General features: G+C 49.9%; 61 protein-coding genes, 1 tRNA gene and 1 other RNA gene (2 of these 63 only partly in view). 36 read left to right on the top strand and 27 right to left on the bottom strand.

The features are described 5' to 3' along the window. The 4 genes from ABWW03_RS05360 to ABWW03_RS05345 all read left to right on the top strand — a co-directional run. Positions 1–492, top strand: partial view of a sterol desaturase family protein gene (locus tag ABWW03_RS05360; protein WP_353406837.1) — the 3' portion only. It extends 369 nt beyond the left edge of the window; only the last 492 of its 861 coding nucleotides appear in the window; its start codon lies off the left edge, out of view; it ends in the stop codon at positions 490–492. Positions 493–515: 23 nt separating this feature from the next. Next, entirely contained in the window at positions 516–1,037 is a 522-nt protein-coding gene (locus ABWW03_RS05355; protein ID WP_353406835.1) for a midcut-by-XrtH protein, read from the top strand. Between the two features lie 77 nt (positions 1,038–1,114). Then, a complete protein-coding gene (locus ABWW03_RS05350) occupies positions 1,115–1,615 on the top strand; it encodes a midcut-by-XrtH protein (protein ID WP_353406833.1) in 501 nt (166 codons plus the stop codon). 157 nt (positions 1,616–1,772) lie between these two features. Beyond that, positions 1,773–2,975 (top strand): Nramp family divalent metal transporter, encoded by a 1,203-nt coding sequence (locus ABWW03_RS05345; protein ID WP_353406832.1) that lies wholly within the window; start codon positions 1,773–1,775, stop codon positions 2,973–2,975. Positions 2,976–3,000: 25 nt separating this feature from the next. Here the strand turns inward: ABWW03_RS05345 and ABWW03_RS05340 are convergent, their stop codons facing one another. Genes ABWW03_RS05340 through ABWW03_RS05325 form a run of 4 tightly spaced genes read right to left on the bottom strand, consistent with a single transcriptional unit; the run spans position 3,001 to position 7,488 of the window. Next, a complete protein-coding gene (locus tag ABWW03_RS05340) occupies positions 3,001–4,260 on the bottom strand; it encodes an FAD-dependent monooxygenase (RefSeq protein ID WP_353406831.1) in 1,260 nt (419 codons plus the stop codon). Positions 4,261–4,263: 3 nt separating this feature from the next. Further along, positions 4,264–5,541: a 2-octaprenyl-6-methoxyphenyl hydroxylase gene (gene ubiH, locus ABWW03_RS05335; RefSeq protein WP_353406830.1), complete on the bottom strand. Its 1,278-nt coding sequence runs from the start codon at positions 5,539–5,541 to the stop codon at positions 4,264–4,266. 19 nt (positions 5,542–5,560) lie between these two features. Next, the gene (pepP, locus tag ABWW03_RS05330) at positions 5,561–6,883 is read right to left on the bottom strand and encodes a Xaa-Pro aminopeptidase (RefSeq protein WP_353406829.1); all 1,323 of its coding nucleotides are present in this window, start codon (positions 6,881–6,883) and stop codon (positions 5,561–5,563) included. Positions 6,884–6,906: 23 nt separating this feature from the next. Beyond that, the gene (locus ABWW03_RS05325; RefSeq protein WP_353406828.1) at positions 6,907–7,488 is read right to left on the bottom strand and encodes a UPF0149 family protein; all 582 of its coding nucleotides are present in this window, start codon (positions 7,486–7,488) and stop codon (positions 6,907–6,909) included. Positions 7,489–7,708: 220 nt separating this feature from the next. Here ABWW03_RS05325 and ABWW03_RS05320 point away from each other — a divergent pair, with 220 nt between their 5' ends. From ABWW03_RS05320 to ABWW03_RS05305, 4 genes are all read left to right on the top strand, one after another. After that, positions 7,709–7,915: a TIGR02449 family protein gene (locus tag ABWW03_RS05320; protein ID WP_353406826.1), complete on the top strand. Its 207-nt coding sequence runs from the start codon at positions 7,709–7,711 to the stop codon at positions 7,913–7,915. A gap of 84 nt (positions 7,916–7,999) precedes the next feature. Further along, the gene (locus ABWW03_RS05315; protein ID WP_353407127.1) at positions 8,000–8,320 is read left to right on the top strand and encodes a cell division protein ZapA; all 321 of its coding nucleotides are present in this window, start codon (positions 8,000–8,002) and stop codon (positions 8,318–8,320) included. A gap of 159 nt (positions 8,321–8,479) precedes the next feature. Continuing rightward, positions 8,480–8,656: non-coding RNA, 6S RNA (gene ssrS, locus ABWW03_RS05310), on the top strand. 42 nt (positions 8,657–8,698) lie between these two features. Beyond that, entirely contained in the window at positions 8,699–9,292 is a 594-nt protein-coding gene (locus tag ABWW03_RS05305) for a 5-formyltetrahydrofolate cyclo-ligase (RefSeq protein WP_353406825.1), read from the top strand. A 6-nt stretch (positions 9,293–9,298) separates the two neighbouring features. Here the strand turns inward: ABWW03_RS05305 and ABWW03_RS05300 are convergent, their stop codons facing one another. Continuing rightward, a complete protein-coding gene (locus ABWW03_RS05300; RefSeq protein ID WP_353406824.1) occupies positions 9,299–9,991 on the bottom strand; it encodes a fumarylacetoacetate hydrolase family protein in 693 nt (230 codons plus the stop codon). A 125-nt stretch (positions 9,992–10,116) separates the two neighbouring features. Between ABWW03_RS05300 and serA the strand changes: the two genes are divergently transcribed. Beyond that, positions 10,117–11,346 carry a phosphoglycerate dehydrogenase gene (serA, locus tag ABWW03_RS05295; protein WP_353406823.1) on the top strand — a complete coding sequence of 410 codons (1,230 nt, stop codon included), beginning with the start codon at positions 10,117–10,119 and terminating at the stop codon, positions 11,344–11,346. 189 nt (positions 11,347–11,535) lie between these two features. Here serA and ABWW03_RS05290 read toward each other — a convergent pair whose 3' ends face one another. From ABWW03_RS05290 to cyaY, 6 genes are all read right to left on the bottom strand, one after another. After that, positions 11,536–11,847, bottom strand: coding sequence for a pyrimidine/purine nucleoside phosphorylase (locus ABWW03_RS05290; protein WP_353406821.1), 312 nt, complete (start codon positions 11,845–11,847; stop codon positions 11,536–11,538). 124 nt (positions 11,848–11,971) lie between these two features. After that, positions 11,972–13,171, bottom strand: coding sequence for an acyl-CoA dehydrogenase family protein (locus ABWW03_RS05285; protein ID WP_353406819.1), 1,200 nt, complete (start codon positions 13,169–13,171; stop codon positions 11,972–11,974). A 119-nt stretch (positions 13,172–13,290) separates the two neighbouring features. Beyond that, on the bottom strand, positions 13,291–14,298 hold the full coding sequence (locus ABWW03_RS05280) for an alpha/beta hydrolase (RefSeq protein WP_353406818.1): 1,008 nt from the start codon (positions 14,296–14,298) through the stop codon (positions 13,291–13,293). A gap of 55 nt (positions 14,299–14,353) precedes the next feature. Then, positions 14,354–15,487 (bottom strand): tetratricopeptide repeat protein, encoded by a 1,134-nt coding sequence (locus ABWW03_RS05275; protein WP_353406817.1) that lies wholly within the window; start codon positions 15,485–15,487, stop codon positions 14,354–14,356. Between the two features lie 116 nt (positions 15,488–15,603). Continuing rightward, positions 15,604–16,296, bottom strand: a complete 693-nt coding sequence (locus ABWW03_RS05270; RefSeq protein ID WP_353406815.1) for a crotonase/enoyl-CoA hydratase family protein — start codon at positions 16,294–16,296, stop codon at positions 15,604–15,606. Positions 16,297–16,321: 25 nt separating this feature from the next. Next, positions 16,322–16,636, bottom strand: coding sequence for an iron donor protein CyaY (gene cyaY / locus ABWW03_RS05265; RefSeq protein ID WP_353406814.1), 315 nt, complete (start codon positions 16,634–16,636; stop codon positions 16,322–16,324). A gap of 260 nt (positions 16,637–16,896) precedes the next feature. Here cyaY and lptM point away from each other — a divergent pair, with 260 nt between their 5' ends. From lptM to ABWW03_RS05235, 6 genes are read left to right on the top strand one after another with little or no spacing between them, the layout of a single operon-like run. Beyond that, positions 16,897–17,028 carry an LPS translocon maturation chaperone LptM gene (gene lptM / locus ABWW03_RS05260; protein WP_353406813.1) on the top strand — a complete coding sequence of 44 codons (132 nt, stop codon included), beginning with the start codon at positions 16,897–16,899 and terminating at the stop codon, positions 17,026–17,028. Between the two features lie 43 nt (positions 17,029–17,071). Beyond that, a complete protein-coding gene (lysA, locus tag ABWW03_RS05255) occupies positions 17,072–18,310 on the top strand; it encodes a diaminopimelate decarboxylase (RefSeq protein ID WP_353406812.1) in 1,239 nt (412 codons plus the stop codon). A 45-nt stretch (positions 18,311–18,355) separates the two neighbouring features. Continuing rightward, on the top strand, positions 18,356–19,186 hold the full coding sequence (dapF, locus tag ABWW03_RS05250; RefSeq protein WP_353406811.1) for a diaminopimelate epimerase: 831 nt from the start codon (positions 18,356–18,358) through the stop codon (positions 19,184–19,186). Then, positions 19,183–19,863: a DUF484 family protein gene (locus ABWW03_RS05245; RefSeq protein ID WP_353406810.1), complete on the top strand. Its 681-nt coding sequence runs from the start codon at positions 19,183–19,185 to the stop codon at positions 19,861–19,863. The genes dapF and ABWW03_RS05245 overlap by 4 nt, the downstream gene beginning before the upstream one ends. Positions 19,864–19,866: 3 nt before the next feature. Then, positions 19,867–20,769 carry a tyrosine recombinase XerC gene (xerC, locus tag ABWW03_RS05240; protein ID WP_435372739.1) on the top strand — a complete coding sequence of 301 codons (903 nt, stop codon included), beginning with the start codon at positions 19,867–19,869 and terminating at the stop codon, positions 20,767–20,769. Positions 20,770–20,777: 8 nt separating this feature from the next. Next, a complete protein-coding gene (locus ABWW03_RS05235; RefSeq protein ID WP_353406808.1) occupies positions 20,778–21,509 on the top strand; it encodes an HAD family hydrolase in 732 nt (243 codons plus the stop codon). Between the two features lie 5 nt (positions 21,510–21,514). Here the strand turns inward: ABWW03_RS05235 and ABWW03_RS05230 are convergent, their stop codons facing one another. The 5 genes from ABWW03_RS05230 to ABWW03_RS05210 form a co-directional block, all read right to left on the bottom strand. Further along, the gene (locus tag ABWW03_RS05230; protein WP_353406807.1) at positions 21,515–21,778 is read right to left on the bottom strand and encodes a hypothetical protein; all 264 of its coding nucleotides are present in this window, start codon (positions 21,776–21,778) and stop codon (positions 21,515–21,517) included. A 382-nt stretch (positions 21,779–22,160) separates the two neighbouring features. Beyond that, positions 22,161–22,499, bottom strand: coding sequence for a P-II family nitrogen regulator (locus ABWW03_RS05225; RefSeq protein WP_353406805.1), 339 nt, complete (start codon positions 22,497–22,499; stop codon positions 22,161–22,163). A gap of 165 nt (positions 22,500–22,664) precedes the next feature. After that, on the bottom strand, positions 22,665–23,915 hold the full coding sequence (locus ABWW03_RS05220; RefSeq protein WP_353406804.1) for an ammonium transporter: 1,251 nt from the start codon (positions 23,913–23,915) through the stop codon (positions 22,665–22,667). A gap of 77 nt (positions 23,916–23,992) precedes the next feature. Next, the gene (locus tag ABWW03_RS05215; protein ID WP_353406803.1) at positions 23,993–24,331 is read right to left on the bottom strand and encodes a P-II family nitrogen regulator; all 339 of its coding nucleotides are present in this window, start codon (positions 24,329–24,331) and stop codon (positions 23,993–23,995) included. 53 nt (positions 24,332–24,384) lie between these two features. Continuing rightward, complete coding sequence (locus ABWW03_RS05210; RefSeq protein ID WP_353406802.1) at positions 24,385–25,101, bottom strand: TorF family putative porin; 717 nt, start codon at positions 25,099–25,101, stop codon at positions 24,385–24,387. Between the two features lie 423 nt (positions 25,102–25,524). On the opposite strand from ABWW03_RS05210, the gene ABWW03_RS05205 reads away from it, so the two are divergent. The 11 genes from ABWW03_RS05205 to ABWW03_RS05155 all read left to right on the top strand — a co-directional run bounded on the left by ABWW03_RS05205 (position 25,525) and on the right by ABWW03_RS05155 (position 34,546). Next, positions 25,525–25,776: an accessory factor UbiK family protein gene (locus ABWW03_RS05205; RefSeq protein ID WP_353406800.1), complete on the top strand. Its 252-nt coding sequence runs from the start codon at positions 25,525–25,527 to the stop codon at positions 25,774–25,776. Positions 25,777–25,971: 195 nt separating this feature from the next. Further along, positions 25,972–27,489, top strand: coding sequence for a YifB family Mg chelatase-like AAA ATPase (locus ABWW03_RS05200; protein ID WP_353406799.1), 1,518 nt, complete (start codon positions 25,972–25,974; stop codon positions 27,487–27,489). A gap of 177 nt (positions 27,490–27,666) precedes the next feature. Continuing rightward, positions 27,667–28,467, top strand: coding sequence for an alpha/beta hydrolase (locus tag ABWW03_RS05195; RefSeq protein WP_353406798.1), 801 nt, complete (start codon positions 27,667–27,669; stop codon positions 28,465–28,467). Positions 28,468–28,651: 184 nt separating this feature from the next. Further along, on the top strand, positions 28,652–29,071 hold the full coding sequence (locus ABWW03_RS05190) for a LysE family translocator (RefSeq protein ID WP_353406796.1): 420 nt from the start codon (positions 28,652–28,654) through the stop codon (positions 29,069–29,071). Positions 29,072–29,125: 54 nt separating this feature from the next. Continuing rightward, positions 29,126–29,284, top strand: coding sequence for a hypothetical protein (locus ABWW03_RS05185; RefSeq protein ID WP_353406795.1), 159 nt, complete (start codon positions 29,126–29,128; stop codon positions 29,282–29,284). Between the two features lie 93 nt (positions 29,285–29,377). Beyond that, entirely contained in the window at positions 29,378–31,399 is a 2,022-nt protein-coding gene (gene rep / locus ABWW03_RS05180) for a DNA helicase Rep (protein WP_353407125.1), read from the top strand. A 155-nt stretch (positions 31,400–31,554) separates the two neighbouring features. Further along, complete coding sequence (locus ABWW03_RS05175; protein WP_353406794.1) at positions 31,555–31,932, top strand: BlaI/MecI/CopY family transcriptional regulator; 378 nt, start codon at positions 31,555–31,557, stop codon at positions 31,930–31,932. A gap of 27 nt (positions 31,933–31,959) precedes the next feature. Further along, positions 31,960–32,889 (top strand): M56 family metallopeptidase, encoded by a 930-nt coding sequence (locus tag ABWW03_RS05170; RefSeq protein WP_353406793.1) that lies wholly within the window; start codon positions 31,960–31,962, stop codon positions 32,887–32,889. Between the two features lie 117 nt (positions 32,890–33,006). After that, positions 33,007–33,657, top strand: a complete 651-nt coding sequence (locus ABWW03_RS05165; protein ID WP_353406792.1) for a HupE/UreJ family protein — start codon at positions 33,007–33,009, stop codon at positions 33,655–33,657. A 14-nt stretch (positions 33,658–33,671) separates the two neighbouring features. Continuing rightward, positions 33,672–34,214 carry a hypothetical protein gene (locus ABWW03_RS05160; protein WP_353406791.1) on the top strand — a complete coding sequence of 181 codons (543 nt, stop codon included), beginning with the start codon at positions 33,672–33,674 and terminating at the stop codon, positions 34,212–34,214. Then, entirely contained in the window at positions 34,211–34,546 is a 336-nt protein-coding gene (locus ABWW03_RS05155) for a DUF6488 family protein (protein WP_353406788.1), read from the top strand. Before ABWW03_RS05160 ends, ABWW03_RS05155 begins: the two co-directional genes overlap by 4 nt. Before the next feature lie 509 nt (positions 34,547–35,055). On the opposite strand, the gene ABWW03_RS05150 is transcribed toward ABWW03_RS05155, so the two are convergent. Further along, entirely contained in the window at positions 35,056–35,442 is a 387-nt protein-coding gene (locus ABWW03_RS05150) for a c-type cytochrome (protein WP_353407124.1), read from the bottom strand. Positions 35,443–35,738: 296 nt separating this feature from the next. Between ABWW03_RS05150 and ABWW03_RS05145 the strand changes: the two genes are divergently transcribed. From ABWW03_RS05145 to ABWW03_RS05115, 7 genes are all read left to right on the top strand, one after another. Then, complete coding sequence (locus ABWW03_RS05145; protein ID WP_353406786.1) at positions 35,739–36,614, top strand: AraC family transcriptional regulator; 876 nt, start codon at positions 35,739–35,741, stop codon at positions 36,612–36,614. A 29-nt stretch (positions 36,615–36,643) separates the two neighbouring features. Continuing rightward, complete coding sequence (locus ABWW03_RS05140; protein WP_353406785.1) at positions 36,644–37,378, top strand: AzlC family ABC transporter permease; 735 nt, start codon at positions 36,644–36,646, stop codon at positions 37,376–37,378. Continuing rightward, entirely contained in the window at positions 37,375–37,692 is a 318-nt protein-coding gene (locus ABWW03_RS05135) for an AzlD domain-containing protein (RefSeq protein ID WP_353406784.1), read from the top strand. Before ABWW03_RS05140 ends, ABWW03_RS05135 begins: the two co-directional genes overlap by 4 nt. 145 nt (positions 37,693–37,837) lie before the next feature. Further along, positions 37,838–38,866: a fatty acid desaturase family protein gene (locus ABWW03_RS05130; protein ID WP_353406783.1), complete on the top strand. Its 1,029-nt coding sequence runs from the start codon at positions 37,838–37,840 to the stop codon at positions 38,864–38,866. A gap of 16 nt (positions 38,867–38,882) precedes the next feature. Next, entirely contained in the window at positions 38,883–39,701 is an 819-nt protein-coding gene (locus tag ABWW03_RS05125) for an amidohydrolase family protein (protein WP_353406782.1), read from the top strand. A 53-nt stretch (positions 39,702–39,754) separates the two neighbouring features. Further along, entirely contained in the window at positions 39,755–40,420 is a 666-nt protein-coding gene (locus ABWW03_RS05120) for a 2-hydroxychromene-2-carboxylate isomerase (RefSeq protein WP_353406779.1), read from the top strand. A 22-nt stretch (positions 40,421–40,442) separates the two neighbouring features. Continuing rightward, positions 40,443–41,156, top strand: a complete 714-nt coding sequence (locus tag ABWW03_RS05115; RefSeq protein WP_353406777.1) for a glutathione S-transferase family protein — start codon at positions 40,443–40,445, stop codon at positions 41,154–41,156. Positions 41,157–41,185: 29 nt separating this feature from the next. On the opposite strand, the gene ABWW03_RS05110 is transcribed toward ABWW03_RS05115, so the two are convergent. Next, complete coding sequence (locus ABWW03_RS05110) at positions 41,186–41,977, bottom strand: hypothetical protein (protein ID WP_353406776.1); 792 nt, start codon at positions 41,975–41,977, stop codon at positions 41,186–41,188. Positions 41,978–42,101: 124 nt separating this feature from the next. On the opposite strand from ABWW03_RS05110, the gene ABWW03_RS05105 reads away from it, so the two are divergent. Further along, positions 42,102–42,178, top strand: a tRNA-Arg gene (locus tag ABWW03_RS05105). A gap of 110 nt (positions 42,179–42,288) precedes the next feature. On the opposite strand, the gene ABWW03_RS05100 is transcribed toward ABWW03_RS05105, so the two are convergent. The 4 genes from ABWW03_RS05100 to ABWW03_RS05085 all read right to left on the bottom strand — a co-directional run bounded on the left by ABWW03_RS05100 (position 42,289) and on the right by ABWW03_RS05085 (position 48,060). Continuing rightward, on the bottom strand, positions 42,289–43,965 hold the full coding sequence (locus ABWW03_RS05100; RefSeq protein ID WP_353406775.1) for an AMP-binding protein: 1,677 nt from the start codon (positions 43,963–43,965) through the stop codon (positions 42,289–42,291). A 50-nt stretch (positions 43,966–44,015) separates the two neighbouring features. Next, positions 44,016–45,353, bottom strand: coding sequence for a metal-dependent hydrolase family protein (locus ABWW03_RS05095; protein WP_353406774.1), 1,338 nt, complete (start codon positions 45,351–45,353; stop codon positions 44,016–44,018). A gap of 79 nt (positions 45,354–45,432) precedes the next feature. Continuing rightward, entirely contained in the window at positions 45,433–46,878 is a 1,446-nt protein-coding gene (gene nhaC, locus ABWW03_RS05090; protein WP_353406773.1) for a Na+/H+ antiporter NhaC, read from the bottom strand. 291 nt (positions 46,879–47,169) lie between these two features. Continuing rightward, positions 47,170–48,060 carry a helix-turn-helix transcriptional regulator gene (locus ABWW03_RS05085; RefSeq protein WP_353406771.1) on the bottom strand — a complete coding sequence of 297 codons (891 nt, stop codon included), beginning with the start codon at positions 48,058–48,060 and terminating at the stop codon, positions 47,170–47,172. A 173-nt stretch (positions 48,061–48,233) separates the two neighbouring features. On the opposite strand from ABWW03_RS05085, the gene ABWW03_RS05080 reads away from it, so the two are divergent. After that, complete coding sequence (locus ABWW03_RS05080) at positions 48,234–49,439, top strand: pyridoxal phosphate-dependent aminotransferase (protein WP_353406770.1); 1,206 nt, start codon at positions 48,234–48,236, stop codon at positions 49,437–49,439. 280 nt (positions 49,440–49,719) lie between these two features. Next, positions 49,720–50,325, top strand: a complete 606-nt coding sequence (locus ABWW03_RS05075) for a thiamine biosynthesis protein ThiC (protein ID WP_353406769.1) — start codon at positions 49,720–49,722, stop codon at positions 50,323–50,325. Between the two features lie 272 nt (positions 50,326–50,597). Here ABWW03_RS05075 and ABWW03_RS05070 read toward each other — a convergent pair whose 3' ends face one another. The 5 genes from ABWW03_RS05070 to ABWW03_RS05050 all read right to left on the bottom strand — a co-directional run. Further along, entirely contained in the window at positions 50,598–51,173 is a 576-nt protein-coding gene (locus tag ABWW03_RS05070; protein WP_353406767.1) for a DsbA family protein, read from the bottom strand. Positions 51,174–51,393: 220 nt separating this feature from the next. Continuing rightward, positions 51,394–52,491 (bottom strand): lyase family protein, encoded by a 1,098-nt coding sequence (locus tag ABWW03_RS05065; RefSeq protein WP_353406766.1) that lies wholly within the window; start codon positions 52,489–52,491, stop codon positions 51,394–51,396. Between the two features lie 23 nt (positions 52,492–52,514). After that, the gene (locus tag ABWW03_RS05060; RefSeq protein ID WP_353406764.1) at positions 52,515–54,011 is read right to left on the bottom strand and encodes a tripartite tricarboxylate transporter permease; all 1,497 of its coding nucleotides are present in this window, start codon (positions 54,009–54,011) and stop codon (positions 52,515–52,517) included. Between the two features lie 122 nt (positions 54,012–54,133). Continuing rightward, positions 54,134–55,867: an NAD-dependent malic enzyme gene (locus tag ABWW03_RS05055; protein WP_353406762.1), complete on the bottom strand. Its 1,734-nt coding sequence runs from the start codon at positions 55,865–55,867 to the stop codon at positions 54,134–54,136. A gap of 82 nt (positions 55,868–55,949) precedes the next feature. Next, positions 55,950–56,011, bottom strand: partial view of a porin gene (locus ABWW03_RS05050; RefSeq protein WP_353406761.1) — the final stretch only. 1,294 nt of this gene lie beyond the right edge of the window; 62 of the gene's 1,356 nt are visible here — the last part of the coding sequence; its start codon lies off the right edge, out of view; its stop codon occupies positions 55,950–55,952.

The raw sequence follows: 56,011 nt of genomic DNA, 5'->3' as shown, positions 1-56,011 counted from the left end.
CGTTTGCACGCCGTTCACCATTCCGATACCCGAGTGGATGCCACCACGGCGCATCGCCATCACCCGCTAGAAGTCATCGTTAACAGTTTTTTGGGCACACCTTTTTTAGTGCTTCTAGGCGTGCCGATCATGGTCGCCATCTGGCATCCCTTAATCAGAATGCTACTCATTGCTTTTAACCATTCAAATACTCTTTTACCCGATTATTTGGATAAACCTCTGTCTTATATAGTTGCGACGCCCAACTTTCACAGGGTTCACCATTTTAGCGAACGCCAATATACCAACAGCAATTACGGCACGATTATTTCCATTTATGATCACCTTTTTGGCTCCGCCCGATTCTTGTCAAAAGCCGAGTTGGAAATTCGCGAACTGGGACTGGAATACTTCCGGGAAGATAAAGAAAACAAACCCCTGGGTTTGCTCGCCTCCCCTTTATCGACAGCCTTTAACTCTTCTGATAGAGTTCGGACCACTAATAATAATTAAGCCTTTTGTCTTAAGTGGGTATTATGAAAACGCGCGCGTCGGTCCTTTCTCTGGCCTCTGTCTTCGTCATTTTTTCTTTTCAAACCGCACACGCTCAAGTGGTCATCGGGCCTCCTGACCCTCAACAAGTGCCGATTATGGGCGCTCCGGTATTGCTTATTCTGGGTGGCCTTCTTGCTTATATTGCATTCCGCTTTCGAGGTGCAGAATTGGGAAGAATGAAGATGGGGTTATTAGTCGCCGGTTCTGCGGCCTTATTATCTGTGGGCAGCGGCATCAGCTTGATTGAATCCTCGGAGGCCACTGCTGGAAATTTTGTTGTGATCAGCAGCCAAAGCGATACCAGCTATAACATTTTGCAAAGCCAGCTGAATAATTTCCAAAACAATACGGGTATTACTTTAGAGGTTAAAAGCCTGACATTACCTGCAAGCAATTGCCCCGATAATCCCATCCCGTCGGTTGGGGGGCTCCAGCGATGCAGTGTTGGCATCAGCGTTACTCACACAAATTCTTGCCGGATTGATTGCACTGTCGTGCCCTAAGCAATCAAGCGCAAGCAAGCGTTAGCAATCAATAATCACCTAAGGCTCCAACTGGAGCTTTTTTAATGGGGAACATCATGAATTTTCGTACAATCACCGGCTCCGTAGCCTTATTACTCATCAGCAATGCGGCACATGCCCAAATCATTATTGGCACGCCCGACCCACAACAAGTGCCGGCTCTGGGCGCTCCGATACTGCTTGTTCTCGGTGGCTTATTGGCTTATGTGGCCTATAAATTTAAATCGCTGGGACATGGAAAACTGCAAACCGGCCTGCTGGCGATGGGGGCACTTACCCTGCTTGCGACCGGTAGTGGTATCAGCCTGATTGAACGCAGCAATGCCAGCGGCAACTTTGTGGCCATCAGCGCCCGCACGGACACGAGCTATACCATTCAAACCGGTCTCATCAATACGTTTCAAAACAACAGCGGCATCACTTTGCAGATCAAGAGCATTCAGTTGCCAGGTCTGTGCACCAATGGCGATTGGGGATTAGCGCCAGCGAATACTCCGAAATGTGCCGCAAATGCCAACATTCCAGCCACCCACAGCTGTTACATTCGCTGCGACTAAGCGTTTATTCAACGAGGCTTCTGAGCACTGTTTCTGAACAGCGCTCAGAGGCGCCCCCTCGCTTCGCTCCCTCCCTTTAAAGACTGGCACTGATTCGAATATTCATACAGAATCCGGGGCTATGTTTTGTCATTAGTCCCAATAAAAGGTATCAAGCATGAAAAAGTTTGGCCCAGGTTTACTCGTCGCCGCCGCATTTATCGGCCCAGGCACGGTCGCCACAGCCAGTAAAGCCGGTGCCGGTTTCGGTTTTGCCCTGCTTTGGGCACTGCTGTTTTCAGTATTCGCCACCATTGTGTTACAGGAAATGGCGGCACGTCTTGGCCTGGTCACGGGCAAAGGTCTGGCTGAAGCTGTACGGGCAAGTTTCAAACGCCCGGAACTGAAAAGCTTGAGTATCTTTCTGATTATTGCGGCGATTGGCCTCGGGAATGCCGCTTACCAAACCGGCAACATTGCCGGCGCCGCCCTGGGCATTAGCAGTGCTATTGATGTGTCCAATCAGATAGCGGCCGCGATCATTGCCCTGCTGGCCTTTGCGTTGCTCGCCAGCGGGCATTACAAACTGATTGAGAAAGCATTGATTGCGCTCGTTGTTTTGATGAGCATTGTTTTCTTGCTGACCTTATTTTGGGTGGACCCCGATTGGATGGGCATAGTGAAAGGGCTGTTTACCCCAAGCATTCCCGATGGCAGTGTTCTCATTGTCATCGCCCTGATCGGCACCACCGTCGTGCCCTACAATTTATTTCTCCACGCCAGCAGCGTCAGTCAAGCGTTCAAAGATTCAGAGGAACAGGATATTGATAAGGCATTGTCGCACAGCCGCTGGGATACGGGTTTGTCGATTGGCTTTGGTGGCCTGATTACGCTGGCCATTATCGCCACTTCCGCAACCGCGTTCTTTGGTCAAAGCGAGAGCTTTCAAGCCAGTCAACTCGCCCAGCAACTTGAGCCGTTGTTAGGGCCTGCCGCAAAATACTGCTTTGCAGCGGGCATGTTGGCCGCTGGCTTAACCAGCGCCATTACGGCGCCTTTAGCGGCAGCCTTTGCGGTTTGTGGTGCTATGGGCTGGTCCACCGATTTTAACAACCGACGCTTTCAAGCTATCTGGTTTGCAGTGTTGATTTGTGGCGCCGGCTTCGCAATCGCTGGAACAAAACCGTTGGCTGCTATTATTTTCGCCCAGGCCGCCAACGGTTTATTGCTGCCCCTGATTGCTGTGTTTTTATTGCTGGCGATGAATCAGGAGCGCTTACTTGAGCAGTATAAAAATGGTCTGCTGGCCAACTGTCTTGGTGGATTTGTGGTGATACTGGTGTCCTGCCTGGGCCTGTATAAACTTTATAGTCTGTTTTAAGCCAACCCTATTCGTCAGGCGAATCTCACAGCCCCATCGCCTGACGAACAATTTTATTTTTCAGCACACTCACTTTATCCAGGCTGCGCATCCCTTCATTGCGCAGCCATCGCACCGAAATATCATTGCTGGCGAATAATCGTTTGAACCCTTCCATTGCCGCCATCATAGATAAATTATCCGCCATTCGCTGACGCTGATAACGCCGCAACACCGAATAGTGGCTAATGGGCACATCACGTTCCACGGCGTATTGAATTTCTTCTACAAATGCAGCCACGTCTTTCAAGCCTAAATTCACACCTTGGCCTGCCAAAGGGTGAATCGTGTGCGCAGCGTCACCTGCCAAGGCAAAGCCCGGTTTGATATACCGGCGGGCATGACGTTGTCGCAGGGGAATTCGAAATCGCTTTGCAACCGCCTTCAGTTCACCTAACTCGCATTCCAGCGCCTCGCCTAAAGCCTTGGCAAATTCACGATCGTCCAGCGCCATTAATGCATCAGCGCGCTCGGGCAGGCAGGACCAGACAATGGAACAAAAATGCTCATCAGCCGGCGCCGACACCGCTTCTCTCGACAACGGTAAGTAAGCCAAAGGGCCTGTGCGAATAAAACGCTGGCGAGCGACGCCCATGTGCGGCTTGCTGGTTTCCACCGTTGTAACAATGGCATCGTGACCGTAATCCCACTCGCGGGTTTCGATCTGCATCATTTCGCGTAAGGGGGATTGAGCACCGTCACAAGCCAGCACAAGTGTCGCACGCAATTTGGAAAGCGCTTTGTCAGATTGATGTTGCAGACTGAGTTCTTGCAATCCATTCACACATTGAATGTCACTGACTCGGCATTCGTGCAATACCGTTACATTTCCCACACCACTGAAACAATCAGACAACGCCGATACCAGCAATTTATTTTCAACGATATGGCCAAGATTGCGTTCTTGAATATCACGACTATCAAACGTAATTCGCGCCGTACCTTCAGCATCCCAAACCTGCATATCAGTATAAGGACACAGACGCTTGGCCTCGACCGACGACCAGGCCCCCACGTGTTCGAGCAGCGACTGAGAGTCCCGCGTCAACGCAACAACACGAGGATCGAAGTCAGCCACGGAAGCGGCCGCTTGGTGTTCCGCCAAGGTCATACTGGCTTTTGCCGCATCCAATAAAACAATATTTAATTCTGGTGCGGCTTTGGCCAACGCAATCGCGGCGGTACTGCCCACCAATCCGGCACCCACCACGGCGATATCAAATGCTTGTTGAGAAGAATGACTCACCGCTTACCCTGCCTTATTTTCATCCGCACCAATCCGTGACAAACGTCCAGCCACCCCCATGGTTTGCTTCGCCAGAAATTGCTTTGCTTCCGGGAACAATGCCAAAGCAAGAAAACCGGCACTGCGAAACAACTGCTTGGGCAGTTTTTGACTGCTGAACACTTTGACAATCTGATCACTGAAGCTCACCGTAAGATCCTGATCATTTTGCTGCTTTGATAGATAAGACTGAAGAACAGACAGATCACCCAGAGATTGATCGCGTTTACTTGCGTCCTGCAAAGTGTCCGTCAGGGCCACACAATCGCGCAGAGCCAGATTGAACCCTTGACCCGCTACAGGGTGAAGATAGTGAGCCGCATTCCCCAAGACGACAAGCGAACTGCGCACCTGCTCACTGATCATCTGCAATTGCAAAGAATAACTCTGTCGCTTTCCAATTCTGCAGAAACGTCCGAGGCGATACCCAAATCGCGTCTGCAATAAGGTCAGCAATTCTCCATCGCTCAATGCCAGCGTTGCCTCAAGCTGCTCACTGGGTAAGGTCCACACCAGCGCACAGCGACGGGCTTGATCACTTTCACCTAATGGCAACAGAGCCATTGGGCCCTGCTCGGTAAAACGTTCGTAAGCGACGCCCATGTGTGCCTTGGCGGTTTCAACCGTGGCAATCAGTGCTGATTGGCCGTAGTCCTGTGTTGCTCGATGCAAACCCAGCTGACCCGCCAATGGGGAATCTCCACCGTCGGCGAGGCAGAGCAAGTGTGTATGGATGAGCAATGCCTCATCATGTCTGCTCAGGTGAAGCTGGGCCGAGTTGGCCGCCATACAAACACGCTCAAGTTCGCACCCATCGAACAACTGAATTTGCGTGGTTTCCCGAAGAGATTGCAATAACACTCTGCCGAGCCAGGCATTCTCAACAACCGCCCCCAGAAGATCTACCTTCTGTTTTTTATGGCAGATTTGCGTGCCCGCAATATGGCCACGATCAGAGACATGCACCGTTTTGATCGGCGTATGATGTTCCGCCAGTTTTTTCCACAAACCCAATGCTTGAAAAATTTGCACGCTGCCTAAAGACAAGGCTGTCGCTCGCGCATCAAAACTCGGTTGATAAAGTGTTTCTTCATGATCTTGTGGAAAGGCAAAACGCTCCACCAGGGCAATACGCCAGTCAGGGTTTTGAGCTGCCAATAACAAAGCCTGGCTGATCCCTACCATGCCGCCACCAACAATGGTGATGTCGAATTGGGAATGACTTGAATTCTCTTTACTCATTGAGCACTCATTCATCGCGTTACAGCATATGCCCAGCCATTAGGGCTTCAATATCCATTACAGATTTTGGTGCGTCGGCACTCAACACGGTGCAATGGTGTTTGTTAATGGCCACATCGTCTTCAATACGCACACCGATACCTCGCCACTTTTCATTCGCCTGTGAATCTGACGGTGACACGTAGATGCCAGGTTCAATCGTCATGACCATTCCCGGCTCTAATAAACGCCACTGATCGGCTACGCGATAGTCACCCACATCGTGCACATCCAGGCCTAACCAGTGTCCAACGCGATGCATATAAAAACGGCGATACGCCGCCGTTTCAATCAGTTCATTCAGCTCGCCTTCGAGCAGCCCCAAATCCAGTAAGCCCTGGGTAATAATTTTTACAGAAACCTCATGGGGTTTATCCCAATGATTGCCTGGCCTGGCTTCAGCGATCGCCGCTTCGTTGGCTGCCAACACAATCTCATAAATGGCTTGCTGCTCAGGACTGAAGCAGCCGTTGACGGGAAAGGTGCGCGTGATATCCGCAGCGTAGTTCTGATACTCGCAACCGGCATCTATTAGTACCAATTCTCCGGCTTTCATTTTTTTATGGTTTTCCACATAGTGCAAAACACAGGCGTTGTCGCCACTGCCAACAATACTGTTGTAAGCGGGAAAACGGGCGCCCGATTGCGCAAACCGATGATGTAAAACGGCCTCAAGTTGATACTCAAACATGTCCGGACGACATGCTTGCATGGCCTCACGATGAGCCTGGGAGGAAATGCTGGCCGCTTTTTGCATGACTTTGATTTCAGCCGCGCTTTTGTATAAACGCAGTTCATGCAATAAGTGATCAAGCTCCTGAAATTCACCCGGAGGGGTCGACCCGGCGCGTTCATTACAACGAATCGCGTTTACCCATTCCATAACATGGCGATCAAAGTACGTATCGCGACCCATTGCGTAATAAATTCGGGTTCGCCCTTCAATCAAGCCCGGCAGGATGTCATCGATATCATCAATCGGGAAGGCGTCATCGGCAGCGAAATGTTTACAGACCCCTTCCGGGCCATACCGAAAGCCATCCCAGATTTCTTTTTCTGGATGCTTGTCACGGCAAAACATCACAAATTCGCCCTGTTCACGACCCGGGATCAACGCCAACACCGCATCGGGCTCATTGAAACCGCTCAGATAATAAAAGTCGCTGTTCTGGCGAAACGGGAAATAGGTATCGTTGGAGCGCAGTTGTTCACTGGCTGCTGCAATAATCGCGATGCTGTCCGCTTCCATCAACTCCATCAATCGTTGTCGACGGCGGGCATATTCCTCTGGGCCAATAGCCATAACTTCCCTTAGTGTTTAAACAACTAGTGCACGGTGCCAGGTTGTTTTTTCGTATCACGGCTGGGCGGGGAGAATTCCAAAAACAGATTAATCGCCGCCAGGCGAACGTACTCACAAACTTCAAACAGGTCGGATTCCGATTGCTCGCTGTCATCCTCATCTGTGCCAATTTGAACAATGGCAGCAAAATCCCGCAGTGCCTCTGCAGATTCAGGACTAAAACCCTGCTCCCCGGATAACCCCGAGCTGCCGAACCCGGTCAGAAAACCATGGCACCACTGCGACAGAGCCTGCAAACGCTGACTTATTTCGGTATCTTCATCCGGCAGGACCAGACTGAAACCCATGGCTTCGTCTTCCAACGCCAATAACGTATTGCTATACATTTCAGCAATAGCCTGACGCAATTCTGCACTAATCAGCGAGTCATCGAGGTCGATCAAATCAAGGAATTCCAGGCTCATCTGCTGCCATTTAACCAACCCCGGACGAGCTCCACCGCTCAGCTGGCCACAAAGCATACCGTGTAACTCAGCCGGACTGTTGAGGGCACCAACAGGGGCTAAAAAATCGCAATATTCATCAAAACTCAATAACTGGGACATAATCTCTCTAAATGCCGACGGGAAAACCGCGCCATTTTAGCACGCTTGTCCGATTGATTTGCTTTATCAGGCTTTGAGGGACCGATCCCTTCACAAGAATGAGCAAAAAAGCACGTTAGTTTATAGGGATAGGCTAAACTGTTAACAAACTGCTTTAACACATTGACCCATTTACGCTGGCGCAATATAGTAGGCATGATCAACTAGGCTTAGTATCGCTATGGCAGACCTAAAACAATTGGAAGAGAAACTGGACTTGCTCATCCAGCGCTGTCAGCTGTTACAGCAGGAAAATGAGGTCCTCAAGCAGGAACGCCAGCAGTGGCATAGCGATAAAACGCGCCTGATTGAAAAGAACGAGCTGGCTCGCAGCCGGGTCGAAGCCATGATTGGTCGCCTGAAAGAATTGGAAGCCGGTGCAACTTAAGCATCCGCCTGATTGACTAAGTAACATAACAGTAAGCAGCAACAGAAGAGACAGGTAAAGATATTGGTCATGAGTGCCCAACCGATGTCGGCCCAAGGAGAGCGGACAGTGAGCAACACAACCCCAACAGAGTTTGTCAAAATACTCGACAAAGAGTATCAGGTCGCCTGTACGCCTGAAGAGCGTGACGCCCTGATGCAGGCCGCGCGCAATCTCGACGCGAGAATGCGCGATGTCCGAACCAATGGAAATGTTATTGGTCTGGAGCGTATCGCGGTGATGGTTGCTCTGAACCTGAGCCATGAACTGCTCAGTTTGCAGAGACGACAAGCCGCTGCCGACGCCGGTTTAGACGAGGAACTGCTCAACCGTCTGGCCGAAAAGCTGGATCAAGCCCTGAAATAATATCTGCGGCCGGTGCTCGCCGGCCATAGGCTGGGCAATAATTCCCCGCCTCGCCCAGCTCTTCTACAGTTTGTTTAAAATAGCCCCATACAAGCGTTTTATTTAAATCCCCAACCTAAAAACCCCTGTGTCGAACATTCTCCTTGGGCTATACTTCGCTTAACCCTGAGGTGTTCGCCCGTTGACGAGTCCTCGAGCCGATAATGAAGAAATCGGGTTTTTCTCGCCGCTGTTGGTGTGCATGTCCACACGTTGGAAAGCCTAATACAGCGCAGAATTTCCCCCCTTGAACCGTCGGGTTCAAGGCCAAGTCAGCCGCGGCGCCCTGGGGCCTGAATCCAAATTTCCCTCAAAAGTCCTCAACTACAAGCCTTTTCCATGTGTCAGGATACCGCTTCGACTCGACAGGCATTGCGCAAACGCCTGCGCCAACAACGCCGAGCACTCAGCTTACAGCAGCAAGACTCTGCGGCTCAGAAGGTGGCGCAACAGCTAGCCAAACTGGCTCAATTCCAAGACAGTCACACTATTGCCGCGTACATTGCCAGTGATGGCGAGCTGGGCTTGCAAGCCAGTATTGAGCGGATTCTGAACGCCAATAAGCGCTGCTACCTGCCAAGGGTCATCGATGCAAGCACTATGGAATTCCGGGCGTACCAGCAAGGGACAGAGCTGGTGAATAACCGCTTTGGCATACCGGAACCCGGTGACGAGGCCTCTGTTATTTCAGCCACTGATCTCGATCTGGTGCTGCTGCCCTTGGTGGGCTTTTGCCGAAACGGCGGGCGACTGGGTATGGGCGGCGGCTTTTATGATCGCTGCTTTGCCTTTAAGGCTGAGCAAACCAACTCTCGACCTGAGCTGATCGGTATCGCCCATAGCTTACAAGAGCTGGATGAGTTACCTGTGGAGAGCTGGGACATCCCCCTGAGCGGCATTCTTACCGATCAGGGTTATATTTCGGTGAGCTGAAACGGCTCAGAAGGTTCTTGCGACCACTTCTGAAGAAAGTTGAATAGTCTGCTCTTTGGTTTTCAGGTCGAACTCAAGAAAATCTCCAGGCTCAATAGGCCCAACCCCAGCCGGCGTTCCAGTCAACACGATATCACCAGGCATCAGGGTGAAATGATGGGTAATATGGCCAATTAAGGGCAATATGCCGTTCAACATATCCGCGCTCCGGCCTTCCTGTTGCACCAAATGATTGCGCTTCATGGTGAGTTCCAGAGCCGCCCAGTCTTCGTCTTCTGCCGGGCTGATGAAGCCGGATACCGGACAGCTGCCATCGAAGGCTTTGGATTTCTCCCAGGGCAAACCTTTTTCTTTGAGCGCACTTTGAACGTCTCGCAGAGTGAGATCCAAGCCGATACCGATGCCGGCAATGGCGATATTTGCCTGAAAGTCCGTCGCACGTGCAATCTCAGCGCCAATCAGGATGGCGATCTCAGTCTCGATATGACACTCCCCGCGATTGCCAGGAATGCTGAAATGCGGGCTGATGCGGCTGATAGCCGTTGGGGGCTTCATGAACAAAATAGGCTCATCAGGGACTGGATTGTTCAACTCCGCCGCGTGAGCCGCGTAATTGCGACCAACGCACACCACCTTACCAACGCCCTTTTCAACACAGGGGGCAAAAGGCTGGCCATCCAGCATAATCTCAGCAGCCATAAGCTTAGAACTCCAAATCAATAGCACCACGGGCTGCATATGCTATCATAGCGCGCCTTAAAACAGGGCCTCCACGTGAGTGGTAAGAGCCCAGATAACGACCCATAGCAAGTAACGAGTTTCACATGGCCAGTATTTCCCTGGAAAAAAGCAAGATTAAGTTCCTGCTCCTTGAAGGTGTTCATCAATCCGCCATCGACACTTTGACGGCGGCCGGCTACACCAACATCGAATATCTGAAAACCTCTCTGCCTGAAGACGAGCTGATCGAGAAGTTGGCCGATGCCCACTTTGTAGGCATTCGCTCGCGCACCCAGTTAACCGCCAAGGTTCTGGCCGCTGCGCCCAAGTTGATTGCCGTCGGTTGTTTTTGTATCGGCACCAATCAGGTTGATCTCAAAGCTGCAGAAGAGCTGGGCATCGTTGTCTTCAACGCCCCCTATTCCAATACACGCTCGGTTGCCGAGCTGGTGATCGCTGAGGCGATTCTGCTGTTGCGCGGCATCCCCGAGAAGAACGCTGTCTGCCATCGTGGTGGCTGGATGAAGTCCGCGGCTGACTCTTATGAAATTCGCGGCAAAACGCTGGGAATTATTGGTTACGGCTCCATCGGTACTCAGGTCAGCGTTCTTGCTGAGTCACTGGGTATGAAGGTGATCTTTTTTGATGTTGTGACCAAGTTGCCACTGGGTAACGCCAGTCAGGTTCGCAATTTGAATGAACTGTTGAACCGTTCCGATATTGTCAGCTTGCACGTGCCTGAAACGGCATCGACCAAGATGATGATGGGCGCTGAAGAATTAGCTCAAATGAAAGACAAGGCCATTTTGTTGAACGCTTCTCGCGGAACAGTGGTTGATATCGAAGCTCTGGCCGCCAGCTTGAAATCTGGCAAGCTGGGCGGAACCGCCATTGATGTGTTCCCGGTTGAACCACGTGGAAATGATGATGAGTTCCAGAGTCCGTTACGAGGCATCGATAATGCTTTGCTAACGCCTCACATCGGTGGTTCGACTCAGGAAGCCCAGGAAAATATTGGTTTGGAAGTGGCTGAAAAACTGGTTAAATACTCTGACAACGGTACAACAATCACTGCGGTTAATTTTCCAGAGGTGGCCTTGCCTGCGCATTCCGATGTTCACCGCTTATTGCACGTTCACCAGAACGTGCCGGGTGTGATGTCAGCAATTAACTCGGTTTTTTCTGAGAACAATATCAACATCCTCGGTCAGTATCTGCAAACCAATGAATCCGTTGGTTACGTTGTGGTTGATATTGATGCTGAGTACAGCGACGTTGCTTTGCAGCAACTGAAGAGCATCGACGGCACAATGCGCTGCCGGGTTTTGTTCTAAGTTAGCCTGTCATTTTTTGAGGGCGGGACGTCAGTGCCGCCGCTCAAGCAGGGAGTCGGCCCTGACGAACATATAAATACATCCATGTCGTTCGCCTCCGTCCTCCCTGCCGTCACCACCTAGAGCCGCCCCCAGCTTAAACTTCTGCTTAATACCCGCCATTCCCGGCTCACCAGGCTTCGCGCGACCTTACAAATACGAGCAGCAATAATCCAAAGGCTCGACGACTCTTAAGGAAAAGGAACTGTCAGCAGGCACATTGAAATCCTCACCGGCAACGACCGTTTGCCAATCGCTTTGACCCGGCAATAAAATATCTGCCTTCCCCGCCAGTACTTCCATCAATTCAGCCGCTTCGGTACCAAAGGTGTATTCACCCGGCAACATTAGGCCCAGGGTCTTTTTGCTGCCATCGTTAAACAACACGGTACGGCTCACAACTTTTCCGTCGAAATAAATATTGGCCGCTTTTACTACGGTTACATTTTCAAATACAGACATGTTTTTTCTCTTGCTATGGTTTAAAGCCGTAGTATAAAACAAATCGGATTGGAAGTTGCTTAGGAGGTAACTTAAGAGGACGTTTGAATGGGGCCTAAGCCCCATGGGAAAAGGAATCGAAAAACTAACGCAATAAATCCTTGGCAATGGCCAACACTTGCATCTCATCTGTTCCGCCGTAGATTTGCAAAATTTTAGCATCGCGCATCAGCTGTTCAACACGATACTCTCGCATATAACCGTTGCCGCCAAAAATCTGCACCGCTTGCGTACTGACGTCCATGGCAGCCTGAGCAGCATACAGCTTCATCGAAGAGGCTTCCGCCATGCTCATTGGCAAGCCTTGTTGACTCATTTCGATATAACGAAACACCATGTTTTGCACATTGACCCGCGCCACTTCCATGTTAGCCAATTTGAGTTGGATCAGCTGAAACTCACCAATGGCCTGACCAAACTGTTTGCGCTCCTTTGCATACTCTACCGATAATTCCAGAGCGCGTTCAATGATACCTAAGGCCATAGCCGCTATTCCTGCCCGCTCCTGGGCAAAGGTGGCCTTTGCACCACCGCGCCCATAACTATTGACGCTGCCACCCAATAAGCGGTCTTCCTCAACATAGACGTCTTGCAAAAACAATTCACCCGTTGGTGAAGAGCCAATGCCCATTTTATGGAAAGGTTTTGATTGCTCCAGGCCTTCCATTCCAGAATCCAGAATAAAAGATACGATTTTTCGCTGCTCAGCTGGCACGCCCTCTTCATCCAGCTTACAAATAAATACAATTGTGTCCGCGTAGGGGCCATTCGTAATAAATGTTTTGTTACCATTCAATCGATAACCGCCATCGACTTTCTTGGCTGTTGATTTCATTTGGCCGAAGGCGTCACTTCCTGAATTGGGTTCTGTGATCGCCCAGGCACCCACCTTTTCCAAGGTCAACAAAGGCAAGGCCCAACGCGTCTTCTGCTCCAGCGTGCCTTTCGACATAATGGCGCCGCCCGTTAAACCCATCGACACCCCCATGGCCGTTACCAAACCCTGGGCGTGGCGGCTGATCTCAATGGTGGGTATTAAACTGAGCGCTGCGTCGCGAGGGGTATCCGCTGCAGGCTTTTTATCGCCTTGGTCTTCAGCGATTCGACGCTCAAAAGACGCCTTGGCCATTTCATCCAGACCGAAGGTTTTAACGAATTTACGCAGAATTTCGTAGGGCGGCAGACCACCGTATTCCAACTCATCGAGTTGCGGAACAATTTCTTTTTCGACAAAATCCCGCACCATATCGCGAACACTCTGATGCGTCTCACTCCACTGAATCATAGAGCCTCCATTTGATTATTATTTGAGGTATTGGCCAGACCGCGCCTTAGATTGAAGATCGATTATTAACCGGGGAGAAACAGAGGCAACAGGGGGAGAACTGTCGCCCAGATGGCGAATCAAGCCGATTGTTCTAAATACTGACTGACTTGGCGAAACACTTGTTCGCGATAGCGCTGTGCTTCGTTAACCAGCTGATGGCGTCCATCTTCAATCAGCTCGACCTTAACATGGCGAAACGCTTTTTCAATTTGCGGCAAATTGAATTCCCAATCCACGGTTTTATCGTCAGTGCCCTGAATGATCACAACAGCTTTGTCACAGGGCTCACTTACCGCTTCAACTTTGTCCAACCATTCTTTCATGGCTGCGACCCAGGTCACCGACAATTGTTTTGGCTGCAAGACATCCTGTTCCGCCAGAAACTTCATGAAAGGAATGTTGTGGGAATTAATCGCAAATCTTCGGGGCATGCTTTGAATGCGATTATTCAGCAGTTTGAACAACCACTGCCCACTGTTCCAGCCAAACGGTTTCACCAGTGGTGCCAACAACAAGACTTGATCAAAACCTTCCGCTCGCTCGCTCAGCAAAGCGTTCATTATGGCCGCACAACCGGTGCTTTGCCCCAGCACGTGAACAGGACGCGGTTCATCGTCAACTAACGTACGCACCTCTTGCAATGCTTCGCTATAGGCATCAAAACTGTCAATCGAGGCTCGTTCACCGCTGCTCAAGCCATGGCCGGGCAAATCAAACCCCAGCACCGCATAACCGTCTTCCAGTAAATGGCGAATGATGTGCTGATAAATGCCCATGTGGTCGTAATAGCCGTGAACCAAAACCACCCAGGCTTTATATTCGCTCGGACGCCAAGCCTGGCACATTAATTCAAACGCGCCACTGTGGATTTTTCCCATCTTATGGCGAATGGCCAGATCGGGAAATTCCGTGGGAAAATCAATATTGTAGAAGCTCAGGTACTGCTGCTTTAAGACAGCCAGTTCTTCACTTTCCGACGCCGGGTTTTCAAGGCGAAAATCACCCAGTAAGTCCCGCAACTTGTGAAGCTGTTTCTCGCTTAACCAATGCCCATTGGGATAAAACTGGGCTTCTCTACTGATCATAAATCGTCGCTTAATTCTAACAAGGGCCTTTCGGGCTCCGCACAACCTCTGTGCCTTACAGTTCTTTTAAGTCCTTGGCCGGCTCGCCAGTATCCAACACTCTCTGCCAATCCTTTAACCGCTTGGCAATCAATTCACTGGTTCTGGGGTTGGTCTCCCATTCATAGGCTCGCTCCATCACGTAAATCGCTTCCTGGCGCTTGCCCTGCTCCCAATATATGAAAGCCATTAACTGTTCGAAGTTCCCTTCTTTTTCCTGGAGCTTTTTGGCCTTATTCAAATGTTCCAACGCTCGGTCATAACGTTGCTCACGGTAGTCCCGCTGAGCATTGGCAAAATGATAATAGGGGTTGCGCTGACGATGACGGGACGATTTTTCAGACAGCACCTTAGCCTCATCCGGGCGACCGGTCATGCGGTAGAGATTCGCCAGATTCGACATCACGCTGTAATCTCTTCGGTTCAATGTCAGCGCTTTGAGGTAGGCCCTTTCGGCCAATTCCAAACGATTGATGCGACGCAAGGCCAAGCCCAGATTACCCCAGGCCACCACTTTCTTCGAATCGGCTTTGATGGCGGAATGCAAATACTTAAACACTGTTGGCCAATCATCTTCAAACATGGCGTCGACCGCCAGATTATTGAACTGCAAAGCCAACGCTTCGTGGTCACTGATTTCACGACTTGGGTAAAAATGACTGAAACGATCCATGCGGAAATCGACAATTTTCTTTCGCCCCGTCGCTAAAGTCGCCACAATATTGACGTGGCGAAAACGCAACAATAAATCTTTTTCGCCAAGACTCCAGCTCGGCGGCAAGTCGACTTCCTGAAAAGACACGCGCAGATTGACGTACCGACTCATGGCGATGAACAACGCAGAATAGGAGAGACAGTTTGCCTCTCCCGCCGTGAATGCCCCCTCGGCGCTGTAGTGAGCATCGGCCTTATACGACATGCCCGTCGAGGGGTGATTGATGGCATTGTGAACATCGAGAAGACGTCGACCCGTTCCGCCCTTGCGCCTCACGTAGGTGTCCGCAAAGACTTTCATATCGGAGCTCATATACAGAAATTTACGGAGCTCATCGTCCACATCAAGCGCCGGATAGTTTTCGAGAAACGCTTCTAATTGTTCGGTGCTCGCGGCACCTTGGGGGATATTATGCTGGGGCGCTCCGCAAGACATTAACAAGCAGCCACTTATACCCACAAGCAGCCACTTTAGCGAAGCGTTTAAGGTTGCCGAACCTGCCATTGCTTTGCCTCCAGTAATTACGACAGCGCAAGGCAATGGGCGTTGAGTTATGCGTTTTTATCTTCCTCAATGGCCCAATCCAGGGCGTCCAAATGCTGTTTGCGCGCTTTTACTTTTGTCGCTGCAAACGCGTTGGCATTAAGTGTTGCCATATGCTGCGCCATTGCCGCAGCCTCTTGCTGCAGCGCTTCTTCATTAGCGACTGTTTTATCCAGAAAACCTGCTTCCACAGCCGCTGCAGGACTAAATACCTCTGCATTGATCATAGCACGATTGAAATAAACCGGCGCAAGACGACCTCGACACAATTCAATTCCAGCGTGATGCATGGTTAAACCAATCGCTACTTCATTCAAGCTGATTTTGAATGCCCCTTCAACACCAATGCGATAGTCCGAGGCTAATAACAGAAAAGCGCCCTTGGCAATCGCATGGCCATTGCAAGCCGCAATAATTGGTTTTGGAAATGCCAGCATGCGACGGGTCAAGCGAGAGCCGGCATCAACCATATCCCGAACCGCACTCATGCCGCCTTCTTGCATCACCCCCAAATCATAGCCACCACTCAACATGCCCTCACGACCGGTAAAAATAACCGCTTTGAACGGGGCTGCTTCAGCACGATCCAGTGCTTCATTTATAGCCGCAATCATGGCTGGAGACAGCACATTGACTTTACCGTTATCGAAGCGAAGGGTTATTGCCTGCTCGGTTTCGCTGTAGTGGATCAGATCGCTCATAAACATTCCTGCTCTATTGTCGACTCTATAAGGTTACCGGTCCGTCGGATTGCTCAGTCAGAACGCGATTCAGCAACTCATGCAAGCTTTCACCGGTGGTCGTGCAACGCCATTGGCCACTGTCCCACTGGCAATGAAAGCCGCCGGACTTGGCGGCCACCCAAATTTGCTGCATGGCCAACTGGCGAGAAACAATGACCTGGGTATCGGTATCTTCACAGTCGATGGTTAAAATTCCTTCGCTGGATTCAAAGTCCAAGGCGCTTCCGCACTCATCAATGGCATCTTCCAATGCCAGCAGGGTAGCTTCAGCTTCGGCTAGGAACTCAGCTTCATTCATGGTCTTCTCTCTCTTTGTTTTTCGTACACCGTTGTGCAAATTCACAACTCAATCAGACCAAGCATTGTAGCATGACCGAATTTACGTATTTGACACAGGGTCAATGTTGCCAAAGCTATATCCACCGCCGCCTTTACCGTATACTGCTGCGTGCTGGTATGCGCCTGCTCAGCTGAGCTGAAGACTGGCCTTGCCATGAAATGACCCAACGCATTCCCTCTGAAGAGAAACGCGTTAAGAGACTCATTGAGAGAACGACTATGAAAAAAGCCTATGCAATGATGTTTGCTCTGCTGGTGATCGCCGGCTTGAGTGCCTGTGGCCAAAAAGGCCCCTTGGTTTTGCCGCCCCCTGAGCCGGCACAACAGGAAGAACCCGCCGACAGCGAGTAATTTCAGCAATACATTCAAACGATAAAGATACAGCAATAGCATCATGCAAGATTTTCACTATCAAGAGCAGCAGCTCATGGCCGAACAGTGCCGTCTGGACCGCATTGCGGACGAATTCGGCACCCCCTGCTATGTATACAGCCTGGCCCACATCCGACGTCAGTACCAAGCCTATGCCGATGCGCTCGGCCGCCGAGGCATGGTTTGCTACGCGGTCAAGGCCAACTCCAATATCGCCGTCCTGCAACAGCTGGCCAAGTTAGGCTCAGGTTTCGATATCGTCTCAGAAGGCGAATTGGAACGCGTTCTGGCCGCAGGCGGTCAAGCCGATAAGATCGTTTTCTCCGGGGTGGGCAAGAAACCCCATGAAATGCGCCGTGCTCTGGAGGTCGGTATCCACTGTTTTAATGTGGAATCTGAAGCTGAACTCGACGTCCTGGCCAAGGTAGCTGAGGACATGGGCAAAATCGCGGCCGTCTCCTTGCGAGTCAACCCCGATGTCGATGCCAAAACTCACCCCTACATCTCGACGGGTCTCAAAGAGAACAAGTTTGGTATCGACATTCAGCGTGCACCTAAGGTCTACCAGAAAGCGGCTGCAGCCGCCTCATTGAAGGTTGCCGGCATCGACTGCCACATCGGCTCCCAACTCACTGAGCTGGCGCCGTTTATTGATGCATTAGATCGCCTCTTACAACTGGTGGACACCCTCGAAGCCCAAGGCATCGAACTGGAACACATGGATCTCGGCGGTGGTCTTGGAGTGAACTACCAGGGTGAACAACCTCCCGCCATTGCTGAACTCGTCGAGGCGGTGCTCAGTAAGCTGGCCGATCGCAAACAGCAGCTGGTTTTTGAACCAGGACGCTCCATCGTCGCCAATGCCGGCGTTCTGCTGACCCGTGTGGATTACCTCAAGCCCACAGAGCACAAGAATTTCGCCATTATTGATGCCGCCATGAACGACAATATCCGCCCCTCGCTGTACCAGGCCTGGCAGCAGGTATTACCCGTCGCCGAGCGCGACGGTAACTCCCTGGAATGGGATCTGGTTGGCCCTGTGTGCGAAACCGGTGATTTTATGGCCAAGCAGCGTCAGTTAAGCCTGGCGGAAGGTGATATATTGGCGGTCATGTCAGCTGGAGCCTATGGCTTCACCATGAGTTCCAATTACAATAGTCGCCCAAGAGCGGCCGAGGTTCTGGTTGACGGTGACCAGGCACATCTAATTCGCAAGCGCGAAACCATTGCCGAGTTACTGGCCCAGGAGCAGTTGCTATAAGCGCTCCGAAGCACCTACGCTTCAACAAGTTAGAAGGAAAGTGTCGTGAGACTGAGATTCACTAAGATGCACGGTCTGGGAAATGATTTCGTCATGATTGACGCTGTCAGCCAGCGCATCCGACTCAGTGCAGAGAAAATTCGTAAAATTGCCGATCGCCGCTTTGGCATCGGCTGCGATCAATTACTGATCGTTGAAATCCCCAGCCGCCCCGATGTCGACTTCAAGTATCGTATTTTTAACTGCGATGGCAGCGAAGTGGAAAACTGCGGCAATGGTATCCGTTGTTTCGCTAAGTTCGTACGAGAGCGTAAACTTACCGGTAAAAAGAGCATCCGGGTTGAAACCAAGGCCGGTGTCTTGATACCGGAAGTGGATGAAGACGGCGGGGTCATTGTCGATATGGGTAAGCCCGAATTGGCACCGGCGCAAATCCCCTTTCAAGCTGAGCAGGAACAGCCACTTTATTCACTCGGTCTCCAACATGGCACCGTGAAGATCGGCGCCGTTTCCATGGGCAATCCTCATGCGGTATTGCAGGTCGACAGCTGTGAACACGCCCCGGTTGATGACTGGGGTCCACAGATCGAAGCCCATCCCATGTTCCCTAAAAAGGTAAACGCTGGCTTTATGGAGATCCTGTCTCGCAGCGAGATCAATCTGCGCGTCTTTGAGCGCGGCGTGGGTGAAACCCTCGCCTGCGGCACCGGTGCCTGTGCTGCGGTTGTCAGTGGTCGTCAGCAAGGCCTGCTTGATGATGAGGTCAAGGTTAACCTCCCTGGAGGCAGTCTGAACATCAAGTGGCCAGGGCGAGATCATCCGGTTATCATGACAGGGCCCGCGATTACGGCGTTTCATGGACAAATAAAGATATGAGCAACATAGAAAGTGCCATTGATGAGCAGGACATTGTCGAGTTCCTGAAAAACGAACCGGAATTCTTCCTGCGCCATCCCAACCTGATCACCGATATTCAGCTGCCCCATGCCAGCGGCAATGCCATTTCCCTGATCGAACGCCAGGTCAGTGTCCTGCGCGATCGTAATATGGAAATGCGCCACCGCCTGAGCAGCCTGCTCGAAAATGCCCGGGACAATGACAAGTTGTTTGATAAAACCAAACGTCTGGTCTTGGCATTGATGGAAGCTCAAGATCTGGGGGATATCGTTGACGCACTTTTCTACAGCTTTAACAGCGAATTCAAAATTCATTACACCACCCTGCTGCTGTTCAGCAAGGAAGACAATATCGATGCAGGCGCCGCTCGTATTGTGACGCTCAATGAAGCCCGTGAACCATTGGGTGCCCATATTAAATCCGGCAAAGCCAGCTGCGGTCATTTTGATGGCAACACCATTCACTATCTGTTTGAAGACAATGCGGCCAAGGTCGGCTCTGCAGCCGTAGCACCTCTGATTCACGGCAATTGTTTTGGCTTGTTGGCCATTGGCAATCGCGATCCCGACTATTACCGTTCGAGCATGGGCACCCTGTTTCTGTCTTACATCGCCGACATGCTCAATCGGATTGTGCCCAAACACCTGCCGGCATAGTTCATGGCCAACCTGTCGCAACAAAGCCAAGCCTTCTGTGATTACTTACAGCAGGTTCGACAGGTGTCACCCCACACTCTGGCAAACTACCGCCGGGACCTCGATAAATTTATCCGCTATTGCAATGGCCAAAATCTGGACAGCTTGGAGCCACTTAAGGCGCATCACATTCGTCAATGTGTCGCTCAACTGCATCGCCAGGGCTTGAGCGGACGCAGCCTGCAACGTCTATTGTCGGCGCTGCGCTCCTGGTTTCGCTTTGCCATCAAAGAACAGTGGATCAAACAGGATCCAAGCGCCGGCATCAGCGCCCCAAAAACCAGCAAGCCCTTACCGAAAACCATGGATGTCGATCAAACCGCCGACTTCATGAACGTGGATCACGACGATAAGTTTTTCCAGGCCCGTGACAGCGCTATTCTGGAAACCATGTACTCATCCGGTTTGCGATTGGCAGAACTCACGGATTTGAATCTTAGCGATATTGATTTTAAAGCCGGCAGTATGCTGGCTCGCGGAAAAGGCAATAAACAGCGGCTGTTGCCGCTGGGCAAGCTGGCCATTCAAGCGATTCAACACTGGCTTCAGCAGCGACAGCTGCATGCCCAGGAAAATGAAGCGGCGGTCTTTATCAGCAAGCGCGGCAGTCGCTTGAAGCCGCGCAGCATTCAAGCCCGTTTTGATCGTCAGAGCCTGGCCAAAGGTCATCCGGTGAATCCGCATATGCTCAGGCATTCCTTCGCCAGTCATATGCTGGAATCCAGTGGTGATCTGCGCGCGGTGCAAGAACTCCTTGGGCACGCTAATATTTCAACCACCCAAGTGTATACCCATTTGGATTTTCAACACCTTGCTAAGGTATACGACAACGCGCATCCTCGCGCCCAAAAAACCAAAGACGAATAAAAATAACCATGGCAACCATCAAGCTTATCTGCTTCGATTTGGATGATACATTGTGGTCAACCAAACAAGTCATGCTCGAAGCCGAGAAACATTGCTACGCTATGCTGCAGGAAAGTGCGCCAGCTCTGTGTGAACACTACGATTTGAAAGCGCTTTTTGCGGCCCGAATCGAAAAATGGAAAATACTGATCGCCAAACAGCCTGAATTACAACATCAGGTCAGTCAGCTTCGTCAACAGTCTCTGGGCTTGTTGTTGCAGGATCACGGTTTTTCACAGGATGAGGCTCGACACTTAAGCGCCCAAGTATTTGAGTGCTTTATGCATTGGCGACACCAACCGGTGTACTTCGAACACGCGCTGGAAACACTGGCGACACTGAAACGAAACTATGCACTCGCGGCAATTACAAATGGGAATGCCTGCAGTGAACGTTTAGGACTGGATCAGTATTTCAGTTTGCATGTGAGTGCGGAAGCGTTGGGCATAGGCAAACCCGAAGCAGAACCCTTTTTGCACACGCTCAAGCACTTTCAGCTCGATGCCAATGAATGCCTGCATATTGGTGATAACCCGGAAGATGATATTCGAGGTGCTCAACAGGCCGGCATGCACAGTTTGTGGTTTAATCGTAAGCAGGAAACCTGGCCACACAAAGAATATCAGGCCAGTCTGGAAGTCGATACCCTGGAAAAAATCCCTGCAGCCGTACAGCAACTGCAGGATACTCTATCGAGATAAACGGATCAGATAGGACGGGAGCCGTAGTTGCTTTGAGGCTTTTTGGGCGGATCAGCCATCACATTAGGTGCCACGTCCTGAATTTTTCCTCCCTGCAATAAAAATTCCTGCACCTGGCGATCCAACTCTTCCCGTACATCCGCGCGACATTTTGGTGTGTACGAACAGTCTCTATCCAACATGGCCAGAGACTCTAAGCCTCCAGTTAATATTTTTCCCGACTTCAGCCTTGCGGCCTCGCCTTTTTTATGGCTTTTTAACACTGTCATGTCGTCTTACACCCTAAGAACACACCCTTTAATTTAGGTATAGTTCAAGGGCGTGCACCCACAAGCAAGCAACGGAGCAGTGCGTCACATTTTTCATCTTTTCTTATCAAATTGTTAGGCGACAGCAGACTAGGCAGGTGTAAATTTTCTTTACAGTGTGTGCTTATGCGATTTTATTTTATGGGCGGTTTTTCTGAAAAAGAATACGGCTTTGTTTTCTTGCGGAGGCTAATGTTGCTCGATAAAAAATAAAGTTTCGGACTATTGCCCAGGCGAGAAAAGTAAACGATATGTTTGTTCGATGAACAGACTAAACGCGCAGGCAGGAGTAAAGAAAAGAAGATGCCACTGTCGATGTTCATCTCCGACAGTGGCCGACCAATTAAACCGCTTCCGGGCCGGTCTCACCGGTACGAATGCGAATAATTTCATCCAGGGGAGAAATAAAGATTTTACCGTCACCAATTTTTCCGGTTTGAGCAGAGGTACTGATCGCTTCAACAGCCTGCTCAACCATGGCATCGTCCAGCGCGAGCTCCAGTTTTACTTTCGGCAGAAAATCCACCACATACTCGGCACCACGATAAAGTTCAGTATGCCCTTTCTGGCGACCAAAGCCCTTCACTTCAGTAACCGTCATACCTTGTACACCAACCTCGGAAAGGGCTGCTCGTACATCGTCCAATTTAAAAGGTTTGATAACCGCTGTGATTAACTTCATACCGTATTCCTGTTTGAGCTCGAATTGCTAAGGCGATTTTGGCTGTTTTATGAGGCAGCAACAATACACGGAAAAGCCTCAAAAATCACCCAGTTCCACGCCCTTTCGTGGCAAAGGCCCCGAAATCCGGGGCCCACTTGATGCATCACAAATTGTCAGAAAGTCTTATTTGGTGGTGAATTCCGGGTAAGCATCCATTCCGCATTCCGCCAGATCAACGCCATCGTATTCCTCTTCCTCGCTCACACGCACGCCGAAGACTTTATCAATGATCACCCATACGATCAGGCTTGCGATGAAGGTCCAGGCGAAAATTGTCGCGGCACCAATCAATTGTCCCGTAAAGCTGGAACCACCATCTTCGGTCAGCGGGTTCGTCACGGGCACCAGCAAGAGACCTAACAAGCCCACCACACCGTGAACTGAAATAGCACCAACTGGATCATCAATTTTAAGTTTATCCAGCGTCAGGATGCTGAAGACCACCAAGACACCGCCAGCCATGCCAAACAATGTGGCTTGCAAAGGCGTCGGGGTAGAAGGCTCCGCCGTAATAGCAACCAAACCGGCCAGCGCACCGTTCAAGGCCATGGTTAGGTCTGCCTTGCCGAACTTAAAGCGCGCAATGGCCAGAGCACCAATCAAACCACCTGCGGCCGCTGCATTGGTGTTCATGAAAACTACCGCAACACTGTTAGCACTCTCCACACTGGCTGTCGCCAGTACCGAGCCGCCGTTAAAGCCAAACCAACCCAACCACAAGATGAAGGTACCCAAAGTCGCCAGTGGCAGGTTACAACCCGGAATCGGGGTGATTGCATTACCTGGGCCATACTTGCCCATACGGGGACCAAGAATCAGTACGCCCGCCAAGGCAGCGGCGGCACCGGCCATGTGCACAATGCCAGAACCTGCAAAGTCAGAGAAACCCAGCTCACCAAGATTGTACAAACCAAAAACGTCTTTGCTGCCCCAGGTCCAAGAACCTTCCAACGGATAAATGAAGCCTGTCATAACAACAGCAAAGGCTAAAAATGCCCACAGTTTCATGCGCTCAGCAACCGCGCCAGAAACAATTGACATGGCGGTTGCCACGAACACAACCTGAAAGAAAAAATCCGCCGATGGAGCATAGCTCGCAGGCTCAGCGGCTCCGGCAACTCCGTCCCCCGTAATGCCGGACAACAGCCAATCGGCTGAACCATACATGATCGTATAGCCACAAATCATGTACATGGTGCAAGCGATTGCAAACAGCGCGACGTTCTTCGTGAGAATTTCCGTCGTATTTTTTGCACGCACCAATCCTGCTTCAAGCATGGCGAAACCAGCCGCCATCCACATTACCAGCGCACCGCAAATCAAAAAATAAAAGGTATCGAGGGCATAAGCCAACTCTGTTACTTGGGTTTCCATCAGTTTTCTCCAGACAAAAGAATCCTGTCACAGCTAAAAAGCTGCAAAAAAATTACGAGATTGAATTTACTGCGAGATTAGATAGCGTCTTCGCCGGTTTCACCGGTTCGGATTCTGATCACCTGCTCCAGTGAGCTTACAAAGATCTTACCGTCGCCGATCTTTCCGCTATGAGCGGCTTTGGATATTGCCTCGACAACCACGTCGACATCGCCGTCGGCGACTGCGGCTTCCACCTTGGTTTTGGGCAAAAAATCCACAACATATTCTGCACCGCGATACAGTTCAGTGTGGCCTTTTTGTCGACCATAACCCTTAACCTCAGTAACGGTAATACCATGCACGCCGGCTTCAGAAAGTGCTTCGCGTACAGCATCCAATTTGAATGGTTTAATGACTGCTGTTACTAACTTCATAATTCCCCCGAGTAGGAGCCGGTCATAGCCGGCTCCTTACTTTTCTGTGTTGCTTACAGAGACTTCGCAACGGTAAAAATAAACGAACCGTCACAAAGGCTGTCATTGTCGAAACATTCAGCCTTGTTCAGGTCGGTGTCGTAATAACCCAAACTGAAATCAACACCACCAAACGATTTGTTCAAAGTGATGTTGTAATCTGCATAGGAATCCGCGCCGCCGGTTAAGAAGGTGTTCTCACCTGGGCGCGCATTTCGGGTGCTGCGGTCCAAATCATTGAAACCGTAGTGAATGGCAATGCTGAAATCTTCCGGCAAAGCAATTTCATAGTCGCCATACAGATACAAAAACTTACCTGATTCCAGATAATAGTCATCGGAATAGTTGGCGCCGAAGGTGAAGTCCATAAATGAAACACTGCCGTATACTTCGGCATAGTCATCTGCATCTGGCGAGCCAGGGTAGTCGTAGTACAGGTAACCCACATCAATGGAAACGTCTTCGCTCAAGTCCGTGCTGTAACCAACGTAGTAATCGAGTTCCAGACTGTTTGCGAAATCCACGTTGGAACCCCAAGTTCCCACGTAAAATCCATTGTCGAAATTCACATCAAAACCACCCTGAATCGCCGGGCTGGTATCGGTTTGGGAAATACCCCGGAATTTGTAATCGCTGGTCAGTGCAACATTGGCACTGATTTCTGCTGCGCCAGCAGAAACGGCGGCCATACTTATTGCCGCAACGGAAACGCAGCTGATCAATTTTTTCATAGTTCTCTCTCCAAGATTAAAAGTGCTTGTATGTTTTATCTGTTTAGGCACCGTTCTTAGCGCTTTGAGAACGACTTCTCGCCATTCTTAAGCTATAGCACATGGTGTTTTTTCAGTGAGCAAGGCCCGTTTTCGGTTCGGGAAACCTATTGCTCACCAATCTACGCATGTCTCTTTGCACAGAGCGGGCCAACTTTTAAAATTCGCCTGTCCTCCTCGGTATCGGCGCGGTTCTAACTAAATGTGTGCAATTAAGCTTGCTGTTTTCGCACAGGGCTGGTGCAAATATTGATCGCCGCCAATCTTTGCTCATTGATGGTGCAAAGCACGGCGAGCCAAGATGGTGCAAAAACAAGAGTCATGTATCTTTGTGCTACATGATTTACACTAGCGCCTGTTTGAGTACCGAGAGATTCCATTAACATGTTGCAAGACTTCGCCCAAAAGCTCGCCAAAGACATCCATAGCGCCATGGAACAAGGCCCATCCGCACAGAGCCAAATCCAGCAGATTATTACCTCCGCTGTGAAGCGCCTGAACCTCGTCGGGCGGGACGAGTTCGATGCCCAGAGTATTGTCTTGCAGCGCAGTCGTGAAAAGATTGATGCGCTGGAGCTGCAAATCGAAAACATGCAGGCCCAGCTGGAACAATTGCAATCCCGACAAAGCGACTAGACCACCCTGTTCAAAGAAGAGCGCTAATACGGCTTTTTGCCCGATACTGCCTATTTATAGCGGCTGTTAGCCTGATCCCATTACCCCAAAGAAAATAAGCCCTTAGGGCAGCCCTCGGAAGCAAAGGCTTAAGAGGAGCCGCCCTAATTGGCAATTGGGCCCATAATGGAATGAACGTCAGGAACACCGCTTACCATGTCACTAGCCGTTGTATACAGCCGCGCCCGCCTGGGGATTGATGCGCCACTCGTCACCGTTGAAACCCACATTTCCGGGGGGCTGCCAAAACTGGCGATTGTTGGCCTGGCCGAAACCGCCGTAAAAGAGAGCAAAGATCGGGTTCGCAGCGCCATCCTCAATAGCCACTTCGAATTCCCGGCCCGCCGCATCACAGTGAATTTGGCCCCAGCCGACCTCCCTAAAGACGGCGGGCGCTTTGATCTGGCCATTGCCCTAGGTATCTTGGCGGCGTCCAAGCAGATCCCTCAGGGCGAATTGCGTAATTGTGAACTGCTGGGAGAATTGGCCCTATCCGGGGAGTTGCGCGCTGTTCCGGCCAGTTTGAGTGCATCACTGGCCGCCAGCCACAGCGGTCGCAAACTGATCGTGCCCAAAACCAATGCGGCCGAGGCTGCCTTGAGCGCCAGCACGGAAGTTCTGGCGGCTGACAACCTCCTACAAGTCTGCGCGCATCTGAATGGCAATCAGCCCCTTACACCGGAAACTGCCGCCGAAGCCCCGGGGCCTGTCGACTCAAACACATTGGATATGCAAGATGTCAGGGGGCAAAGCCAGGCCAAGCGTGCCCTGGAGATCGCCGCTGCAGGTGGCCACAATTTGCTCTTTTTTGGTGAACCCGGTACCGGCAAGACCATGCTTGCTCAACGCCTGGCAGGTATTCTGCCCGGTCTCAGTGAGCAAGAAGCCATCGAAGTTGCCGCCATACACTCCATTCACAAGCCCTTCGACATCGGCCAATGGCGCCAGCGGCCATTCCGAAACCCTCATCATTCAGCTTCCAGTACGGCCCTGGTTGGCGGCGGCGCTAACCCAAAACCCGGAGAAATCAGCCTCGCCCATGCCGGCGTGCTGTTCCTCGACGAATTACCCGAATTCCCCCGCTCGGTGCTGGAAGTCCTGCGCGAGCCTCTGGAGAGTGGCGAGATCTGCATATCTAGAGCAAGAGCCCAGGCCAATTTCCCCGCCCGGTTCCAGCTCATCTCCGCCATGAATCCTTGCCCCTGCGGTTATCACGGTAGTCGCCAGCGAGCTTGCCGTTGCAGCCCGGAGCAAGTACAACGCTATCGCCTGCGACTCTCCGGCCCTTTGCTGGACCGTATCGATCTGCACATTCCCATGCAAACCCTCAGCAGCGATGAACTCCAAAAGACCCCGCTGGGCGACAACAGCAACACCATTCGCCAACGGGTACTCAAGGCTCAGCAACGGCAACTGGACCGGCAGCAGAAGGTCAATGCCAAACTCAATAATCAGGAACTGGAAGAAGTCCTGGATCAAGGCTTACCCGCCAGCCAGGAAAGTCTGCAACGACTGGCGAAAGCCATGAGCCAACTCAAACTGTCGGCGCGGGCCTACCATCGCATTCTCAAACTGGCCCTAAGCATTGCGGATCTTTCTGACGCTGAACAGATCGAACCACGACACATCAATGAAGCGCTCAGCTACCGAGGACTGGACCGAGAACCCCAATGAGCGTCCCTCTTCCAGAGCAGAACATTGCTTCAACACGTTGTAACCGTGAAACGCTTTAATGTCATTCAGATGTTTTACAATTCAATCAATTATCGAAATAATACCTTTCGCTTTTCGACCGGCCTTGCGCCGATATTGAACACACTCGAATAAACCGTCTGACGTGAGGGAACACATATGATCATCATCAGTTCAAGAAAATCATTTAACAACCCCGATGAATTAAGTGATGTTGGGCATGCGTATCGAGAAATCGATTTTTCAAATGACAGCGTGGTCAGAGAAATGGAATCTCATCAATTGCTCACCGAGCTGACCGGTAAAAAAGTTTTGATGCTGGTGCACGGATACAACAACGAGCAAGACGAAGTCTACGATGCGTATTCCGTTATCGAGGAAAAGATCGACCAGCATATTGCCGGGGAATTTGATGCCGTCATTGGTTACTCATGGCCAGGTGGAGATAAAGGCCTGGAATGGTGGACATCCAAGCGGCGAGCGAATGCAGTTGCTCGACGGTTTCGCTTTTTAATCGAAGAGTTATCAAAACAAACTCGGTCGCTGGACGTTATGTCTCACAGCCTGGGCGCTCGAGTGGTACTGAAAGCGCTAAAACAATCCCAGGACGACACCGTACTTCGCAATTATTACTGCACAGCCCCAGCCGTGGACAACGAGGTCTTGGAACGCAATGAAGAATTCCATGACTCGGTGAGCAAAAATGACAAGTTGTTTGTTTTTCATTCCAAAAAGGATGGCGTTCTGGGCGGCGCCTATCGACTTGCGGAATTTGACAATGCATTGGGCTTGTATGGCCCCGAAGACAAACACTATATTCAGAGCAAAACAAAAAATATATTTGTCGTGAACTGCAAAAAAAGAGTGGACAGTCACGGCGCATATAAACGCAGCGACGCGATGTACAAATACATAGCGTCCTCCCTGAGGAAGAAACCGGTTAAATTTAAAACTTTGTAAATACCTGCTTACTGACAAAACCCCGAGGCCGAATTGGCTAACGCGCAACAACGACCGGTTGCGCGCTTAGCGCCTGGGGACAACGTATCTCAAGCAAGCAATGTTCCCACCTATGCTGTATACTCCATCGACTTATTGTGTGCCATGCCGCCTCTGCACGAGGCCAATAAGTTGAGAATGACAAATGATCGATGTTTCAATATTGCCGGTATTTTTCACGGCCATCTTCTTCCTCATAATCTCCCCAGGCCCTGACCTACTGCTGATATCAAGCTATGCGTCCTCCCAAGGATTCCGATCAGGACTGATGATTTCTGTCGGTATATTCGTTGCCGGCCTGCTGCAAACGATTCTGGTGGCTTTCGGTCTTGGCAAACTCATGCAAGCGATGCCTGCCGTGGCCTGGGCGATTAAAGCCGCTGGTGCACTCTATCTTGCCTGGCTGGGTTTGGGGCTTCTGAAAGCCTGGTTCAGGACCAGCAAGACCGCGACACAATCCCCCATCTCTAAAACCCTCAGCCATCGACAACTGCTGTATCGTGGACTGCTCAACAATCTGCTTAACCCCAAAGCACTGCTGTTTTTCAGCATGTTTCTTCCCTAGTTCACCAGCGTTGAGCATCCCCTCAGCGGGCAGATTTTGACCCTGGGCTTGTTATTGAGCAGCTTCGCTCTGTTTATCAACCTTGGTTTTGCTTTGTCTTTCAGCAAGCTTGGGCACTGTATCGGCAAACGGCTGAATATGGGACGACATGTCGACGGCCTACTGGGTGTCATCTTTCTAGGGCTGGCCGCTCGCCTCGCCAGCAGCAAGTAGGAGCATCGCCGTAAATTCCCTCTGACATTTGCCCGGGCCGCCGCTACAATAGGCGGCCATAGAACCAGACCATGATCGACCGTGTCCCATCTCATCCAACATCTGAATCCTCGCCAGAAAGAGGCCGTTTTATACATTGACGGCCCGACGCTCGTGCTGGCTGGCGCAGGCAGTGGCAAGACCAGTGTCATTACCCGTAAAATTGCCTATCTCATTGAGGAATGTGGCATGGCAGCGCGCAATATTGCGGCGCTGACCTTTACCAATAAAGCCGCACGCGAGATGAAGGAGCGAGTCAGCAGCCTATTGGCCAAGGGCGCAGGCCGAGGCCTTACGGTATCGACCTTCCATAATTTGGGCCTGAACATTATCCGCCAGGAGTGCAAAACCCTAGGCTATAAGCCCGGCTTTTCCATCTTTGATGCGGAAGATTCCCGCACTCTACTGAAAGATCTCATGCTCAAGGAAGGGGACATCGACAGCGACCACCTCGATATGGTGCAAAACCAGATCTCCAACTGGAAAAACGATCTGGTGATTCCGGCTCATGCCAAGAGTAAGGCCAAAGACAAAAGCGAAGAATTTATTGCGTATGTCTATGAGCGCTATACCCAGGCATTGAAAGCCTATAACGCGCTGGATTTTGATGATCTGATTCTGATCCCGGTACAGTTGTTTCACAATGAGCCGGACATTCTGAAGCGCTGGCAGAAGAAAATTCGTTATTTGCTGGTGGACGAATACCAGGACACCAACTCCAGTCAGTATCTGCTGGTGAAGCAGATCGTTGGCGACCGGGGGAAATTAACGGTAGTAGGCGACGACGACCAATCAATCTATGCCTGGCGTGGTGCGCGCCCGGAAAATATGAGCATGTTGCGTCAGGACTATCCCAATCTTCACCTGATCAAGCTGGAGCAAAACTACCGCTCAACCCAACGCATTCTGAAAACAGCCAACCACCTGATTGCGCACAACCCCCACGAGTTTGATAAAGCCCTGTGGAGTGATAAGTCTTACGGTGAACCCATTCGTATTATTCGCTGTGGCAATGAAGAGCTGGAATGTGAGCGAGTAGCGAATGAAATCATTACCCAACGTCTGCAACGGCAAATTCAGTTCAAAGATTTTGCAATCCTCTATCGAGGTAATCACCAAGCTCGCCTGATGGAAATCAAGCTTCAGCAGCACCAGATTCCCTACGCGATGTCGGGAGGCACTTCTTTTTTCTCACGTACAGAGATTAAAGACATCATGGCCTATCTGAAATTATTGGTGAATCCGGACGACGACAACGCTTTCCTGCGTATCGTAAATACACCACGTCGCCAGATTGGTACCAGTACACTGGAAGCACTGGGCCGCTATGCGGGCGATCGTCACATCAGCCTGTTCGCCGCCGTCGATGAAATGGGGCTCGCTCGAGAAATTCCCAAGCAGACTCTGGCGAGATTATTACGCTTTCGCGAATGGGTGCTGCATATCGGCCAGCTCGCCGAAACCGGCAACTCTATTAACGCATTGCGCGAGATGGTTACCGATATTGACTATGAGGGCTGGCTCGTACAAAACGCCAGCAGCCCCAAGGTCGCAGAAAAGCGCATGGAGAATGTTTGGTACCTGATCGATTCCATTCGCAATCTCCTTGAGCGTCAGCAAACCGAGGACGATCTCGACGAGCGCGACATCGGGCTCGAAGCCGCACTTAATAAACTGATTCTACGCGATATGCTGGAGCGCAATGAAGAAGAGGAAGAAATGGATCAGGTGCAAATGATGACTCTGCACGCCTCCAAGGGGCTGGAGTTCCCCCACGTTTTTATGCTCGGTTTTGAGGAAGATATCCTGCCCCACCGTACCAGCATTGAAGAAGACAATGTCGAGGAAGAACGCCGCCTCTGCTATGTGGGCATCACCCGCGCCCAAAAAACCCTCAGCATCACCATGGCCGCCAAGCGCAAGCAATACGGCGAGATCATCGACACCAGCACCTCACGCTTTTTGGAAGAGCTGCCGGAAGAAGAGATCGAGACCGAAGGCTTTGGGGATCACTGCCCAGTGCGCAATGAGCAGAAAGGCCGCATGACCTTGGACAGCCTACTGGCCGACCTGTAAGACCTTCGATACCAGCTTCATTTTCATCTCGAATGCCTCCCAAGCGTAAAAACCGATTGCCTATCGGTTTTTACTCTGCCAGAATGTCCATCATTCGTTGTTAAACAACGTTTCTTATAAAACTTAAAAAACTCATGTGATAGCTCGATAAGACCATGCAATTAGGCGAATTGGAAAAACAGGTTCTGCAATATTTGTGGCAAGAAGCCCCAGCTTCAGCAAAAGACGTGTTCAGCGTATTCAGCAAAAGCCGAGGGGGCTCATTGAATACCATCCAGAGCACCCTGGACAGGCTCTTTAAAAAAGAACTCCTGAGTCGCGAGAAACAAGGTCATGCCTGGTTTTATTCGCCACGTATTGAACGCCGCCAATTGATTGCAAAAATTATTACTCAGGTTGCAGAAGATTTGGCCGAGCATCAGGAAGGTGGATTGATTGCCGCCTTTGCCTCCATGTCGGAGGGGCTTGATTCCAGCCAACTCGATGAGCTGGAAGCCCTGATTGAAAAGCGCCGCCAAGCGTTGAAACCGTAAATCGAGAACACAGGACAACTTGCAGACATGGTAACGGCTTTGCTCAGTATTGCTCATCTGCTCGGTGTGTTTTTTCTTGCACTGATCGCGGCTGCCTTGCTGTTCAATATGATTGCGAGCCTTATTCACATTCCACCATTGAAAACACATTTTCAAAACACAGACGCCCATGGACGTCTGCATTTTTTAGGCGCCTTCTCAATCGCGCCGATAGTGGTTGCCTGCTTCTCGCTTATCGCCGTCGCCCTCCTGGCCAGCTTTCCGCAATACGCCGACGATCACTTCCACTGGCACCATGCACCTGAACAATTTAATTGGCACGGCGCCTCAGGCATTGCAGGCTTGATAGGCCTTGCCATTTTCACTGCAGTGAAAACTATATATTGGAAAAAAGCACAACAACAACTTGGTCAGTGGCAACAGCAGCCCGAACGCGTTCAACAGGCAACGGCGTTCAGTTACGGCTCAGGCGAGGGAAATATTTTTATCAGCCCAGCTTTGGCCATGCAACTTGATGAAAAAGAACTTAACATTGTCACGGCTCACGAGCAGGCCCACTGCCATTATCACGACCCTATTAAGCTGTACTTGTGTGTCTGTGTCTACCAATTGCTTTTCTTTCCCGTTCGTAAGGTACTTTCCCAGCAATATTACCTGGCTATGGAAGAGCGAGCCGATATTAAGACATCAGGCTCGGGGTTTGATCGTTTTGATATTGCCCGTACATTAATCAAAGTCGCGCGCCTGAAACACCGGAGTTCGGACTTTACCACCGTCTGCGCATTTTCTTCGTCGTGTATTGCGGAACGCGTAGATGCACTCAGTCGATCGGCCAAAAGCCCATCCAAGCCATTAACCGTTTTTTCTATCGCATTACTGGCACTTGCCATCAATTTGGTTTTTTCGATAGACAGCATTCATCACTTAAGCGAATCTGTTCTTTTTTATTTTTTCTAGCATTCTCATTGATATTGGAAACCACACGTGAACAAAGACTGCTCTTTTTTAAGGCCTAAAAAACCGACCAGCAATCGGTCTTTTAGGTGGCATATCACACTCTATTCAGGAGCGGCATTGCTTTTGCTGTTTGGCAGCCTGACATTTGCTCACGGCGTGGACGAACAAACGCGGCTGTTCCTGCAAAGCAATACTGGCGCTAACTTGATTCCATTTATGTACATCGGTGCCAAACATATGATCACAGGCTATGATCATTTGTTGTTCCTGTTTGGTGTTATTTTCTTTCTTTTCCGAACCCGCGATGTGCTGATTTATGTCAGTTTGTTTACTCTGGGACACAGCACCACTCTGCTGCTCGGCGTTTTGATGGAAGTGCAACTCAATGCCTATTTGATCGATGCAATTATTGCATTATCTATTGTGTACAAAGGCTTTGATAATCTTGGTGGTTTTCGAAAAATTCTCGGCCACAGCCCAAACAGCAAAATGGTCGTGTTTATCTTCGGCTTGTTTCATGGTTTTGGTCTGGCAACAAAGCTTCAGGAATTTCAACTGCCCGAAGATGGCCTGCTGACAAACCTCTTGGCCTTCAACGTGGGCGTGGAACTTGGACAGTTTGCTGCCCTGGCGATTATCGTAATCGCAATCAGCGCCTGGCGTCGTCATGAAAGTTTTATGCGCTTCGCGACCGTCAGCAATACCTTATTAATGAGCGCCGGCTTCTTATTGATGGCTCTGCAATTAACGTCCTACTTTCAGTCTTAATCTAAGGAATCCCCATGGAACAAAATCTATCCGGGCCAGCACTGATCAAAGCCAGTGCGATCGCTGTTGTGCTCGCCGCTGTGGTTTTTATCACACTAGTCATGCCCGCCGAATTCGGCCAAGACCCAACAGGTATCGGCAAGCAACTCGGCCTAACGGCCATTGCAGAAGCTGAAGAAAAAACGGTGATCCAGTACGCCGACAACGGCGGCGAATTACGCGAAGACACCATTGAGCTTGTTGTACCTGCAGGACAAGGCATCGAGTACAAACTCTTTATGGAAAAATTTCAGAAAGTGGAATACGAGTGGTTGAGTGCCGGCGATGCAATGTACTTTGATCTGCACGGCGAACCCAAAGGCGATACAACAGGGTATTTTGAAAGTTACGCCATTGCGACACTACCAGAAATGAAAGGCAGCTTCACCGCGCCTTTTACCGGCACCCACGGCTGGTATTGGAAAAACACCAGCGCCGAAGATGTTCAAATTTTATTGCAAACCAAAGGCCAGTATAGCCTGGCAAAACCTGCTCAAAACCAAGAGGACACACCATGAAAAAATATTTAAGCCTTATCCTATTTGCGGCCATCAGCTTTAACAGTCAATGGTTGTCGGCCCATGCAGATCATGGATTTATTAATGCCGCACAAGCAAAATCCATTGCTCTGAGCATGACCAAAAAACTGAGCATTAAAGATCTGGGTTACCGTGTCGGGAAATTGGATAGCAGCTGGAGAAACATCACATCCAGTGATGTTACGGTTCTGCCGAGCGATTCAGGTAAGCATCAAATTCGCGTGAATAACACGGAGGCCCAAAAATCGATTGTTATCAGTCTTTCTGCAAATGGGGAAGTGTTGAGCATAAAACCTCAGCAAGAGAAATAAACCTTTCTGAAAAACAAAAAGGCCTCTTTTAAAAGAGGCCTTTTTGTTTTTCAGAACAATCGATTGGAAATTTGGTGGCCCTGAGCCCCACGGCTTTAGAGATTAAAAGCAAACAACCTAGAATCAATAAAGATAGCGCAACTGTTGGCTTGGGGTGTCCCCTGCTCTGCCTTGAGTCACCGTGCGCTGTTTGGCTTTCTTCTTCTCTTTTTCACCTCTGTGGAGCCCAAGGTCTGGAAACAAGCATACGCATTTATCTGTGGCTTTGCATTGTTTTGAACGACAAATGGGCGGGTTTTAAAAATCGTTTTGGCCTAAGAACTTTAGTATTAATAAGAAGATCGAATCAGTTTACACGTCGCCTAATCTTTACACTTAAAGTGAAAAATAACTTGTGCACCTAAGCAACTGTTAAACATAAAAAAAGCCGCAAAGTTGCGGCTTTTTTTCGTTTCATCTGGGGAACTTTTTTTGTCCCCCAGGTCCCACTATACGGCTGAAATCAGTGATTACTTACTGTTTTCAAGCATGTGGTCAACGGCGGCTTTCAGCTCATCATCGGAGCAATCCATACACATGCCCTTTGGAGGCATAACGCCATTCAGGCCATTAATGGCACTGCCATATAGCACGTCCATTCCTTTGCTGATGCGTGGCGCCCATGCAGCGGCATCACCCAGCTTCGGAGCACCGGATGCGCCTGTCGCGTGACAAGCCATACAGCTGGTATTGTAAACATCAACGCCGGAGCGAGGACCGGAAGCCACCGGGGCAGCTGGCGCAGCAGCACATTCCTCACCGGACATGCACACGTCGCCAATTGGCGCGATGCGTGCCTTAACAGAATCATCCGCAGCGAAGACCGCAGCAGATACAACAGCGGCAGCGGCCGCCATGGAAAACAGGCTAATTACTTTTTTCGCGTGACTCACGGTTTTGTCCTCTTTGGTTGCTCCGGCACGTACCGGGCAGCTCGATTGTGCTCTTTAGCGATCAGGCGTGCACAACTCATTGGCGACGGCTTGTACAGACACTCCAATTAGTCGTGTCTGTTGGGCGCTCTTCGATCGCCCGCAAAGCGTCGGCATTATAGCGCCTTGGCCCCTAAGTTGAAACAAAGAAGCCTTAGGAATCATAAGGATAGCGCAATTCTGTACAAAAACCGCCAAAAGCCCTGTGATAGACTGCCACTATGAGCACTCGCAATCAGGCCAAGACCTCCGAACACGCCACCTACCACCACGCCCAGGAACTCGGGGGGATGGAGCTGCTGAAGGCCAGCTACCAGCAGCAGAATTTCAGTCGCCACACCCATGAAGGCTATACCGTGGGCGTGATCGAAAGCGGCGCTCAGCAGTTTTACCGTACTGGCGATAACCATATTGCCCCGCAATACAGCATTATTCTGGTCAATGCCGATCAGGTCCACACCGGTTGCGCCGCCAGCCAGGGGGGTTGGTCCTACCGTGCGATTTACCCAACACCCGAGCAGTTCTATCATGCCGACAGCAACACCGGCATCTGCTCACAGGGCGCCCCTTATTTTCCCAATGCCGTTGTCGAAGACCCAGCTATGGCGGGCATGCTACGGCACTGTTTCAGTGTGCTGGAATGTTCCGACAACCGACTGCTGCGAGAGAGCCTGCTAATCAGCTGTCTGCAGCGCCTGGCCGAACGCCACAGTGTTGCTCAAGGGCGCCTTTCGCCTGGCCCCAGTGCCAAACCCCAATTGTTGCGGGCCAAGCAACTGCTGGACGAGGCCCCGGAGCTCGACATCAGCCTGGAAGAACTGGCGGCATTGGCCGGTATCAGCCAGTATCATTTTATTCGCCAGTTTCAACGCCACTATGAGTTATCGCCCCACGCTTACCAGATACAGGCTCGCTTGCGTAAAGCCAAACAGCTGATCCGCTCAGGCTTTGGCCTGTCCAGCGCCGCCCAAGGCGCGGGCTTTCATGACCAGAGTCACTTCCATCGTCACTTCAAAGCGGCAATGGGCATTACGCCAGGACGCTTTGCCAAGCAAATTCGCAAAAATGTGCAAAACAGTCGCCACAGTATTGCTTAAGCTACGACTTCAATAGATTGGAAAGAAGTATGCACAGCAAACAACGCGAGATATGGCGCGGCACTCTGGCCATGACCCCTTTGAGCATCGCCGTAGCGCCCTGGGGCTTTCTAGTAGGTGCCTACGCATTAGAAGTTGGGCTCAGCCCACTGGAAGCTCAGTCCCTCTCTTTATTTGTCTTCGCTGGCACCTCGCAATTGGTGGCCCTGGGCTTGATGCAGGCTCAGGCTGGCTTTGTCGCCATCATGCTGACTACCCTGTTGATCACCAGCCGGCATCTGCTTTACAGCATGGCTCTGCGAGATAAGATCAGCCCTCTACCTGCGCGCTGGCGTTATGGCCTGGGTTTTCTGCTGACCGATGAGCTGTTTGTTCACACCCCCAGCAATGACGGAAAACCCCTGAATCAATGGTATGCCCTAGGGGCCGGCCTGAGTTTTTACATCGCCTGGAACCTGGCCACCCTGCTTGGCATTGTTGCCGGCAGCGCGATTCCCAATCTCACCGAGCTGGGGCTGGAATTTGCCGTCGTGGCCACATTCACCGCCATGCTGGTCCCCATGATTCGCTCCCTGGCCATTGCCTGCTGTTGCGCTACCGCCAGTACCGTCGCGGTGGGGACTGCCATGCTCAATTGGCAAGCCGGTTTACTGCTCGCCATCCTGGCTGGCATGGTAGCTGGGTATCTATGGGAACAGGCAAGCGAGTATTTGCAGTTGAAAGGCCCCGCGGCAAAATCTTCAGCTGCGGAGGAACCGCAATGATTGCACTCACTCTCGCGGCCATGGCAGTGCTGGTGTTCGCCAGCCGTTATCTCTTTCTGGAGCCTCGTCTGCCGCTGGAGCTTGGCCCCAAGCTTCGCCGCCTGATGGGCTATGCCACTCCGGCCGTACTCTCGGCGGTCATTGCTCCCATGGTGCTCATCCATCAGGGGCAGCTCAATACAGATTGGCAGAACCCCTACCTACTCGGTGCCATCGCCGCCGTTTTGATTATGCTCATCAGCAAGAACACCCTGCTCAGCACCGTGCTCAGTATGTTGATCTTCGTTGCGTTGAAGTTCTGGCTATTCGCCTGAAGGTGGCCCTTCCATCTTAGGCCGAAAATACATTGCTCATGCAGACCCCAAAAGGCGATGAATTTTTAAACATCATTACAAATGTTATTGTAAATAGACATTTTGCGTAATAACCTATAGTGAACGCCAACACTGTGGATTCATTATGTCTGAACAAGATCTCTTTTCCGAAGGCCTGCAACGACAAAGCGCCCGACGCAAGTTGACCGAGTTATTAGGTGAGCAGACCATTAAGGACCTTCACCGCCGTTCAAACTGGATGGGCGCATGGTCCATCACATCCTGCTGGGCTGTGATCTTCCTGTCGTTTGCTATGATCATTTGGGGACAGCAGCAAAGCCTGATGATCGCTATCCCCACTATTATTGTCGCTCTGGCATTGCTGGGCGGTCGTCAACTGGGCTTAGCCATTTTGATGCATGAAGCGTCGCATCGGGCATTATTCGAAAATGTCTGGATGAACGACAAACTTTCCAACTGGTTGTGTGGTCACATCATTTTTCTGGATGTGGAAAAATACCGCAAACATCATTTCGTTCACCACGCCAAAACCGGTACTAGTGACGATATTGATTATTCATTGATTCGCGGCTTTCCCACAAGCCGAGCATCATTGGCACGCAAACTGGCGCGCGACTTCTTTGGCATCACCGGCATTAAAAACCTGATTGGCGTGTATTTAATGAATGCTGGTTACGTCAAATGGACCGTCGCCAGCGACATTGAGAAGCTGCCTCGCAATGGTCGCAGCCGCATGGATTATTTTCTGAATTTCGTACGCGAAGCCTGGCCTAGCTTGGTCGCTAATTTGCTGTTGTTTTTAGCGCTGTGGTTGATTGGTCACCCCGAATTGATTCTGGCCTGGGTGATTGCTTACCTAAGTCCGTATTTGCTGTTCACCCGAATTCGCGCATTAGCCGAACACGCCATGACGGAACAAAGCCCGGACATGTTGAAAAATACTCGCAGTACAAAAGCCGGCCCAATTGCCCGCGCCTTGTTTGCACCGTTTCGGGTGAACTATCACATTGAACATCATGCCTTGGCGTCCATTCCCTATTGGCAATTGCCACGCCTGCACAAATTGCTGCGGGAGAAAGACGCCATTCCAGAGCCACCCAATTACTGGTACGTACTGAATCTGGTGTCATCAAAACATACTCAAGCTGCCTAATATTATAGGAATGATCATGAGCGAAAAAATTATCGATGTTTGGATGCAACATCCAAACCTGAACTTTTCAAACCATGAAATGTTTGCTTCACTGCGCCGTTGGAATAAAACCGACATTTTAACCGAGGCCATTCCCCTGGAATGGACACTCGCAGCCATGGATCAAGGGGGCGTAGATAAGTCGCTGGCCTGTGCTTGGTCAAGCCCTAATGGGTATTTGATTTCCAATGAAGAAGTGGCCGATCTCGTGCAGCGCATGCCTGACCGTTTCGCAGGTGTTGCTGGTGCCGATTTATCGAAACCCATGGAAGCCGTTCGCGAGTTGCGCAAATGGGTAAACGAATACGGATTCAAAGCACTGCGTATTGTGCAATGGGTCTGGAATTTACCGCCAACCGACCGTTTGTACTACCCCCTTTACGCAGAGTGCGTCAATCTTGGTATTCCCGTTTGTCTACAGGTTGGTCACACGGGCCCTCTGCGCCCATCAGAAACCGGTCGCCCGATTCCGTATATCGATCAAATCGCACTGGATTTTCCAGAACTGCAAATCGTGGGCGGACATATTGGCTATCCTTGGACGACGGAAATGATTGCAGTGGCGACCAAACATGAAAACGTTTACATCGATACCTCAGCGTATTCTGCCAATCGCTTTCCACCGGAACTGGTTGAGTTTATGAAGCGACATGGACGTAAAAAAGTAATGTTCGGCACCAATTATCCGATGATCACGCCAGAGAAATGCCTGCGCGACCTGAATACGCTAAGCATGGACGATGAAAGCCGGGCTCTGTTTTTATCCGGCAATGCCGAGCGTGTATTCAAACTTTAATCCTGAGGGCGGGGCTTATTTAAGCTCCGCTGATTTCCTTGCGAAAAGACACCATGAATGCCATTTTCTATTTTGATTACATTTCACCTTACGCTTACATTGGTTGGCAGAAACTGCCCGAACTCGCCCAAAAAACCGGGTTACATATAGAACCTGTCCCCGTCCTTTTTGCGGGGCTGCTTCGAGCCTATGGACAAATAGGCCCTGCAGAACATCCCGCCAAACAGAAATGGATGCAAAAAAACATCGCACGCAAATGCGAAGAAATGGGGATCACCATCCGGGCGCCTCAGTTTCATCCATTTAATCCTTTGCTGGGTTTACGCATTGCCGCTCAAGAAAGTGACACGCAGCAACGATACGCCATCATTGATGCTTTAATGAAAGCGGTGTGGCAAGAGCAAAAACACATCAGTGAAGAACAAGATGTCTTTACGGCACTTGATGAAGCCGGATTGGATGCTCCTGCCCTGATCAAACAGGGACTGGAAAAAAGCGCCAGCGAACAACTGAAGCAAAACACCGCCGATGCCATTGCGAAAGGTGCGTTTGGTGTCCCGACTATAGTTATCGGCGAAGATTTGTTCTTTGGCCAGGATGACTATCGCTATATCGAACTGCTGCTGGATAACAAAGATCCAAGCAAAAGCGAGCCAGCGCAACAGTGGCTAAGCAGCGAATGGCAAGCCTCGTCTATGCGTAAAGAAATGAAACAATAAAAACACCGCCAGGAAAAATCGCATGAGCGAATTACAACTATGGACCGCCGCCACCCCCAACGGCTGGAAAGTCAGCATTATGATCGAAGAGCTTCGTGAAGCCGGTCATTCCTTGGAAGGCTTGATCGTCAAGACCATAGACCTAATGGCGGGCGAGCAATTTGAAACAGAATTCAGCCAACGCAACCCCAACCAAAAAATTCCGCTGTTGATCGATGGCGAACAAAATATTATGGAGAGCTGTGCTATCGTCCAATATCTGGCCGAAACCTACCCAAGTGATTTGTTGCCAGAACAAAAACGGTGGGAAATTCTGCCTTGGGTTTACTGGCAGGCCGCTAATGTCGGTCCGGCCTTTGGCAATAAGCTCAGTTACACTCGCTATATGAACGATGTACCTGAAGAGCAAAAAACTCACCCACTCGCGCGTTTTAACAAAGAAGCAAGACGCTTAGCCGGCATTCTCGAACAACGCCTGGATGCACACGACTATATCTGTGGCGACTCACTTTCCATCGCCGACATCGTGATCTATCCCTGGGTCCGTGGTTGGAAATGGAGCAAAGTCGATATGAGCGACCGTCCCAATATTCTGGGTTGGTTAAAACGCCTGCGCGCGCGCCCGGCCTTTGAACGTGGCCTGGCCTATGGCGCTCCCGAAGGTGAAGTGGATCAGTGGAGTGAAAAAACCAAAGCTCGCTATGCTCAAGCCGGAAACCGCATCAGCAAAACCTGAGCCACCGATATCAGCTTGAACGACAAGGCCTAGCCCGCCTGGGCAAACTCCCGGTAGAGATTCTGCCAGATGGATTTGCCCAGCTGATCAAAGCGGATCAATGTCTCGAGATAACGTTGACGCAAACGGGTATCCACCATTTCCATCGGCAGCATGGGGTCGTAGGCAATACAACGGATGTACTCATCCCCAATTAAAAAACACTCCCGGGCGGCGGTTTCGGTATCCAGCCCCTCGGCCTTGGCCATCCAGTTTTCCATAATCGCCTGAGCGTCACGGTAGTGCTCCTCAAGATCCTTACGATCCCACAAAGACACCGCTCTTTGGTGTGAGGCCTCGTCCAGATCATCAATGCGGAAAATAATCGCCTCTTCTTCCAGCCCAATGCCCAGCAGGCGCTTACGCAAACCAGCGACACCACCACGGACATTATTGGGTCTCACCGCCAAACCCTGCTCCAGAGCGCTGAAACCGGCCAACTGCAACAAACGCTCACGGCGGCGTAAAGCCGTTCGATCACTGCGTCCCAGCATCGCCTGATAGACCCCTATCCAACTGCCATCCCAGTCACAGAGCTTGCTCTCAAGCTCCCGCCAACTGGCAAGATCCGCCGCGAGATTGCGTGCCCGGGGCCCCAAACGATACAAGCCCCGCTCAGGTGCCTCGACCATCCCGTCGGAACTCAGACGGGCAAGTGTCACCCGTGCACTGTTCTCAGTGATATCAAACAACTGGCAAATTCGGATGAAAACCTGAGAACTGATCGGATTATCCGACTCCAGCAACAGGTTCAAAATCAGATGTTTCGGTTTAAGCGCCAATGTCAGGCCTCTTATACTATGGAAATCAGAGGCTTATAGTGTATGACAAGCATGGACGAGAGCCCAGAGGCAAGGTATGATTCGCCCTCCCTGACTGGGCAGACCAATCCCAGCGAATCATTACCCACCCTTAGCTCAGCTGGATAGAGCGTCGCCCTCCGGAGGCGAAGGCCAGAGGTTCGAATCCTCTAGGGTGGGCCATTTCAATCACAGCACTATCGATCAAACAGCTGCCTTTTTAGCTTTATGGGCTGCCTGTGAATATGCCGCAGTGCGAGTTCACAGGGCTTTGGGGGGCGTTCTCAAACTGGCTATTGATCAACGTTTTCTTCCTGAAGCATCAAGGTCATCTGCTCGCGCATTTTGAATTTCTGTATCTTTCCCGTCACGGTCATTGGAAAGCTCTCTACAATTCGAATGTACCTGGGGATTTTAAAGTGCGTAATTTTACCCTGGCAGTGTTCCCGAATTTCTTGGGCCGCCAAGGATTTGCCATCTTTAAGCTTCACCCAGGCACAAACTTCCTCACCCATTGCAGAATCCGCCACTCCAAATACGTGTGCATCTTCTATATCAGCCAATGTGTATAAAAACTCTTCAACCTCTCTCGGATAAATGTTTTCGCCCCCGCGAATAATCATGTCCTTAATCCGGCCTACGATTTCGACATAGCCTTCCTGATCCATAACCCCGAGATCACCAGACATTAGCCAGCCTTCCGAATCAATTGTTTCACCTGTACGTTCGGGATCTGCCCAGTAGCCCGACATTACAGAATAACCGCGGGTGCATATTTCTCCGGTTTCTCCAATAGCAACAATGTGACCGTCAGCATCGGTAATTTTTACTTCCAGATGAGGGCCAGGCTTGCCCACTGTTGACACTCGCTTTTCGAGAGGATCATCATAAGCGGTCATGTGGCTTACCGGACTCAGTTCGGTCTGACCATAAGCAATCAGCACCTCACTCATATGCATTTCCTGCATCACTCGTTTCATGATTTCTTCCGGGCAAGGTGCTCCGGCCATGATTCCTGTGCGCAGGCTGCTCAAATCATAGTGCTTTGCAAATTCCAGGCACGCGATAAACATTGTGGGCACACCATGTAAGGCGGTACAACGTTCTGCTTCCACGACCGAGAGCGTTACCTTCGGATCAAAACCCGCGGCAGGGTAAACCATTGTCGCGCCATGACCAACACAAGCCAGGTTTCCCATCACCATTCCGAAGCAGTGATACAAAGGCACAGGTATACACAAGCGATCACGATTACCCAAGCGCATTCCCGCCCCAACTATTATTCCATTGTTAAGAATGTTGCGGTGACTTAGCGTAGCCCCTTTGGGGCTTCCAGTTGTTCCCGAGGTATATTGGATATTAATTGGATCGTCGGGATTCAAATCAAGACTTAACATCATTGCTTGCTCTTCTGCACCTCCCATTTGACACACCTCGTCAAAATTGAGCATACCCGCAGTTTCTTCTTCACCCATTCGAATAACGACACGCAAGTCGGGAAGAGCTTGAGCATTTAACGCTGTCTGATCGGCTACTTCTAATTCAGGAAGCAACTCCTGTAACATCTTTAAATAATGAGAGGTTTTAAATGTATCGGCAGTAATAATGGCTTTACAAGCCGACTGCTTCAGAGCGTACTCCAGCTCAAATAAACGATAAGCTGGATTGATGCATACCATTACGGCTCCAATCTTTGCACTTGCAAACTGTGTCAGAGTCCATTCAAAAGAATTGGGCCCCCAAATAGCCACCCTGTCTCCTTTCTTGATACCAAGACTTAATAAGCCCAATGCCAAAGAATTGACCTGGCTCAAGAGTTCTTTATAGCTCCACCTTATGTCTTGATGGCTAACAATCAGCGCTTCCTTGTCCGGGTATAAGCTAGTCGTCAGCTCCAGTTGTTCACTGATTGTCAGTTCTGATAATTTCTCGTCCTGGGAACCCAGCCCATAGCTTTCGCGTAACATCATTTCTCTCCTATACCCTGGCCATTACCTTGTTTTCTTCGAACTGATCGCAGTTACAATGTGTTTTTGTAAACAATTCCATTTTTGACAATCATCAGAAGGTTTTCTTTATCGGCGAGAAGCTCAATACTTTCCATAGGATTGCCATCAACCAGCAATAGGTCCGCATAGGCGCCCTCTTGAATTACACCCAGCTTCTTAGGATAAGGGTTTCTTTTTCCTGTAAGCCCCAGTAACTCTGCGTTTCCCCCCGTTGCCATTTTGAGCAACTCAAATGACGAGTAATACGCCTTCAAATCAACTAACTTTTGTACTTGTAACTTACTAAAATCAGACGATTGAAGTAGATCGGTTCCCCAGGCCACCTTTAAGCCAGAAACCTCATTCGACATTTTATATATTTTTTTACTGCCTTCGCACACACCAGACAACTTTCGGTTCTGCTCAGGCGACAGAAGTGGATCGCTGCATTCAAAAAAAGGTTGAGTACTTAACCAAACACCTTTTTTTGCCATCCGTTTCAAGGTTTTTTTATCCAACAGATGGCCGTGTTCAATGACTTTTACACCGGCATCTATCGCTCGGTTAACAGCCCTCGGGGTGTAAGCATGCACCATGACATAGGTGCCCCAATCTTCCGCACTATCAACAGCTGCTTTCAACTCTTCTATCGAATATTGCGTCACATCCAAGGGATCATATTCTGAAGACACTCCACCGCCCGCCATCAATTTTATGTGAGCGGCACCATTCTTTAACTGCTCTCTTACGGCGGCTTTTACTTCGGCAACTCCATCAGCAATCAAAGCAAAACCAATTTCAGCCGCCGGGCCATGATGGCCACCAAAATGAGGGTGGGCTTCATTCGCTTGACGAAAATCTCCATGACCTGAGGTTTGAGACACAATAGCGCCGGAAGGGTAAATTCTAGGGCCACTCGTCACCCCTTGATCGATTGCGCGTTTTAGCCCAAACACCGGACCACCGACATCCCGAACGGTCGTCACACCCCTCATCAGAGTTTTTCTGGCTTCCTCCGCGGCCACTAAATGCAAGTATGAGGTTTTGGCTTTATATATATTTGAGAACGGCGTAGCGGCCAAAAAGGCATGCCAATGAGCGTCTATCAAACCTGGCATTAAAACCCTGTTAGCGGCATCAATGACACGAATCTCATCAGGAACGGTTTCTTTGGCCTCAGACACTTCGACGATGCTGTCGCCATGAATGAGAACCGATCGGTTTTCAACTATTTCCTCATTCGTACCATCGAATATGGAAACATTGTTTATGAGAATTTTTTGAGAGTCTGCCGCAGAATTAAGGCTCACTGCGTTCAGAAGAACCATGGCAAACAAACTCTTAGCAAATAGATTTAAATAAAGTTTCATAAGGATCTCTTAACAAGATTAGTGATCAATTCAAAAATTTCGATCGACACGATAGTTTTACAAGGCTACGCAAACCTTTTCACACTGATTCTTTCGACACTTTGAATCCTGTATAGCCAAACAGGCAAGACATGACGGGGCACAAAATATTAAAAATGCAATGCGGAAGATAAGAAAGTGTCACAACGCCTAAGGTCGCCGACATATAAGCACCACAGGTATTCCAGGGAATAAGTGGAGAGGTAATAGTGGCAGAGTCTTCAACCGTTCGTGACAGGCTTTCAGGTTTTAAATGTCGTTTTTTGAATTCCAGCTTGTACATTCGACCAGAAAGCGTGATGGCCATGTACTGATCACCGGTTAGTAAATTGATACCCAGGCAGGTTAGCAATGTCGAAAAAATCAAACTTCCTGTCGACTTTGATTTATCTATGATTAATTTGAGTATCACTTTCATTATTCCAACTCTTTCGAGCACCGCCCCATAAACCATAGCAACAACGATCAACCATACGGTGTTCAGCATTGATGACATGCCGCCCCGATTAAGCAAGCTATTAACAAGCTCCGACCCTGTTTCAACTTGATAACCGTTGGACATTGTGTGAAAAATGCTTGCCAAGTAGCCCATAAAATAAACATCAGAACTGGCCGTACTCATACCTTGTAAGGCACTTCCCTGAAAGACTACTGCGGTAAGAATTCCACTCAACACACCCAGTGCAATAGACGCTAAAGCAGGAACGCCTTTGATTGATAAAAAGAGCACAACGACTATCGGAAGGAAAACGGGAAACCCAATATAAAAATGCTCTTCAATTAGGGACAAATTCTCTTTGACTTTGGCATCGACCATCGACACATCGGCACTCATGCCCAGCACATAGAAATATACGATCGCGATCAGCATGGATGGCACAGTCGTCCACATCATATGCTTGATATGCGTAAAGAGATCGACGCCTGTTACAGCAGAAGCCATGTTTGTTGTTTCTGAAAGCGGTGACATTTTGTCACCAAAATAAGCACCGGATATGATCGCACCAGCGGTAACTTCGGGTGAGAGATCCAGGCTCAAGGACACACCAATCAGCCCGACACCCATCGTTGCCGCCGTGGTCCATGAACTGCCAACACTTATTGAAATCATGGCACACAGGATGCAGGCGCTCATATAGAACAATGCAGGATCCAATAAGCTTCCACCCCAATAAACCAATGCCGGTATTGTGCCCGATAAAACCCAACTGCCCACAAGAGCACCCACAAGCAATAGAATCAATATAGCGGAAATCGACGTCGACACACCGCCGATAATTGAAGCCTCGATCTCCCTCCAGGGGATGCCATTTTTCAAGCCGATCAGCGATACAACAAAGGCCGCAATACTCAAGGCCGCCTGGTTTCCACCGTAAGATGACTCGGTTCCAAACAAATACACAGAAGAAGCGAGCAACACAACGAGCAGTAAAACAGAGAGCACTGAGTCCAGCATACTCGGAGCACTTTCTTCTTCCGATGACACTACAGTGTCTCTGGTCATATTCATGATAGCCTGTGAAGATGTGGTTTGTGTTGGAATGAGTACATAAGCAGAGTTTTAGCTGTACACGAAAGCCAGGGGCGCTATAGAAGCCACGCCATCCAGTATCTCTAAACTAGAGCACATCTATTCGTTATATTTTTGCGTGGAGCTGTACTCGAAATACTCACACAGCGGGCATCGGATAAATACACCCTATTGGAGGGGGAAGCTCCCATCCAAAAGGATGGGCTAAGGAAGATTCGATGTTGGAATGTGTGTTGACGAAGAAGACTACTGGCCTAAGTACTGAGCTAATGGGTCCGATTGCGTATCGAGCTCGATGCTGGAAATAACCCTGATGAACAGGGAGAAGACCTCGGCCTGTGATGCGACCTTTAATTTTGCGTAAATATTCTTTCTGTGGCCTTTCTCGGTAGCCGGCGAAATGTCTAAAATCCTCGCGGAAGATTTGGAGGACTGCCCCTCTAAAATAAGCTGCAGCACCTGATGTTCCCTTTGCGTGAGAACCGAAGAACCAAACATTGAAAAAGCCGATTTGAGCTGTTGATGTACCTGCTTTGCGGCCCCACGCTCCGGTAAGGATAAATCCACCAGGGACACATGCTTTAACACGGCAGACCGAAACACCGCTTCCAAAACATGCATACGTTCCAACTCCACAGCGGAAAATTTTCGCTGAATCTGTATACGCCCGAATGAAACCACGACTGCCGTATCAGCATCTATCCTGATCAGGTAGTTAGCTTCATCGACCAAATCCGCACTACTGTAGTAGGCTTTATAGAAATCACTCTCGACAAACTTTTCACTGACCAGGGATTCCAGGCGATAGAAACCGGCGTTCATCGACTGATAATTCCGATAGAGCGGACTCAATAAGTATGCCCCGCCAAGATACGCTTCATAGAAATATTCTTTTTCGCCCGGATAAACCGCATCATACAAAATGGCCGGCTTTTCTCCCGGACTGAATAACAACACAACCGAGCTATCGACAGGGATGAGTTTGTTCACGGCCCCAATAAGACTTTGATAAAAGCCATCTGTCCCCAAGTCCATGAACAGTTCAGAGATAATCCCTGAAAGACCGAGTAAGCCCTCCGAAGACGGAAAGCCATTAATTACGTCGTTGCCTGCCGGTGGAGCGTCCCCGTTATTCATATGATTCTTAACCTGGATTAGAGTGGCTAACTGTGCGTAACATCAAGCTTAGCGGAAGCCTCTCGACAATCATGAGAGCAACCCCTCCAACAAGAGGGTACTATCGATGCCCCCTCTCCTTTAAGCTCACCTCAATTAATTCAGACTTAAAATGCATTGGCAAGATACAATCAATGAAATACTCCAATTTTACCTCTCGAATTTCCGGTGAGGGCGCCGAAGCCTGGAAGATCCATGATGAAGCGACAGAGCGTTTAAATAACGGCGAAGATATCATCCTTCTGTCGATTGGCGACCCGGATTTCGATACCTCAAACATAATTGTAGATGCCGCAATTCAAAGCCTGAAAGCAGGCGATACCCATTATGCTGAATTTATGGGCGATAAAGAGTTGCGCTCAACACTTGCCTCTTTGTACAGCAAACACGCCGCACAGCCCGTAGGGCCTGACAACGTCATTATTCTCGCAGGGGCACAATGTGCGCTCTACTGCGCCGCGCACTGCCTACTGGATCCCGGCGACGAGATCATTGTTCCTGAGCCCACCTACGTTACCTATGAGGCAGTTATTGGTGCAACCGGCGCAAACATTGTAAATGTTCCAATGGACCCAGATCAGAATTTTCGTCTTGATATCGATAAGCTGGAAGAAGCCATAAGCCCTCGTAGCAAAGCGATTCTTCTGACATCGCCCCATAATCCAACCGGGCGTTGTATATCCAAAGAGGAATGGCAACAGATAGGCGAGCTTTGCGAAGCACATGATCTATGGCTGATATCAGACGAAGTATACGCATCACTTGTTTATGAAGGTGAGCACAACTGTGCCTTGAACATACCCACGCTTGCAAACCGTTGCATCATCGTAAACAGCTTATCTAAATCACACGCGATGTCGGGTTGGCGCCTTGGCTGGCTTGTCGGCCCGGAGCTGTTTATCCAGCATGTCTGCAATATGGTGACCTGCATGCTGTATGGCTGCCCCACTTTTATACAAAAGGCAGCTATCTTAGCGTTGAACTCTTCTGAGCACATCTGCAAACCCATGGCAGATGTATATCGATCTCGACGAGATCTTGCTCACAAAAAGCTTAACAGCGTACCCGATTTACACTGCGGACTGCCTCGCGGCGGCATGTTTTTGATGGTGGATATTCGAAAAAGCGGATTATCTGCGCAAGAGTTTTCAAGTCAGCTGCTGAGAAACTATGGCGTTTCCGCTTTGGCTGGAGAAGCTTTCGGCAAGAGCGCGGCTGGGCACCTACGCATAAGCCTCTGTGTCAGTAAGGCTGAACTTCTTGATGCCTGCAATCGCATCGTGAGATGTTTTACCGAGCTGAAGCAATTAAAAAACAATAGTGTATTTCCCACAAACTGATGAGCGTTCTCATGAGGACACTTCAGAGACAATGGCCCTAAGCGTAAACCCTTCAGGCCGTGCTGTTTTTCCTGGGTTGCATGGTTATTCTGCGAGAAGGTCTTGGCCTCGCTCAGTTATCTGATCGTAAGTCAGCCTGCATCGTATTCGACGATATAAATTCTCGGCCTGCCTCAGTCCTTAAACGATTTATCTCAAATTCATGATAGAGTGCTGAACTCCTAAAAGCCGTCGTTTCGGCGAACATTTATCACAGAATCATCACAAAACTATCACAGGCATGAATATGAGTTTTACGAATAGAAGAACGGTAGAAATCGTAGCGTATCTATTGTTGGTACTGGCTTTAACGCAAGCAATCTTCACCGCCCTTTACGTATCTGAAATCAAACTGTCCAGGCAGTTTTTTTGGGGACTGGAAGGTTTGTTGTTTACCATTCTAATTGCGTTTTCAGGCGCAGCAATGGTCCAACTCAAGAGCGAGCAAATAGGCTGGTCTGCAATTACCTTCAGCGCCGTGCTTAATGTGATTCAAGTCGCTGTCGGCGTGACTATGTTTGGCACCTTCAACGAGTCCGCCTCTCAAATTGAAGAACTGAAGCCTGCTTTAGGTGGTGTAGTGGCCCTATCCTTTATGATCTACTACGCCGCAAAATTATTGCTGGGTTTTGCAGCACTTGTTTTTGGGATGGCGACCCTGTCAGAAGGAAAAAGAATGTTAGGCGGCTTGACAGCACTCTTGGGGGGTATCGCTATTCTCTCCAATGCCATTTTAATCACCTTTGGGCGTGAAGGGTTTTTACCCTCCGGTGTGGCGGGAACTTCCGGTATGTTGGCGACATTATTTTTGGCATTCTGCTTGATCAACGCGGCTCGCAAAGCTTAACCGTACGCGATAAGTTAACGACTGATTACTCTTGGACAGGAAGACTTTTAGGGGCATATCGTGCTGACAGGGTAGGCACGATAAGAGTAAGCAGGCTCAGCGCCAAGAACATATCAAACGATATCTTGTTCTCAGCGTTCACCGTATAAAAAAGGCCGCACATAATGCGGTCTTTTTTATGGAAGTGTTCTGATCAAGATTACATTGTTCTAACACAATATCAGCTCCTCGAATCAACTGATGATTGCTTCTGCCATTTGCTTACAAAAATCTTAAGCCAGCAATGGATCAATCAATGCCTTCCAATCATCAAGCTTGGATTTGTGGTCGACGGGTACATTGTCTCCGTTATTCACAAAGAATGTGGGAGTAGCCCAAACAGACTTGGTGGCCGCATATCGAATTGGAGTGCGGGCATCGATATAGACCTCATTGCTTGCCATTCGCTTGAGAAATTCTTGGCGATTCACATCCGCATGCTCTTGAGCCAGGTCGGCTACAAACTCACGTAAGTCGTTATGGGTTTTGTGTAGAAATTCCGAATTATAAAATTCCCCCTGACGCTCATACGTGAAACTGGCGAAATTTCTAAACTTGTCAGCGTCCCCTTCTGAAAAAGCAAACAGTCCTAAACTCACATCCCACGCTTGCCGGTGATTGCTCAGAGTGATCATGTGTACCCTGAGACTGAGGGATTTACCTCGATAATGATCCAGCACCGCCATTAGCGTTGGCCAAGCTGCGCTCGAGTGCGGGCACTGTATGTCGATAAAGGCGTCTAGCGTAACGGCCGCCGCTGGGTCACCGAGAAGAAAGCCACTCGGGCGATGAGGAATAGGAATAGCCATATCTGTGATTCTCTTTTAGCATTTATTCTGCATTTACGATCAAATGACAAGGTAAGAAATGTGGTACTTAAAACACACTCACGATGTCAATAACGATACCATGATATGGCGAATGGCGTTACCCCGGCACCCTGCAACGTCTTCATCCAACGCCTTCATCAAGAAAGCATCGACTGCTTGCTCGAGAACATAAAAGCGAAGTGCTTGCATGCCTGGATAACTAAACCCTTAAGCGCTCCTGGTGTTTGGAGATGTTCGAGTTGATGGCTTCCCGGTCGATCTCAATATTGCTCAGCATCTTTTCAACCCATTGCAGTGCGGCTGAGGTCAGCAGAAAAACCTTCGGTACGATGTACCACTCGCCAATCCACATGCCTCCGTTGCGTTCGTGCTCATGATTACAGAACTCGCCCATCTGTTCGGCACACTGCCGAGCCAATCGGGCGGTGGCTTCTGCAAATTCAGAGCAACGCTGGTTGCGTTTGTGCTTCATTGAGGATGAAGACCCTTCACCCGCCAGTTGGCGTTCATGGAACTCACCAATGTCCGATGACGACAGTAAGTTCACGTTGTGCGAGATTTTGGTCAGACTGCCAGCTAACAAGCCGACTGAGCCGATAAGCTCGGTTAATCCATCCCGGGCATTTTGCCAATGAGGATCAAGCACAAGCAATCCCAAGTCGTTCGCCATTCGCCGCCGCAGTTCTGTTGCACAGGTCCCCAAAGATTGCTGATCTCCCACGGGTCCGGACAATTGCAAACAAAGCGCGGTGCTGCGCAGTTGCGTGATCGAGTCTTTACGTCGGAGTAACTCATATCGCCAAACCTGAAATTTTTGACTCAGACGCATAGGCATGGCGTATTGTCCGTTGGTTCTAGCAATCACATCCTGTTGAGCATGCTGACGCTCCAACACAAGCAACTGATCAACAATTCTTTCAATAGTCGTCTCGATCCAGGAAATCGAATGGCTTATTTGCACATTCGCAGCGGTGTCCATGATGTCTTGGGTGGTTGTGCCAAAGTGCACTTGCGCTTGTAAATGCGTTGGCAATAAAGTTCGCAACTGATTGAGTAAACCCAGAATGGGTCTACCAACACGTTGCATATCGGCAGACAGCTGTTGTCGATCAATAGAATCAGCGGAAACCGTTGCCAAACAAGCCGCAACCTGAGGGTCAATTACACCTAAATCTGCCTGGTGCGCGGCGAGGCGCTGCTCAACCCACAACCACAGGCGAATCGTTTCAGACTCCGACCATATATTCCGCATATCTTTTGCCGAAAAATGGTCTTCATATAAATTCATACTGATCATAATTCTATTACCGCCTTTCCAATCTAGGAGCGATTAAATTGAACGGCTCGTTTCCTTCTCATATAAATACTCAGTGACACAATCAATACGCTGGCAACGCAACAGAACAAGGCCAGCGGTCGCTCAAAAAAGATGTAGACACCGGATTCAGACATCAGCAATGATTGCCGGAAGCTCTCCTCACCGCCCTTTGCCAGAACAAATGAAATGATCAGCGCTATTGGGCTGAAACCGGTTTTCCTCATGCCATAGGCCAACACAGCGGCCAAACACATCACAATCAGGTCGAAGTGCAGCTCTCGTATGGAATACGCAGTGAAAAAGCAGAGTACAAACATCGCAACGTAGAGAGGTACCATTGGAATTCGCGATACCAGACCGGTAATCGGACGCGCCACACAATAACCCATCGTGGCGTATGCCAGAATGCCCAGCAGGCCACAGGCAAACATACGGTAGAGCAATTCACCCGATCCCAAATAAAGTGTCGGTCCCAAATTAAGGCCATGGATTGCCAACGCACCTAACAGAACCGCACCAATTGTGGAGCCCGGTATTCCTAACGTCAGCAAGGGAATCATAGAACTGCCCGACACCGCATTATTCGCGGCCTCGGCTGCAACTACCGCCCGGGGCTCCCCTTTGCCCCAATTCTCACTGTCCGCGGCATGGGATTTGGCGAGGTTATAAGACGTGTATGCGGCAACGGCGGAACCAAGGCCCGGCAACACTCCCACAAGTGCTCCCCAGACACCGCTGAAAAAGGCGGTGGGGAAGTAAGACCTCAGTTCTCTCCAACTGGCGTTGAAGGGTTTCTGGAAACTGCGAGCGGACAAACGTTGTGATGTCGTTTTGTTCACAACGTGCATCATGATTTCAGAAAGCACAAACATCCCCAATAGCAACGGGATCAGTTCAATGCCTGACGACAATTCAAGCACAGCAAAGGTCAAACGCTCTTGCCCACTTATGGGGTCTAATCCGATACTCGACAGTAAAATGCCCAGTAACACACTGCACAATACTTTGACTACATTGCGGTCCATCGAGAAAATAACAATAGAAAAAGCCAGTAAATACACCGAAAAAGTTTCCGGTGGGCCAATGGACAGGGCGTGCAGAGAAAAATACCCGATCATGACGATAAGAAAAATATCCCCAAGCACATCGCCAGTGGCCGAAGACAACGCCGCCAACTTTATGGCTTTATCAGCCTCGCCTTTTTTGGCCATTTGATGACCATCGATCTGCGTGACGATCGACGCGGTGGTGCCCGGTGTATTGAATAAAATGGCAGAAATAGAACCACCAAAGCGACTCGCTTTAGCGACTACAAAAAGAAAGGCCAAGGCCGGTAGAACATCAAGACTATAGCTAAAAGGGATAAGCATGGTGATGGCGGCGGCCGCTGTCAAACCTGGAATCGCTCCAAGAACAACGCCCACGAGTGCAGCCAGAACAATCAGGAACAACAATTCCGGCTGAGACAGAACATAGAGCAATGCGGCCAAAATATCCATGTTAGACCAGGACACCCGGACTGCGTGTCAACACCGCCCTTCTCGTCATGGAACACCCAACGATCATAAGCACGATTATCCATGGGCGATCACTCATAGAACACTCCATTTATCCTGGCTTGCTATTTGGCAGAACGTTTGTAACGCCGATACTCCGGAGACCAAAAGACGGCTTCAATACGCGCTTTCAATTGCTCTTCGCTCATGGGCGTTGCCAAGCCCATCTTACAGGCTGACATTCCCACCGCCAATGCAATGGATTTTGACAAGGCCTGAATGTCCGACAGCGGTGGCAACAATGGCTGACCAGCCGCTTTTCCTTCATCAACCTGACCTTTCGTCTCGCCCGGCTCAGGTTCGACGAGTAATGGCGATGCCTCTGCCAATACCCGGCTGCATTCTTGCAACATTTCGTCACTCACCCGAGCAGCACCGGATGCAATAATTCCCAAACCCAGGCCTGGGAAAATATAGCTGTTATTGCACTGGGACACCGTCACAGTTTGACCATCGAACTCAACAGGATCAAAAGGTGATCCCGTCGCGATGATCGCCGTGCCATGAGTCCACGCCAAAATATCACAGGGTCGAGCTTCAGCAAACGCCGTTGGATTCGACAAGGGAAAGATGACCGGCCGCGGACAATGTTCAGACATACTGCGAATAATGGATTCGCTAAACAACCCCTGAACACCCGACACCCCAATTAAGACAGTGGGCTTTATGGTATCAATCAGGGTGTGCAAATCCATAGACTTGCCTTCTCCTATCAAACGGTCCAGCTCTTCTCTTGGTCGACACAACCGTTGTTGAAAAGGCCTCAATCCGTCCATTTCTGTGTGCAACAGACCATCACGATCCACCATATAAACACACTCTTGGGCCTGACTGCGACCGACACCTTCTTTCATAATCTGAGCGATGATCGCTTCAGCAATACCACAACCCGCTGATCCTGAACCAACAATACCGATTTTCTGACTTAACAATGTCTCATTTTTATGCGCGCAAGCGGCTATCAAACTCCCAACCGTTGTGGCTGCTGTGCCTTGAATATCATCGTTAAAACAACGCGCCTGCTGTCGATAACGATCCAGTATTTTTGTGGCATTATGTTGAGCAAAATCTTCAAACTGTACCAATGCATCCGGCCAGAGTTCTTGCACGGAGGACATAAACTGATCCACAAAGTGAATATACTCATCATCGTTGATACGGCGATGACGAGCTCCCATGTACATTGGGTCATTAAGGAGATCATCATTGTTAGTGCCGACATCCAAAACGACAGGCAAGGTATGTGCTGGACTGATTCCAGCACAGGCGGTGTACAAGGACAACTTGCCTACCGGAATGCCCATGCCGCCGATCCCCTGATCGCCCAGCCCCAGAATTCTTTCGCCATCGGTGACGACAATAACCTTCACTTTAAAACGAGAAGCATTGTTGAGAATGTCATACATATTCTCGCGCTGAGAATAGGACACAAACAGCCCCCGTCCTCGGCGGTATATTCGAGAAAACTCCTGACAGGCATCACCCACGGTTGGGGTATAGACAATCGACATCATTTCTTCAAGATGTTGATTCAATAAACGATAGAACAGCGTTTCATTTGTGTCTTGTATGTTTCTCAGGTAAATGTGTTTGTCCAGGTTTTTGGAGAACTGTGAGTACTGCGTATAAGCACGCTCAACCTGTTCATCAATGGACTCTACCGCGTCTGGTAGTAAGCCATTCAAGTTGAAATGGTTACGCTCTTCCAAGCTAAAGGCACTGCCTTTATTCAAAATGGGCGCTTCCAACAGGGCTTGCCCGGCCAGTAAGGTGTATAGAGGTCTGGAATCTGATTGCATATATGATTTGTATCTGGGAAATAAAAAAACAGGAGCACTATCGCTAGGCTCCTGAAAAAGACCGCCAGCACTTAAGCAACGATTAAAAGGTGTACTGTGTGCGGAATGTAAGACCTTTCCCGTCAACCTGATCGCCCACCAGAG

Origin of the sequence: Pseudoteredinibacter isoporae, from assembly GCF_040372805.1 — a bacterium.
Lineage (GTDB): Bacteria > Pseudomonadota > Gammaproteobacteria > Pseudomonadales > Cellvibrionaceae > Pseudoteredinibacter > Pseudoteredinibacter isoporae_A.
This window is presented reverse-complemented; position numbering and strand designations above follow the sequence as displayed.

Excerpts from the sequence above, each read along its gene's own strand:
- ABWW03_RS05355 (WP_353406835.1), top strand. The coding sequence starts at position 516 with ATGAAAACGCGCGCGTCGGTCCTTTCTCTGGCCTCTGTCTTCGTCATT.
- ABWW03_RS05350 (WP_353406833.1), top strand. The coding sequence starts at position 1,115 with ATGAATTTTCGTACAATCACCGGCTCCGTAGCCTTATTACTCATCAGC.
- ABWW03_RS05345 (WP_353406832.1), top strand. The coding sequence starts at position 1,773 with ATGAAAAAGTTTGGCCCAGGTTTACTCGTCGCCGCCGCATTTATCGGC.
- ubiH (WP_353406830.1), bottom strand. The coding sequence starts at position 5,541 with ATGAGTAAAGAGAATTCAAGTCATTCCCAATTCGACATCACCATTGTT.
- pepP (WP_353406829.1), bottom strand. The coding sequence starts at position 6,883 with ATGGCTATTGGCCCAGAGGAATATGCCCGCCGTCGACAACGATTGATG.
- ABWW03_RS05325 (WP_353406828.1), bottom strand. The coding sequence starts at position 7,488 with ATGTCCCAGTTATTGAGTTTTGATGAATATTGCGATTTTTTAGCCCCT.
- ABWW03_RS05320 (WP_353406826.1), top strand. The coding sequence starts at position 7,709 with ATGGCAGACCTAAAACAATTGGAAGAGAAACTGGACTTGCTCATCCAG.
- ABWW03_RS05315 (WP_353407127.1), top strand. The coding sequence starts at position 8,000 with ATGTCGGCCCAAGGAGAGCGGACAGTGAGCAACACAACCCCAACAGAG.
- ABWW03_RS05305 (WP_353406825.1), top strand. The coding sequence starts at position 8,699 with ATGTGTCAGGATACCGCTTCGACTCGACAGGCATTGCGCAAACGCCTG.
- ABWW03_RS05300 (WP_353406824.1), bottom strand. The coding sequence starts at position 9,991 with ATGGCTGCTGAGATTATGCTGGATGGCCAGCCTTTTGCCCCCTGTGTT.
- serA (WP_353406823.1), top strand. The coding sequence starts at position 10,117 with ATGGCCAGTATTTCCCTGGAAAAAAGCAAGATTAAGTTCCTGCTCCTT.
- ABWW03_RS05290 (WP_353406821.1), bottom strand. The coding sequence starts at position 11,847 with ATGTCTGTATTTGAAAATGTAACCGTAGTAAAAGCGGCCAATATTTAT.
- ABWW03_RS05285 (WP_353406819.1), bottom strand. The coding sequence starts at position 13,171 with ATGATTCAGTGGAGTGAGACGCATCAGAGTGTTCGCGATATGGTGCGG.
- ABWW03_RS05280 (WP_353406818.1), bottom strand. The coding sequence starts at position 14,298 with ATGATCAGTAGAGAAGCCCAGTTTTATCCCAATGGGCATTGGTTAAGC.
- ABWW03_RS05275 (WP_353406817.1), bottom strand. The coding sequence starts at position 15,487 with ATGTCTTGCGGAGCGCCCCAGCATAATATCCCCCAAGGTGCCGCGAGC.
- ABWW03_RS05270 (WP_353406815.1), bottom strand. The coding sequence starts at position 16,296 with ATGAGCGATCTGATCCACTACAGCGAAACCGAGCAGGCAATAACCCTT.
- cyaY (WP_353406814.1), bottom strand. The coding sequence starts at position 16,636 with ATGAATGAAGCTGAGTTCCTAGCCGAAGCTGAAGCTACCCTGCTGGCA.
- lptM (WP_353406813.1), top strand. The coding sequence starts at position 16,897 with ATGAAAAAAGCCTATGCAATGATGTTTGCTCTGCTGGTGATCGCCGGC.
- lysA (WP_353406812.1), top strand. The coding sequence starts at position 17,072 with ATGCAAGATTTTCACTATCAAGAGCAGCAGCTCATGGCCGAACAGTGC.
- ABWW03_RS05245 (WP_353406810.1), top strand. The coding sequence starts at position 19,183 with ATGAGCAACATAGAAAGTGCCATTGATGAGCAGGACATTGTCGAGTTC.
- xerC (WP_435372739.1), top strand. The coding sequence starts at position 19,867 with ATGGCCAACCTGTCGCAACAAAGCCAAGCCTTCTGTGATTACTTACAG.
- ABWW03_RS05235 (WP_353406808.1), top strand. The coding sequence starts at position 20,778 with ATGGCAACCATCAAGCTTATCTGCTTCGATTTGGATGATACATTGTGG.
- ABWW03_RS05230 (WP_353406807.1), bottom strand. The coding sequence starts at position 21,778 with ATGACAGTGTTAAAAAGCCATAAAAAAGGCGAGGCCGCAAGGCTGAAG.
- ABWW03_RS05225 (WP_353406805.1), bottom strand. The coding sequence starts at position 22,499 with ATGAAGTTAATCACAGCGGTTATCAAACCTTTTAAATTGGACGATGTA.
- ABWW03_RS05220 (WP_353406804.1), bottom strand. The coding sequence starts at position 23,915 with ATGGAAACCCAAGTAACAGAGTTGGCTTATGCCCTCGATACCTTTTAT.
- ABWW03_RS05215 (WP_353406803.1), bottom strand. The coding sequence starts at position 24,331 with ATGAAGTTAGTAACAGCAGTCATTAAACCATTCAAATTGGATGCTGTA.
- ABWW03_RS05210 (WP_353406802.1), bottom strand. The coding sequence starts at position 25,101 with ATGAAAAAATTGATCAGCTGCGTTTCCGTTGCGGCAATAAGTATGGCC.
- ABWW03_RS05205 (WP_353406800.1), top strand. The coding sequence starts at position 25,525 with ATGTTGCAAGACTTCGCCCAAAAGCTCGCCAAAGACATCCATAGCGCC.
- ABWW03_RS05200 (WP_353406799.1), top strand. The coding sequence starts at position 25,972 with ATGTCACTAGCCGTTGTATACAGCCGCGCCCGCCTGGGGATTGATGCG.
- ABWW03_RS05195 (WP_353406798.1), top strand. The coding sequence starts at position 27,667 with ATGATCATCATCAGTTCAAGAAAATCATTTAACAACCCCGATGAATTA.
- ABWW03_RS05190 (WP_353406796.1), top strand. The coding sequence starts at position 28,652 with ATGATCGATGTTTCAATATTGCCGGTATTTTTCACGGCCATCTTCTTC.
- ABWW03_RS05175 (WP_353406794.1), top strand. The coding sequence starts at position 31,555 with ATGCAATTAGGCGAATTGGAAAAACAGGTTCTGCAATATTTGTGGCAA.
- ABWW03_RS05170 (WP_353406793.1), top strand. The coding sequence starts at position 31,960 with ATGGTAACGGCTTTGCTCAGTATTGCTCATCTGCTCGGTGTGTTTTTT.
- ABWW03_RS05160 (WP_353406791.1), top strand. The coding sequence starts at position 33,672 with ATGGAACAAAATCTATCCGGGCCAGCACTGATCAAAGCCAGTGCGATC.
- ABWW03_RS05155 (WP_353406788.1), top strand. The coding sequence starts at position 34,211 with ATGAAAAAATATTTAAGCCTTATCCTATTTGCGGCCATCAGCTTTAAC.
- ABWW03_RS05150 (WP_353407124.1), bottom strand. The coding sequence starts at position 35,442 with ATGGCGGCCGCTGCCGCTGTTGTATCTGCTGCGGTCTTCGCTGCGGAT.
- ABWW03_RS05145 (WP_353406786.1), top strand. The coding sequence starts at position 35,739 with ATGAGCACTCGCAATCAGGCCAAGACCTCCGAACACGCCACCTACCAC.
- ABWW03_RS05140 (WP_353406785.1), top strand. The coding sequence starts at position 36,644 with ATGCACAGCAAACAACGCGAGATATGGCGCGGCACTCTGGCCATGACC.
- ABWW03_RS05135 (WP_353406784.1), top strand. The coding sequence starts at position 37,375 with ATGATTGCACTCACTCTCGCGGCCATGGCAGTGCTGGTGTTCGCCAGC.
- ABWW03_RS05130 (WP_353406783.1), top strand. The coding sequence starts at position 37,838 with ATGTCTGAACAAGATCTCTTTTCCGAAGGCCTGCAACGACAAAGCGCC.
- ABWW03_RS05125 (WP_353406782.1), top strand. The coding sequence starts at position 38,883 with ATGAGCGAAAAAATTATCGATGTTTGGATGCAACATCCAAACCTGAAC.
- ABWW03_RS05120 (WP_353406779.1), top strand. The coding sequence starts at position 39,755 with ATGAATGCCATTTTCTATTTTGATTACATTTCACCTTACGCTTACATT.
- ABWW03_RS05115 (WP_353406777.1), top strand. The coding sequence starts at position 40,443 with ATGAGCGAATTACAACTATGGACCGCCGCCACCCCCAACGGCTGGAAA.
- ABWW03_RS05100 (WP_353406775.1), bottom strand. The coding sequence starts at position 43,965 with ATGATGTTACGCGAAAGCTATGGGCTGGGTTCCCAGGACGAGAAATTA.
- ABWW03_RS05095 (WP_353406774.1), bottom strand. The coding sequence starts at position 45,353 with ATGAAACTTTATTTAAATCTATTTGCTAAGAGTTTGTTTGCCATGGTT.
- ABWW03_RS05085 (WP_353406771.1), bottom strand. The coding sequence starts at position 48,060 with ATGAATAACGGGGACGCTCCACCGGCAGGCAACGACGTAATTAATGGC.
- ABWW03_RS05080 (WP_353406770.1), top strand. The coding sequence starts at position 48,234 with ATGAAATACTCCAATTTTACCTCTCGAATTTCCGGTGAGGGCGCCGAA.
- ABWW03_RS05075 (WP_353406769.1), top strand. The coding sequence starts at position 49,720 with ATGAATATGAGTTTTACGAATAGAAGAACGGTAGAAATCGTAGCGTAT.
- ABWW03_RS05070 (WP_353406767.1), bottom strand. The coding sequence starts at position 51,173 with ATGGCTATTCCTATTCCTCATCGCCCGAGTGGCTTTCTTCTCGGTGAC.
- ABWW03_RS05065 (WP_353406766.1), bottom strand. The coding sequence starts at position 52,491 with ATGATCAGTATGAATTTATATGAAGACCATTTTTCGGCAAAAGATATG.
- ABWW03_RS05060 (WP_353406764.1), bottom strand. The coding sequence starts at position 54,011 with ATGGATATTTTGGCCGCATTGCTCTATGTTCTGTCTCAGCCGGAATTG.
- ABWW03_RS05055 (WP_353406762.1), bottom strand. The coding sequence starts at position 55,867 with ATGCAATCAGATTCCAGACCTCTATACACCTTACTGGCCGGGCAAGCC.